The 55,747-nt window shown below is 70.4% G+C and carries 56 protein-coding genes and 2 riboswitches (1 of these 58 running past the window's edge); of the genes, 21 read left to right on the top strand and 35 right to left on the bottom strand.

What is annotated here, in order from left to right; translation table 11 throughout:
• The first annotated feature begins 98 nt into the window (after positions 1–98).
• The 3 genes from AB0G11_RS01135 to AB0G11_RS01125 all read left to right on the top strand — a co-directional run bounded on the left by AB0G11_RS01135 (position 99) and on the right by AB0G11_RS01125 (position 1,813).
• Positions 99–563 carry a VanZ family protein gene (locus tag AB0G11_RS01135; RefSeq protein ID WP_357583127.1) on the top strand — a complete coding sequence of 155 codons (465 nt, stop codon included), beginning with the start codon at positions 99–101 and terminating at the stop codon, positions 561–563.
• A 154-nt stretch (positions 564–717) separates the two neighbouring features.
• Complete coding sequence (locus AB0G11_RS01130) at positions 718–1,470, top strand: GntR family transcriptional regulator (protein ID WP_308125632.1); 753 nt, start codon at positions 718–720, stop codon at positions 1,468–1,470.
• Positions 1,471–1,582: 112 nt separating this feature from the next.
• Positions 1,583–1,813 (top strand): hypothetical protein, encoded by a 231-nt coding sequence (locus AB0G11_RS01125; RefSeq protein ID WP_219501459.1) that lies wholly within the window; start codon positions 1,583–1,585, stop codon positions 1,811–1,813.
• 155 nt (positions 1,814–1,968) lie between these two features.
• Here the strand turns inward: AB0G11_RS01125 and AB0G11_RS01120 are convergent, their stop codons facing one another.
• The gene (locus AB0G11_RS01120; protein ID WP_357583125.1) at positions 1,969–2,934 is read right to left on the bottom strand and encodes a hypothetical protein; all 966 of its coding nucleotides are present in this window, start codon (positions 2,932–2,934) and stop codon (positions 1,969–1,971) included.
• Between the two features lie 177 nt (positions 2,935–3,111).
• Between AB0G11_RS01120 and AB0G11_RS01115 the strand changes: the two genes are divergently transcribed.
• Positions 3,112–3,633, top strand: a complete 522-nt coding sequence (locus AB0G11_RS01115; RefSeq protein WP_219501455.1) for a gamma carbonic anhydrase family protein — start codon at positions 3,112–3,114, stop codon at positions 3,631–3,633.
• On the opposite strand, the gene AB0G11_RS01110 is transcribed toward AB0G11_RS01115, so the two are convergent.
• Positions 3,605–4,507, bottom strand: coding sequence for a hypothetical protein (locus AB0G11_RS01110; protein ID WP_219501453.1), 903 nt, complete (start codon positions 4,505–4,507; stop codon positions 3,605–3,607). The genes AB0G11_RS01115 and AB0G11_RS01110 overlap by 29 nt on opposite strands.
• A 53-nt stretch (positions 4,508–4,560) precedes the next feature.
• Here AB0G11_RS01110 and AB0G11_RS01105 point away from each other — a divergent pair, with 53 nt between their 5' ends.
• Together AB0G11_RS01105 and AB0G11_RS01100 are read left to right on the top strand one after the other, a co-directional pair.
• On the top strand, positions 4,561–5,898 hold the full coding sequence (locus tag AB0G11_RS01105; RefSeq protein ID WP_357583123.1) for a hypothetical protein: 1,338 nt from the start codon (positions 4,561–4,563) through the stop codon (positions 5,896–5,898).
• Positions 5,899–6,104: 206 nt separating this feature from the next.
• Positions 6,105–6,266 (top strand): hypothetical protein, encoded by a 162-nt coding sequence (locus AB0G11_RS01100; RefSeq protein ID WP_020540796.1) that lies wholly within the window; start codon positions 6,105–6,107, stop codon positions 6,264–6,266.
• A gap of 81 nt (positions 6,267–6,347) precedes the next feature.
• Here AB0G11_RS01100 and AB0G11_RS01095 read toward each other — a convergent pair whose 3' ends face one another.
• The 7 genes from AB0G11_RS01095 to AB0G11_RS01065 all read right to left on the bottom strand — a co-directional run bounded on the left by AB0G11_RS01095 (position 6,348) and on the right by AB0G11_RS01065 (position 13,029).
• Positions 6,348–6,629: a metal-sensitive transcriptional regulator gene (locus tag AB0G11_RS01095; RefSeq protein ID WP_049560737.1), complete on the bottom strand. Its 282-nt coding sequence runs from the start codon at positions 6,627–6,629 to the stop codon at positions 6,348–6,350.
• 28 nt (positions 6,630–6,657) lie between these two features.
• Entirely contained in the window at positions 6,658–7,725 is a 1,068-nt protein-coding gene (locus tag AB0G11_RS01090; protein ID WP_219501449.1) for a glycosyltransferase, read from the bottom strand.
• Positions 7,722–8,516 carry a hypothetical protein gene (locus tag AB0G11_RS01085; protein ID WP_357583121.1) on the bottom strand — a complete coding sequence of 265 codons (795 nt, stop codon included), beginning with the start codon at positions 8,514–8,516 and terminating at the stop codon, positions 7,722–7,724. Before AB0G11_RS01085 ends, AB0G11_RS01090 begins: the two co-directional genes overlap by 4 nt.
• A 147-nt stretch (positions 8,517–8,663) precedes the next feature.
• Positions 8,664–10,763: a (Fe-S)-binding protein gene (locus tag AB0G11_RS01080; protein WP_219501445.1), complete on the bottom strand. Its 2,100-nt coding sequence runs from the start codon at positions 10,761–10,763 to the stop codon at positions 8,664–8,666.
• A gap of 117 nt (positions 10,764–10,880) precedes the next feature.
• Positions 10,881–11,462 carry a TetR family transcriptional regulator gene (locus AB0G11_RS01075; protein WP_219501443.1) on the bottom strand — a complete coding sequence of 194 codons (582 nt, stop codon included), beginning with the start codon at positions 11,460–11,462 and terminating at the stop codon, positions 10,881–10,883.
• The gene (locus AB0G11_RS01070; protein ID WP_219501441.1) at positions 11,459–12,208 is read right to left on the bottom strand and encodes a class I SAM-dependent methyltransferase; all 750 of its coding nucleotides are present in this window, start codon (positions 12,206–12,208) and stop codon (positions 11,459–11,461) included. Before AB0G11_RS01070 ends, AB0G11_RS01075 begins: the two co-directional genes overlap by 4 nt.
• An 11-nt stretch (positions 12,209–12,219) precedes the next feature.
• A complete protein-coding gene (locus AB0G11_RS01065; RefSeq protein ID WP_219501440.1) occupies positions 12,220–13,029 on the bottom strand; it encodes a sugar phosphate isomerase/epimerase in 810 nt (269 codons plus the stop codon).
• A gap of 56 nt (positions 13,030–13,085) precedes the next feature.
• On the opposite strand from AB0G11_RS01065, the gene AB0G11_RS01060 reads away from it, so the two are divergent.
• From AB0G11_RS01060 to disA, 6 genes are all read left to right on the top strand, one after another.
• Positions 13,086–13,784 carry a class I SAM-dependent methyltransferase gene (locus AB0G11_RS01060; protein ID WP_357583119.1) on the top strand — a complete coding sequence of 233 codons (699 nt, stop codon included), beginning with the start codon at positions 13,086–13,088 and terminating at the stop codon, positions 13,782–13,784.
• Between the two features lie 44 nt (positions 13,785–13,828).
• On the top strand, positions 13,829–14,197 hold the full coding sequence (locus AB0G11_RS01055; protein WP_219501436.1) for a MerR family transcriptional regulator: 369 nt from the start codon (positions 13,829–13,831) through the stop codon (positions 14,195–14,197).
• Entirely contained in the window at positions 14,194–14,499 is a 306-nt protein-coding gene (trxA, locus tag AB0G11_RS01050; RefSeq protein WP_219501434.1) for a thioredoxin, read from the top strand. Before AB0G11_RS01055 ends, trxA begins: the two co-directional genes overlap by 4 nt.
• A gap of 73 nt (positions 14,500–14,572) precedes the next feature.
• The gene (locus AB0G11_RS01045; RefSeq protein ID WP_357583117.1) at positions 14,573–16,789 is read left to right on the top strand and encodes a M28 family peptidase; all 2,217 of its coding nucleotides are present in this window, start codon (positions 14,573–14,575) and stop codon (positions 16,787–16,789) included.
• A 358-nt stretch (positions 16,790–17,147) separates the two neighbouring features.
• The gene (radA, locus tag AB0G11_RS01040; protein ID WP_219501430.1) at positions 17,148–18,554 is read left to right on the top strand and encodes a DNA repair protein RadA; all 1,407 of its coding nucleotides are present in this window, start codon (positions 17,148–17,150) and stop codon (positions 18,552–18,554) included.
• Positions 18,555–19,438: 884 nt separating this feature from the next.
• On the top strand, positions 19,439–20,521 hold the full coding sequence (disA, locus tag AB0G11_RS01035; protein WP_219501428.1) for a DNA integrity scanning diadenylate cyclase DisA: 1,083 nt from the start codon (positions 19,439–19,441) through the stop codon (positions 20,519–20,521).
• Positions 20,522–20,550: 29 nt separating this feature from the next.
• On the opposite strand, the gene AB0G11_RS01030 is transcribed toward disA, so the two are convergent.
• Positions 20,551–21,231: a hypothetical protein gene (locus tag AB0G11_RS01030; protein WP_219501426.1), complete on the bottom strand. Its 681-nt coding sequence runs from the start codon at positions 21,229–21,231 to the stop codon at positions 20,551–20,553.
• Positions 21,232–21,310: 79 nt separating this feature from the next.
• Between AB0G11_RS01030 and AB0G11_RS01025 the strand changes: the two genes are divergently transcribed.
• Together AB0G11_RS01025 and AB0G11_RS01020 are read left to right on the top strand one after the other, a co-directional pair.
• Positions 21,311–22,186 (top strand): A/G-specific adenine glycosylase, encoded by an 876-nt coding sequence (locus tag AB0G11_RS01025; protein WP_357583115.1) that lies wholly within the window; start codon positions 21,311–21,313, stop codon positions 22,184–22,186.
• Positions 22,187–22,196: 10 nt separating this feature from the next.
• Positions 22,197–22,667, top strand: coding sequence for a MarR family winged helix-turn-helix transcriptional regulator (locus tag AB0G11_RS01020; protein ID WP_357583113.1), 471 nt, complete (start codon positions 22,197–22,199; stop codon positions 22,665–22,667).
• Between the two features lie 14 nt (positions 22,668–22,681).
• Here the strand turns inward: AB0G11_RS01020 and AB0G11_RS01015 are convergent, their stop codons facing one another.
• From AB0G11_RS01015 to AB0G11_RS00990, 6 genes are all read right to left on the bottom strand, one after another.
• On the bottom strand, positions 22,682–23,620 hold the full coding sequence (locus tag AB0G11_RS01015; RefSeq protein WP_219501420.1) for a TIM barrel protein: 939 nt from the start codon (positions 23,618–23,620) through the stop codon (positions 22,682–22,684).
• Between the two features lie 352 nt (positions 23,621–23,972).
• Complete coding sequence (locus tag AB0G11_RS01010) at positions 23,973–26,462, bottom strand: ATP-dependent Clp protease ATP-binding subunit (protein ID WP_219501418.1); 2,490 nt, start codon at positions 26,460–26,462, stop codon at positions 23,973–23,975.
• A gap of 711 nt (positions 26,463–27,173) precedes the next feature.
• Positions 27,174–27,506: an Lsr2 family protein gene (locus AB0G11_RS01005; RefSeq protein WP_219501415.1), complete on the bottom strand. Its 333-nt coding sequence runs from the start codon at positions 27,504–27,506 to the stop codon at positions 27,174–27,176.
• A gap of 514 nt (positions 27,507–28,020) precedes the next feature.
• Complete coding sequence (locus tag AB0G11_RS01000; RefSeq protein WP_219501414.1) at positions 28,021–28,506, bottom strand: RDD family protein; 486 nt, start codon at positions 28,504–28,506, stop codon at positions 28,021–28,023.
• A 112-nt stretch (positions 28,507–28,618) separates the two neighbouring features.
• Positions 28,619–29,956: an RDD family protein gene (locus AB0G11_RS00995; RefSeq protein ID WP_357583111.1), complete on the bottom strand. Its 1,338-nt coding sequence runs from the start codon at positions 29,954–29,956 to the stop codon at positions 28,619–28,621.
• An 85-nt stretch (positions 29,957–30,041) separates the two neighbouring features.
• On the bottom strand, positions 30,042–30,611 hold the full coding sequence (locus AB0G11_RS00990) for an amino-acid N-acetyltransferase (RefSeq protein ID WP_219501412.1): 570 nt from the start codon (positions 30,609–30,611) through the stop codon (positions 30,042–30,044).
• Between the two features lie 266 nt (positions 30,612–30,877).
• Positions 30,878–31,025: riboswitch (cyclic di-AMP (ydaO/yuaA leader) on the top strand.
• A gap of 3 nt (positions 31,026–31,028) precedes the next feature.
• Here AB0G11_RS00990 and AB0G11_RS00985 point away from each other — a divergent pair.
• Positions 31,029–32,024 (top strand): NlpC/P60 family protein, encoded by a 996-nt coding sequence (locus tag AB0G11_RS00985; RefSeq protein ID WP_357583109.1) that lies wholly within the window; start codon positions 31,029–31,031, stop codon positions 32,022–32,024.
• 24 nt (positions 32,025–32,048) lie between these two features.
• Here AB0G11_RS00985 and AB0G11_RS00980 read toward each other — a convergent pair whose 3' ends face one another.
• The gene (locus AB0G11_RS00980; protein WP_219501411.1) at positions 32,049–32,261 is read right to left on the bottom strand and encodes a LuxR C-terminal-related transcriptional regulator; all 213 of its coding nucleotides are present in this window, start codon (positions 32,259–32,261) and stop codon (positions 32,049–32,051) included.
• 237 nt (positions 32,262–32,498) lie between these two features.
• Here AB0G11_RS00980 and AB0G11_RS00975 point away from each other — a divergent pair, with 237 nt between their 5' ends.
• A complete protein-coding gene (locus AB0G11_RS00975; RefSeq protein WP_357583107.1) occupies positions 32,499–33,626 on the top strand; it encodes a cytochrome P450 in 1,128 nt (375 codons plus the stop codon).
• On the opposite strand, the gene lysX is transcribed toward AB0G11_RS00975, so the two are convergent.
• Positions 33,610–35,067: a bifunctional lysylphosphatidylglycerol synthetase/lysine--tRNA ligase LysX gene (lysX, locus tag AB0G11_RS00970; protein WP_357583695.1), complete on the bottom strand. Its 1,458-nt coding sequence runs from the start codon at positions 35,065–35,067 to the stop codon at positions 33,610–33,612. The two genes, AB0G11_RS00975 and lysX, sit on opposite strands and share 17 nt — an antisense overlap.
• Positions 35,068–35,236: 169 nt before the next feature.
• On the opposite strand from lysX, the gene AB0G11_RS00965 reads away from it, so the two are divergent.
• A complete protein-coding gene (locus AB0G11_RS00965; RefSeq protein WP_357583105.1) occupies positions 35,237–35,710 on the top strand; it encodes a hypothetical protein in 474 nt (157 codons plus the stop codon).
• 51 nt (positions 35,711–35,761) lie between these two features.
• On the opposite strand, the gene AB0G11_RS00960 is transcribed toward AB0G11_RS00965, so the two are convergent.
• The 5 genes from AB0G11_RS00960 to AB0G11_RS00940 form a co-directional block, all read right to left on the bottom strand.
• Positions 35,762–36,544 (bottom strand): type III pantothenate kinase, encoded by a 783-nt coding sequence (locus tag AB0G11_RS00960; RefSeq protein ID WP_219501408.1) that lies wholly within the window; start codon positions 36,542–36,544, stop codon positions 35,762–35,764.
• A 3-nt stretch (positions 36,545–36,547) separates the two neighbouring features.
• Positions 36,548–39,070 carry an L-aspartate oxidase gene (locus AB0G11_RS00955; protein WP_219501400.1) on the bottom strand — a complete coding sequence of 841 codons (2,523 nt, stop codon included), beginning with the start codon at positions 39,068–39,070 and terminating at the stop codon, positions 36,548–36,550.
• Positions 39,071–39,147: 77 nt separating this feature from the next.
• Entirely contained in the window at positions 39,148–39,975 is an 828-nt protein-coding gene (gene panC, locus AB0G11_RS00950) for a pantoate--beta-alanine ligase (protein WP_357583103.1), read from the bottom strand.
• 49 nt (positions 39,976–40,024) lie between these two features.
• The gene (locus AB0G11_RS00945) at positions 40,025–40,915 is read right to left on the bottom strand and encodes a DUF2520 domain-containing protein (RefSeq protein WP_357583102.1); all 891 of its coding nucleotides are present in this window, start codon (positions 40,913–40,915) and stop codon (positions 40,025–40,027) included.
• Between the two features lie 321 nt (positions 40,916–41,236).
• Positions 41,237–41,476, bottom strand: a complete 240-nt coding sequence (locus AB0G11_RS00940; protein WP_308125631.1) for a chaplin family protein — start codon at positions 41,474–41,476, stop codon at positions 41,237–41,239.
• 146 nt (positions 41,477–41,622) lie between these two features.
• Here AB0G11_RS00940 and AB0G11_RS00935 point away from each other — a divergent pair, with 146 nt between their 5' ends.
• A complete protein-coding gene (locus AB0G11_RS00935; protein WP_357583100.1) occupies positions 41,623–42,585 on the top strand; it encodes an SAM-dependent methyltransferase in 963 nt (320 codons plus the stop codon).
• A gap of 16 nt (positions 42,586–42,601) precedes the next feature.
• Here AB0G11_RS00935 and AB0G11_RS00930 read toward each other — a convergent pair whose 3' ends face one another.
• A complete protein-coding gene (locus tag AB0G11_RS00930) occupies positions 42,602–43,792 on the bottom strand; it encodes a cytochrome P450 (protein ID WP_219501392.1) in 1,191 nt (396 codons plus the stop codon).
• The gene (locus tag AB0G11_RS00925; protein WP_219501390.1) at positions 43,792–44,520 is read right to left on the bottom strand and encodes a TerC family protein; all 729 of its coding nucleotides are present in this window, start codon (positions 44,518–44,520) and stop codon (positions 43,792–43,794) included. The genes AB0G11_RS00930 and AB0G11_RS00925 overlap by 1 nt, the downstream gene beginning before the upstream one ends.
• A gap of 105 nt (positions 44,521–44,625) precedes the next feature.
• Positions 44,626–44,741: riboswitch (SAM riboswitch) on the top strand.
• Positions 44,742–44,784: 43 nt separating this feature from the next.
• Between AB0G11_RS00925 and AB0G11_RS00920 the strand changes: the two genes are divergently transcribed.
• Positions 44,785–46,074, top strand: a complete 1,290-nt coding sequence (locus AB0G11_RS00920) for an aminotransferase class V-fold PLP-dependent enzyme (protein WP_219501388.1) — start codon at positions 44,785–44,787, stop codon at positions 46,072–46,074.
• A gap of 3 nt (positions 46,075–46,077) precedes the next feature.
• On the opposite strand, the gene AB0G11_RS00915 is transcribed toward AB0G11_RS00920, so the two are convergent.
• The gene (locus AB0G11_RS00915) at positions 46,078–46,806 is read right to left on the bottom strand and encodes a DoxX family protein (RefSeq protein ID WP_357583098.1); all 729 of its coding nucleotides are present in this window, start codon (positions 46,804–46,806) and stop codon (positions 46,078–46,080) included.
• Between the two features lie 101 nt (positions 46,807–46,907).
• On the opposite strand from AB0G11_RS00915, the gene AB0G11_RS00910 reads away from it, so the two are divergent.
• Together AB0G11_RS00910 and AB0G11_RS00905 are read left to right on the top strand one after the other, a co-directional pair.
• Complete coding sequence (locus AB0G11_RS00910) at positions 46,908–48,053, top strand: NADH-quinone oxidoreductase subunit D (protein WP_219501384.1); 1,146 nt, start codon at positions 46,908–46,910, stop codon at positions 48,051–48,053.
• Positions 48,050–49,144 (top strand): acyltransferase, encoded by a 1,095-nt coding sequence (locus AB0G11_RS00905; protein WP_357583096.1) that lies wholly within the window; start codon positions 48,050–48,052, stop codon positions 49,142–49,144. The genes AB0G11_RS00910 and AB0G11_RS00905 overlap by 4 nt, the downstream gene beginning before the upstream one ends.
• 177 nt (positions 49,145–49,321) lie before the next feature.
• Here AB0G11_RS00905 and AB0G11_RS00900 read toward each other — a convergent pair whose 3' ends face one another.
• The 9 genes from AB0G11_RS00900 to tilS form a co-directional block, all read right to left on the bottom strand.
• Entirely contained in the window at positions 49,322–49,777 is a 456-nt protein-coding gene (locus AB0G11_RS00900) for a DUF3180 domain-containing protein (protein ID WP_219501378.1), read from the bottom strand.
• Positions 49,774–50,277: a 2-amino-4-hydroxy-6-hydroxymethyldihydropteridine diphosphokinase gene (gene folK, locus AB0G11_RS00895; protein ID WP_219501376.1), complete on the bottom strand. Its 504-nt coding sequence runs from the start codon at positions 50,275–50,277 to the stop codon at positions 49,774–49,776. The genes AB0G11_RS00900 and folK overlap by 4 nt, the downstream gene beginning before the upstream one ends.
• Positions 50,274–50,666: a dihydroneopterin aldolase gene (gene folB, locus AB0G11_RS00890; RefSeq protein ID WP_357583094.1), complete on the bottom strand. Its 393-nt coding sequence runs from the start codon at positions 50,664–50,666 to the stop codon at positions 50,274–50,276. Before folB ends, folK begins: the two co-directional genes overlap by 4 nt.
• Positions 50,629–51,075 (bottom strand): nuclear transport factor 2 family protein, encoded by a 447-nt coding sequence (locus tag AB0G11_RS00885; protein ID WP_219501370.1) that lies wholly within the window; start codon positions 51,073–51,075, stop codon positions 50,629–50,631. Before AB0G11_RS00885 ends, folB begins: the two co-directional genes overlap by 38 nt.
• Positions 51,072–51,878: a dihydropteroate synthase gene (folP, locus tag AB0G11_RS00880; RefSeq protein WP_219501645.1), complete on the bottom strand. Its 807-nt coding sequence runs from the start codon at positions 51,876–51,878 to the stop codon at positions 51,072–51,074. Before folP ends, AB0G11_RS00885 begins: the two co-directional genes overlap by 4 nt.
• Before the next feature lie 146 nt (positions 51,879–52,024).
• Positions 52,025–52,603, bottom strand: a complete 579-nt coding sequence (gene folE / locus AB0G11_RS00875; protein ID WP_219501367.1) for a GTP cyclohydrolase I FolE — start codon at positions 52,601–52,603, stop codon at positions 52,025–52,027.
• Complete coding sequence (gene ftsH / locus AB0G11_RS00870) at positions 52,600–54,594, bottom strand: ATP-dependent zinc metalloprotease FtsH (protein ID WP_219501365.1); 1,995 nt, start codon at positions 54,592–54,594, stop codon at positions 52,600–52,602. Before ftsH ends, folE begins: the two co-directional genes overlap by 4 nt.
• Positions 54,595–54,831: 237 nt before the next feature.
• On the bottom strand, positions 54,832–55,383 hold the full coding sequence (hpt, locus tag AB0G11_RS00865) for a hypoxanthine phosphoribosyltransferase (protein ID WP_049568591.1): 552 nt from the start codon (positions 55,381–55,383) through the stop codon (positions 54,832–54,834).
• Positions 55,384–55,394: 11 nt separating this feature from the next.
• Positions 55,395–55,747, bottom strand: partial view of a tRNA lysidine(34) synthetase TilS gene (gene tilS / locus AB0G11_RS00860; RefSeq protein ID WP_357583092.1) — the 3' portion only. It continues 604 nt past the right edge of the window; the window shows 353 of its 957 coding nt (coding positions 605–957); its start codon lies beyond the right edge, outside the window; the stop codon is at positions 55,395–55,397.

Here is a 55,747-nt window from a genome sequence, read left to right as displayed (position 1 = left end):
TCGGCCGACATCATGGTCCGGTGAGGCAGACGTGGGTTTTGTGGGGAAACGTCATTATTGCTGGTACCTTTGCGCTGTTTTTCGGCGTGCTCGCCATCATGCTCCTCGCCCGGCGCCGCGCCCGCCGAGGCCACCCCGCGCCGCTGCGCACCGCGCTCGCCGACGTGGGGATCGTGGTCGGCACCGCGCCGTGGATCTGGATGATCCTCACCCCGGCCACCGGTCAGGAAGGTGTCAGTCTCGTCCCGTTCAAGGACCTCGCCTGGATCGCGAGCGCGCCGTGGGAGACAGTGTTCGTGCAGGTCGGGGGCAATCTGCTGGCGTTCGCGGCGCTGGGGGCGCTGCTGCCCGTGCGCACCGCCAGGATGGCCTCCGCGGCCCGCGTGGCCGCCGTCGCGGCCGGAGCCTCCGCGCTCGTGGAGGTGCTCCAGTACGCGCTGCGGCTCGGCAGGTTCTCGTCCGTGGACGACGTGCTGATCAACACGCTGGGCGCGGCGGCGGCGGCTTTGGTTACTCGCCGCTGGTGGGCGTCTCATATTTCGGTCGGCCCGAATTCCCGATAAATAGGCCATTAAAAACGGGCACTAATCGACACACAGGCACACACCGCTCAAAAGAATGCTCGGGACCAACCTCCGTATCTGTGCGATCGTGGACAAGACGGGGCAAGTTCTCTGGAGACGCCAAACCCGCTTGGTGACAGAGGGTGATCAAACAGTGTCTGAATCCCCGGTACCCCACGAGCCCCCTATCTATCGACGCATCGCCGACGGCCTCCGCTCCCGGATCCTGTCCGGCGAATTGCGCGACGGGGAACGGCTGCCGGGCGAGAACGCGCTCATGGCCGACTACGCAATCGCACGGGCCACCGCCAGGCAGGCGCTTGCGGTACTGATCAACGAAGGGCTGGCGGTGCCGAAGCGAGGCTCGGGGGTCTACGTGAGACTGTTCAAACCGATCCGCCGGCACGGCTCCCGCCGTCTGGCGCGCGAGCAGTGGGGCCAGGGACGATCCATCTGGGAGGCCGACACCCGCGGCCGCCCCTTCACCGTCGACGAGGTCGAGGTGGCCCGCGAACAGGCCCCCGACGAGATAGCCGGCGTGCTGGAGAGCCGCGAGGTCTGGGTGCGCCGCCGGCGCTACTCCGTCGACTCGCGGCCCGTGCAGCTCGCCACCTCCTACTTCCCGGCGCAGCTCGTCGAGGGCAGCGCCATCACCGCCGCCGAGACCGGGCCCGGCGGCGTCTACGCCAGGCTGGGCGACCTCGGCCTGCCCCCCGCCCACTTCACCGAGGAGGTCCGCGCCCGCATGCCCCGCCCCCGCGAGAGCGTCATGCTCGGCCTGCCCGGCGGCACCCCCGTGATCGTCATCGACCGCACCGCCTACACCGCCGGCGGCCTCCCCGTCGAGCTCAACGAGATGGTCCTCGACTCGGCGGCTTACGTGCTCCAGTACGACTTCGACGCCTGAGTCAAGAAGGCAACGCTGACCTGTCCTTCCCGATCATTGACGTCTCTAGAGATGTGGCGCACCTTCGAAGGAGATGGAACCTCGTACAGGGGCCCCTGGAAGGTTGAACCGGATGACCTTTGACCGGCATCTAGCAGAGATCGCCCGGGAGTACCCGAAGTGGACCATCTGGCGTAGCGACGCCGGCCGCTGGTGGGCCACCCGTCACCACCCGCTGGACGCGGCCCAGCGCGACGCCGGATGCGCGATGACCATCGACGCGGACGACCCGGAGCAACTCCGTGAGCAGCTCCGGGACCAGGAGAGGCGCGCAGGCGAGGAGGAGGGGCGCGCCCCTCCCTGAGGCGTGGGCCGGTGCTGGCCGGTCCACGCCCTAGAGCCGCCCGGTGCCGGGTCCAGCGTCTCGGCGGCCCCGGCACCGGGCAACCAAACGGGGCCACTGACGTGGAAGCCTCCGACCCGATCGGGGGCGGAGGCTTCCACTTCGATCCTTCTGTCCTACTTGCGGGCCTCGGAGAGCCGGCCGAGGTTCACGTCCGTGTCGTCGGCGCTCTGCGGCTCCTCCTGAACGTCCTCCCGAACGTCCTCCCGCTCGACGACGATCCGCACGTCGTCCTGCGGGGCCGGGCCCACCGCCGGCTGGGTGGCGTCGGCGATGAGGGCGCCCGCGGCGGCCTCGTTGCGCATGAGGTCGCCCAGCACGCTGGTGACCTCGTTGAGCCGGCGCACCACCTCGGTGTGGGTGTTGGTCAGATACTCCACCCGCCGGCCGGCGTGCTCGTCCAGCGCGGCGACCCGCTGCTGCGCGGCCTGGAGCGCCGCCTCGGCCTCCGCGTTCGCCGCCTTGACCAGCTTGTCCGCCTCCGCCTGGGCGGTGGTGATCAGCCGCTCCGCCTCGGCGCGGGCGCCGCCGACCGTCTGCTCGGCCTCGGCCTGCGCCGACGTCACCATGCGCTCGGCCTCGGCGTGCGCCTCGCGGAGCCGGCTCTCGGCCTCGGCGCGGGCGGCGCCTCGGGTCTCCTCGGCGTCGGCGCCCGCCTGCGCCAGCATCCGCTCGGCGGCCTCGGTGGCCTCGCCCACGCGCCGCTCGGCCTCGGCCTGCGCCGAGGTGAGGATCTTGTCGGCCGTCTCGCGGGCCGTGCTCGTCATCCGCTCGGACTCCGACCTGGCGGCGTCGCGCAGCGCCTTGGCCTCGGCCTCGGCCTCCTCGCGCATCGCCGTCGCCTCTTCCTGGCCCAGCTTCAGAATCTGCTCCAGCCGGGTGCTGGGATTGAAGTTCTGCGGCACCTCGGCGATCTGCCGCCTGGCCTCCGCGAGCTCGATCCGGCCCTGCTCGGCCTGGTCGATCGCGCGCGCCAGCCGCTCTTCGAGATCCCTGATTTGGTTACGGGTGCGGATCATGTAGTCGTGGACCTGACGGCGGTTGTAGCCGCGCATCACGACTTCGAACGTGTCCTCTTGCATCAGATCGGGAATGCTCTCGTGCCGGTTTGTCATGCTCTACCTAAGGGGTTGCGTAAGGCGGGGAAAACTGCGGGTTGTGAGGGTCTGACGACGAGACGTTAAGAATCGACTTTCCTGCCATCTGCCCCCCTCCGCAACCGGAACGCCTGAGGAGAGACGGGAATTACGATGGGGCAGATGTACATCGCGGCATTGGACGGCGACGCTGTTCCGGACATCCATTCTCAGGCCTACATCGCCCCCGGTGCGGTCGTGGTCGGCAGGGTCTCGATCGGCAGGGCGTCGAGCATCTGGTACGGCTCCGTTCTGCGAGGTGACGACGAGCGGATAGAGATCGGCGAGGAGTGCAACGTGCAGGACCTGTGCTGCCTGCACTCCGATCCGGGCGAGCCCGCGATCCTGGAGTCGCGGGTCAGCCTGGGGCACAAGGCGATGGTCCACGGCGCCCACGTGGAGTCGGGCGCGCTGATCGGCATCGGGGCCATCGTGCTGGGCGGCGCCCGCATCGGCGCGGGCACGCTGGTGGCCGCCGGAGCCCTCGTGGGCCCCGGCAAGAAGATCCCGTCCGGCGTGCTGGTCGCCGGCGTGCCCGGAAAGATCGTGCGCGAGCTCACCGACGACGACCGGGCGTCTTTCGCCCGCACGCCGGACAACTACATGGCCAAGGCTCTCAGGCACCGGCAGGCGTCAGCAGTTTGATCAGGACCTCGTCCGACACCGAGGCGGTGTTGAGCGGGTCGGCGTACTCGGGCATCTCCGGCCGCAGGAAGCGGACGTAGTCCACGGTCAGCTTCAGGTCGGGCAGCCCCCTGACCTGCTTGGCGTTGCCCTTGGTCACGTCCTTCTTGAGCGTGCTGTAGCTGTCCCAGTCCGTGTAGGCGGTCACCCCCCACTGCAGCACCTCGGGCAGCTCCGACGGCCAGCGGCTGCCCACCTTCCACGCGCCGCCCTCGTCCTTGTAGAGGGCGACCGCGACCCGGCCCACCCGGGCCAGCACCAGCTCCACCCAGGCGCCCTTGACGGCCAGTTCCTGCGGCTTGGAGCTGCCGTCCCTGGTGAACTTCACCTCGACCTGGCTGCTCTTGTCGCCGGTGCCGGTGGTGACGGACATCCAGTTCGGGTTCTCGTACGAGCCCGGCACCCGGGCCATCAGGCCGCCGAGGGAGAACTTGCGCTTGGGCTTGCCGCCCCGCTTGCCCTCGACCTTGACCCGGGCGTGCATGACGATGTCGCCGGCCAGCTCCTGGTAGACGAACGGGCCGCGGAAGCCGTCGAACCAGGCGGACGTCTTCGGCTCCAGGTAGAGGGCGCCCTTGGCGGTCTTGTTCACGTCGAGGACCGCGATCCGGTCGACGTCCTTCTCGGTGTCGCTCAGCTTGGTCCACATCGACAGGTCGGTGGCGGCCCCGAACTCGGTCGAGGCTCCGCCCACCTCACCGCCGGGTGCCGGGGGCGAGGCCTTGGCGAGGGTGAGGACCCCGAGGGTGGGCGTCGGCGGCTGTGCCGTCGTCGCCGTGCCGCACCCCGCCAGGACGCACAAGGCCATCACGCTCCCCGCCATCTTTGCCCTCATAGCGGCCATTCTGCCGTGTTCCGGACGTGGTTGATTCGAGTTCGCCCAGTACGATGGCCGCCGTGCGCCCGTGGAATGCGTTCACCGCCGTGGAGGCGGAGGTCCGCGCGGTGGTCACCGGCCCACGCTGGCCGGAGCTCCCGGAGCCCGCGCGTGCCCACCAGATCGCCTCCCGCGCCCTCGTCACCGCCGACGGCGACCGATGGCTGTTCGCCGCCCACGCCCGCTGGCACCTGCACGACCCGGCAGGAGGCCGCTGGCACCCCGCGCCGCCGCCCCGCCACCTGCCCGCCCGCCGGGTCAGGCACGCCGCCGCCGCGCTGCCCGCCGACCTCGTCCCGCGCGGCCCAGACTTCGCCGCCGAGCCCGGCTCCACCCAGGCGTTCGTCGGCCCCGACGTGCCCGACCGGCTGTGCGGGCACATCCGTGAGCTGCTGCGGGCCAACTGCGGCAAGTCCGAGCCCGAATACCCGCTGACCGCCTTCGGCGAGATCTTCGCAGCCGACGTGCCCAGCACCGTGGCCGCCGTCTGGGGCACGATCATGTGGTGCGCCTACGCGCCCGCGTTCGACGGCAACGAGCGGCTGCTCACAGCCTTCGGGGAGTTCCTGCGCCGGCCGCTGCCCGGCGACGAGTGGGTGCGCTGGCTGCCCGCGCCGCCGCTCGCCGACCTCGTCCACCTCGTCGCCGAACGCCAGCGCGCCGGCCACCCGCGCGCCGCCCTCCGCCTGACCGCGCTCATCGCCGACACCGCCCAGTTCCTGCTCGCCGACGCCCGCTTCCGGCCCCGCGCGCTCGCGCTGCTCACCATGACCGAGCCCGCCCTGCAACAGCCCGGCCTGGACGACCACCTCCTCGACGACCAGGCCCTGCGGAGCGCCTGGCTCGCCCGCTGCCCACCCCGCCTGGCCCGCGCCCTCCTGCGCGACACCGACCCCGAGGCGCACCTCGCCCACACCGTCTACGACCTGCTCGAAGCCCTGGCCCACACCCCCGACCCGGCCCGGGCCGCCGCCGCCCACCTGGCCGACCTGTCCGACTCGCGGGGCCTGCTGCCGGGTCGCCTCGACCACCGCCTGCGCCGGGCCTACGACGACCTCCACCGCGCCGGCCTCACCAGCACCTCGGCCGCCGAGCGCACCCAGCCCGACGGCTTCCCCATCCGCCCGCCCGCTTCGAGGCATGCCACCGGGACGGGCCCGTACGCCGTGCTGGGGGAGGGCGGGGATCGGGGGCGGGTGGCGGCGGTGCTGGGGGCGGCGTACGCCGTGGGGCTCGCCTGGAGCAGGGTGTCGGGGGCGCGGGTGCCGCAGCGGGGGTTCGCGGGGGCGGCGGCGCTGGTGCGCAGGCTCATCCACGAACGGGACGACGAACCACCCCTAAACCACTAATCCCAATTTTTCACTCCAACCTCGCCTATATCCCCCAGTCACTCCATCGAACCGCCCATTCGCTGAATTGTGATCTGGGTTTGGGGAAATGACCCTCCTGTGGCCCGGGTGGCGCCGGAAGGAATGACTCCGATGGGCCATGTCGCCTGAAGGGACCGCACCGTAACCTCGAAGAGGGTGTGGGCTGCGGAAGGAAGGACGACGCGGTGGGGCACGATGACCTGGACTCTCGGGTCCACGACCGTGTCGCGTTGGACGAGATTGCGCTCTACGCCGAGGTGCTCACCGCCGTCGCTGTAAGCGAGCGGCGGCTTACCTTGGATGAGCTCGACGACGCGCTCGGATTGCGGACTTCGGCGAGCCGCTGAAGAAGATGACATGACCTGGTCCCGGACTCCCCAGGGGTCCGGGACAGTGCTTATCTGGAATGGCTCATCCTGACTAGTTCTTCAGGACCGTACGAGCCGCGCGATGGCCGCCGACGCTTCCTTGACCTTGGCGTCGGCCTCCGGCCCGCCGGTGGCGATGGCGTCGGCCACGCAGTGGGAGATGTGCTCCTCCAGCAGCCCGAGCGCCACAGCTTGCAGCGCGCGCGTGGCGGCGGAGACCTGGGTGAGGACGTCGATGCAGTAGGCGTCGTCGTCAACCATCCGCTGCAGGCCCCTGATCTGGCCTTCGATGCGCCTGAGCCGGGTGAGATAAGCCTGCTTGTCTCCGCTGTACCCATGCATGGTTCTACGGTACCCGTTACCCGTATGGTCAGCGGAGGTCCGCGATCAGCTTCTCCCACTGCACGCTGACCTCGTCGGCCGCGTGCCTGATCGCGGTGTCGAGCGCTCCCGCCGCGAGCGAGCGCCGCCTGCGCTCGTCGTCGATGAGTGACAGCAGCGCGGCGGCCAGCATCTCGGCCTCGCCGGCCGACTCGGGCACGAGCACGCCGTTGTAGCCGGTCGCCACGAACTCGGCCGGCCCCCTGGCTCCCTCGAACGCCACGACCGGCACCCCGCAGCCCATCGCCTCCAGCACGGTCATGCCCAGGTCGGCGCTGCGCGAGCTGTTGGCCACGATCGACGCCTTGGCGAACTCCCCCGCCAGGTCGGGCGTGGTGCCCATGAAGTAGACGTGGTTGTGCAGGCCCAGCTCGCTGACCAGGGCGCGGAGCCTGCGTTCCTCGGGACCGCCGCCGTACAGCCTGAGCCGCCAGTCGGGGCGCTTGTCGGCGACGATGGCGAAGGCGTTGATCAGCCGGTCGTACGCCTTGGCGGGCACCCACCGCCCCCCGGCCGCCACGATGCGGTTGTCCATCCGGGAGCGCGGCCAGGGCGCGATGGGCAGCGCGTCGGGCACGCTGTGCACGGCCGGGCCGCCGTCGAGCAGCCTGCGCCATTCCTCCTGCGCCGACTCGGTGGCGGTGACGACGGCGTCGAGGCGCGGGTAGAGCTTCCTGACCGGGCCGGGGACCGCGGGGCGGGCCCACTCGCGGGCGATGCGCAGGATCTCGCGCGGCGCGTGCCTGGCGGCCTGGACACTCAGTCCGGGCCGGGTGGTGATGAGAACGTCACTCTTGAGCCCGCGCAGCGCCCGCCACAGCGCCACCTCGGTGCGCACCTGCCCGCGCGGCAGCAGGTGCCGCACGCCGGGCCTGGCGTCGATGACCGAGCGCATGGTCACGTTCGGGCCGACGGGGAAGAACGGCTTCTCCTTCTGCCGCCTGAGACTGATCACCTCCACCTCGTGCCGCTGGGCGAGCGCCGTGGCCAGGTTGAGCGTGGACCGGACGTCGCCGCGCATGCCGTACGCGGAGGAGAGGATCAGGCTGACTCTCACCCGCCCACCTCGATGCGGAGCTCGTCGTCGGCCGTGTAGGAGGGCCGGACCGGGATGCCGTCGACCCGCGCCGACGGGTAGTGCAGGCGGCGGCGCTTGCCGTCGACGTCGTCGAGCCAGGCGCCGAGCCGCAGCGGCTCGGGCACGCCGTCGACCTCCAGCGACGGCTCCCAGGTGCCGGACCCCTCGGGGTCGGCCGCGAGCACGTCCACCAGCGAGAAGGCGGCGTGGAAGCGCACCCCCTGCACGGTGGCGGTGGCGCACACCCGCGCGCCCGTCTGCCTGCGCTGCAGGGCCAGCATGGCCTCGTGGCGGGAGTCGTCGTCCTCCAGCCCGGTGTAGGCGAGCAGGCCGGTGACCTCGAAGCGGCCTTCCCTGAACCAGACCGCGCGCACCTCGGCCACCGGCTCCGCGTCGTCGATCTTCAGCGCGAGATAGCCGTTGCGGGTGCGGTAGGAGCGGTAGGCGAGCGTGCGCTTGCACAGCGCGTACGCGTCGAGGTGGTCGAGCGAGAAGCCCGGGTCGATGCTGCGCAGCCGCACCCGCTTGCCGTCGTGGCGCAGGTAGGCGTCCCAGCGTCCGGCGCTGAGCAGCAGCGGGGCCAGCGACACGGCCAGGCTGGCCTCGCGGGCCACGGCTCCCGGGGTGCCGAGCAGCACGTCACGCTCGACGCCGCTGGTGCGGTGGCGCAGCACCAGCTCGGTGCCGGCCTTCAGCGGCTCGCGCATGGCCAGGCGCAGGGAGAGCACGTCGGCCAGGGTGACTTCCGCATCCGTCACGACGACGCTCATGCGTGCCCCCTCCCCGTCGAATAGAGCCATGCGACGTTGAGGTTACCGTGATTTTCCCGTTATGTGGATGGCAGATTTACGGGGATCGTCCCTTCTGACGTGCGAAACTCCTCCACAGACGGCTGTGGAGGAGTCCGACTATCCCGGTCAGGAAGGGCTCTTGACCGATTTGATCAAGAGCTGGGCCACGTCCACGACCTCCAGCGACTCCTTGGCCTCGCCGCTGTTCTTCTTCTCGTTGATGGCGTCGCCGAGCATCACCATGCAGAACGGGCACGCGGTCGACACCGTGTCGGGATTCGTGGTCAGCGCCTCGTCCACCCGCTCGGTGTTGATGCGCTTGCCGATGCGCTCCTCCATCCACATCCGGGCGCCGCCGGCGCCGCAGCAGAAGCCGCGGTCCTTGTGCCGGTGCATTTCCTGGGTCTGCACGCCGGGCACCTTCGACATGATGTCGCGCGGCTGCGAATAGACCTTGTTGTGGCGACCGAGGAAGCACGGGTCGTGGTAGGTGATCTTCTCCTCGATCGGCGTGATCGGCGTGAGCAGCCCCTCGTCCACCAGCTTGGCCAGCAACTGCGTGTGGTGCACGACCTCGTACGTGCCGCCGAGCTGCGGATATTCGTTGGCCAGCGTGTTGAAGCAGTGGGGGCAGGTGGCGACGATCTTCTTGACGCCGGCCTCGTTCAGCGTCTCGATGTTCTGCTGGGCCAGCATGTTGAACAGGTACTCCATGCCCAGACGGCGGGCCGGGTCACCGGTGCACGCCTCCATCGGGCCGAGCACCGCGAACTTGACGCCCGCGATGTGCAGCAGCTCGGCCACGGCCTTGGTGGTCTTCTTGGCCCGGTCCTCCAGCGCGCCCGCGCAGCCCACCCAGAACAGGTATTCGGCGTCCTCGGGCATCTTGTCCTCGACGAGCTCGACCTCGAAGTCCAGCTCCTCGATCCAGTCGGCCCGCTTCATCTCGGACATGCCCCACGGGTTGCCCTTGTTCTCCAGGTTCTTCACCATCACTCCCGCCTCGGACGGGAACGACGACTCCACCATCACCTGGTAGCGGCGCATGTCGAGGATGTGGTCGATGTGCTCGATGTCGACGGGGCACTGCTCCACGCAGGCGCCGCAGTTGGTGCACGACCAGAGCACGTCGGGGTGGATCACGCCGTCCTCGCCGACCAGCGGCTTCTCCAGCAGCGCCAGCACGTCCTGTCCGGCGTGCTCGTTGCTCGCCGCCATCAGGTACGGGGCCACCGCGAAGGCGTGGTCACGCTGGTCGATGATGAGCATCTTCGGCGACAGCGGCTTGTCGGTGTTCCACGCCGGGCACTGCGACTGGCAGCGTCCGCACTCGGTGCAGGAGTAGAAGTCGAGGAAGCCCTTCCACGTGGTGTCGCCGATCTTGCCTCGGCCGAGCTTCTCCGGGTCGAGGTCCTCGTCCTCGAAGTCGACGGTCTTGCCGTCGACCCGCAGCTCGGGGGCCGCGCCCATGGCGTCGGGGCGGCGGGAGAACAGCACGTTGAGCGGCGCGGTGAAGATGTGCAGGTGCTTGGAGTTCATCACGATGACAAGGAACACCAGCATGAAGCCGATGTGCAGCAGCAGCCCGATCTCCTCGAGCAGCTCGCTGTGCGGCAGCACGTCGCCGAGCGCCAGCGAGACGAACGCGCCCGAGGAGTAGGGGAAGTTGCCGTTGGCCGCCGCCGCGCCCCTGGCCAGGAAGAGCGTCCAGATGATGTTGAAGATCATGAACAGCACGAGCCACGCGCCGCCCAGGTGCGACCCGGAGAAGCGGGAGCCCCGGCCGAGCGTCTTCGGCGAGTTCTTCACCCGGATGACGGCGAAGGCGACCACGCCGAGCAGACAGGCGACCGCAATGAAGTCCTGGAGGAAGCCCAGGACCCCCCAGGTGCCGATCAGCGGGATGTGGAAGTTCGGCCTGCCGGTGATGGCGCCCTGGATGATCGCGCCGTACGCCTCGATGTAGACGGTCAGCAGGATGAAGAACGCCCACATGACGAAGAAGTGCGCGACGCCCGACGCCGTCCACTTGAGCAGCTTCTTCTGCCCGAACACCTCGACGAGCTGGGCCTTGATCTCCTGCCCGACGTTGGCCTTGGCATAGGCGATCCGCTCGGGCGCGGGCGGGCCCACTGTGGCGAGCTTGACCAGGAACAGCGCCCGGCGGCCCGCCATGGCGACCGCCGCGACGGTCATCACGAGCCCGATGATGGCTACCCAGAGCACGGATCCTCCCAACACCTCAGCGTATTGACCGGCCTCCCCAGAATCCTACCCGCCGGTAACATTCACAGGGTAACCCGCTACTCACCTTACGGTCAGGCCCGCGTCCAGAACAATGCTCTACCCGGTGAAGTAGCGTTGAATCGTCGGTCCCAGCAGCTCGGCCAGCTCCTCGGGATCGGCGCTCGCCATCGGCTCCAGCTTGAGCACGTACCGGGCCATGAGCACGCCGAACATCTGCGCGAAGGCCGCCTCGATCCGCAGATGCGGCACGTCGAGCTGGTCGGCCACCCTGAACAGCAGCGCGTTGGTGATGAACTCCCGGAACATCGGCACGGCCTGCTCGTTCGTCATGGCCGAGCGCACCAGGGCGATCATCGGCTCGCGCGTGTCGGGCTCGGCCGTCACGCTCAGGATCAGCGTGACCAGCCGCTTGCCCAGATCCTCGCGCGGACCGTCGAGCAGCGTCGGGATCACCACGTCAGGCGTGATCGGCAGCCGCATCGCCGCCGCGAACATGCCCTCCTTGGTGTCGAAATAGTGATGCACGAGAGCCGGGTCGACCTGCGCCTCCCTCGCGATCCCGCGCACCGTCGCCTTGTCGAACCCCTTCTCCGCGAACACCTTCCTGGCCGCGCTGAGGATCTCGCCCCGCGTGTCGGCCGACCCGGGCCTGCGCCCCGGCCCCCGCCTGACCGTCACCGGCCCACCGCCAGGTAGACGCGCATCGGCACCGACAGCACGCCGCCGGGGAACTCCCTCGTCAGCTCCGCCCGCTGCCGCTCGACCAGCTCGTCGGCCGCACCCGCGGACAGCGCCGCCATGTAGGAGTGGGAGCGCAGGTCGAGCAGGAAGTCCTCGACGCGCACCAGCCGGGTCCACGGGATCCACCGCTCCGCGACCACCTCGAACGCGGCCGCGATCGGCGGCACGGACCACTCCTCCAGCGCCGGACCCCAATAGGTCGGGCACGACCTGGCCAGCCGCTCCTCGTAGGCCGCCAGCCAGCCCGCCTGCGCGGCGTGCGCCAGGTTCCAGCAGCCGGCGATCGCGCCGCCGGGCCGCAGCACCCGCCTGGCCTCGGCGATCGACGCCACCGGGTCGAGCCAGTGCCAGGACTGGGCATAGGTCACCAGATCGGCCACGCCGTCGGCCAGCGGCAGCGCGTTGCCGTCGGCCAGCACGGCCGCCGTACCGCCGGACCCGGCCCGCGAGCGCAGCCGGGCCAGCATCTCCGCGCCCGGGTCGACCGCCACCACCCGCGAGCCGCGGGCCCGCAGGGCACGCGTCAGGATGCCCGTGCCGGCGCCCACGTCGACCGCCGTAGCGCCGTCGAGGTCGACGCCCGACACCTCCGACAGCGCCTGGAACAGCTCGTCCGGATAGGTCGGGCGGGCCGCGTCATAGGCGTCGGCGACCCGGTCGAACACCTTGCCGAGCTCGCGCATCGGCCCCACGCTCATCGCGTGGCCGCCAGGTGGAGCCGGGCGAAGGCCAGCCCCTCGGCCAGGTCGTCGATCCGCTCGGTGCGGCTGGACGCCTTGCGCGTGTTGACCTCCAGCACGACCAGGCCGTCGTAGCCGGAGCCCGCCAGCCGCTCCAGCAGCGGCGCGCACGGCTGGTTGCCCCTGCCGGGGACCAGGTGCTCGTCCTTGTTGGTGACGCCGAGGCCGTCGGCCAGGTGCACGTGGGCCAGCCGGTCGCCGAGCTTGGTGGCCATCTCCATCGCGTCGCTGCCGGACACCGCCGTGTGCGACAGGTCGAGCGTGACGTGCGGGAAGTCGTAGTCGGTCGGGTTCCAGTCGGGCGAATAGGGCACCACGTCGTTGCCCCGGGCCCGCAGCGGGAACATGTTCTCGACCGCGAACGTGATGTCGGTCTCGTCGCGCATGCGGGCCAGACCGGTCTCGAACTCGCGCGCGTAATCCCGCTGCCAGCGGAACGGCGGGTGCACCACGACCGTCGAGGCGCCCAGCCGCTCGGCCGCCTTCTGCGCCTTGACCAGCTTGGCCCACGGGTCGCGCCCCCACACCCGCTGCGTGACGAGCAGGCAGGGCGCGTGGATGGCCAGGACCGGCACCTGGTAGTGCTCGGAAAGCCGCTCGATCACGTCGATGTCCTGGCTCACCGGGTCTGCGCCGACCATGATCTCGACGCCGTCGTAGCCCAGGCGGGCCGCCAGCTCGAACGCATCGGGAGTGCGTTCCGGATATACCGAAGCGGTGGACAATGCGATCTTCGCATTGGGCACGCGGATGACATCAGCCACGCTGCCAGCCTAAGCCGGTTGACGCGATATGGCGCGCCGCCCCCTACGGTTGGGCCATGCCCAGGATCGCGAAAGGCGCCATTCCCAGTCCCAACATCTGGAACACCCCGCAGGTGTACGAGCTGGAGAATCGCGCCGTCGATCCCGAAGGCGCCGCCGACGCGGCCATGCGCGCGCTGCGTCCGTGGGAGGGCGCCACCGTGCTCGACATCGGCTGCGGCACCGGCTTCCACCTGCCGATCTACGCGCGCCACGCCGCCCGGGTGATCGGCGTCGAGCCCCACGGCGACCTGGCCGCTATGGCCCGCCGCCGCTGCGCCGCGCTCCCCGCCGTCCAGGTGCACGCCGCCGGCGCCCAGGACCTGCCGCTCCCCGACGCCTCGGCCGACGTCGCCGTCGCGCGCTGGGCGTACTTCTTCGGGCCCGGCTGCGAGCCGGGCCTGCGCGAGCTCTCACGGGTCGTACGGCGCGGCGGGGCGGCCTTCGTCGTGGACCTCGACGCCACCAGGGGCGCGTTCGGCCGGTGGTTCCAGCGGACGGTGCCGACGTATTCGGCGAAAGCCGTGGAGGGCTTCTGGGTCCGCCACGGATGGCAGCGGCAGGAGCTCGACCTGCGGATGGTCTTCGAACGGCGGGCCGACCTGGAGGCCGTGCTGCGCATCGAGTTCGCGCCCGAGGTGGCCGAGCAGGCCATCGCCGAGACCTCCGGCCTGGAGCTGGCCTATCCGAACGTGCTGCGCTGGCGCTACTACTGACCGGGCTTGACCCTGACGTCAGTGTCAACGTTTACCTTGAGGGCATGCGCATCGGAGAGCTGGCCGAACGGACCGGGGTGAGCACCCGCTCGCTCCGCTACTACGAGCAGCAGGGGCTGCTCAGCGCCCGCCGCAGCGCCAACGGCTACCGCGACTACTCCGAGGACGACGTCAAGCTCGTGTCGGAGATCCGCATGCTGCTGTCCGTCGGGCTGACGCTGGACGACACCCGCCCGTTCGTCGCGTGCCTGCGCGCCGGGCACAGCACGGGCGGTTCCTGTCCCGAGTCGGTCGCCGTCTACCAGCGCAAGCTGGCGGAGATCGACGAGCAGATCCGCGTCCTGCTCACCCGCCGCGCCGAGGTGTCGGCCCAGCTCGCCGACGCCTGCACGTTCTCTGGAGGTAAGCGATGATCACCCTGACCACGGACAACTTCGAGGAGCAGGTGCTCAAGGCCGACAAGCCGGTGCTCGTCGACTTCTGGGCCGAATGGTGCGGGCCCTGCCGCATGGTCGCGCCGGTCCTGGCCGAGATCGAGGCCGAGCACGGCCTGACCATCGGCAAGCTCAACACCGACGAGCACCCCGAGATCATGGCCCGCTACGGCGTCATGAGCATCCCCACGCTGCTGCTCTTCGACGGCGGCGAGCCGGTCAAGCAGGTGATCGGCGCCAAGCCCAAGCGCCTGCTCGTCAACGAGCTGGGGCTCGCGTAATCACAAGGATCTACGCGGCGAATCGTTCCCTGGACTGATTCGCCGCCCCACCCCCGCGGCCTAGGTTGGCCGCATGATCCGCTCCGCCCTGATCGGCCTGCTCACGCTGGCCGCCCTGCTCGCGCTCACCGTCGCGGGCCTCGCACCTCCATCGCCACGCGACTCCGGCGAAGGCTTCCAGGCCGTCAGGGCACACGAGCACGTCAAGGCCATCGCCCGCGCACCGCACCCCACCGGCTCCGCCGAGCACACCCGCGTGCGCGACCACCTGCTCACCGAGCTGCGCGCCCTCGGCCTGGAGACCCGCGTCCAGGAAGGCGTCGGCGTCCTGCCGCTCGACATCGACGGCGTCACCCCGATGGGCACGATGCGCAACATCGTCGCCGTCCGCCCCGGCACCGACCCGACCGGCCGCGTCATCCTGGCCGCCCACTACGACTCCGTCCCCGCCGCGCCCGGCGCCGCCGACGACGGGGCCGGCGTGGCCACCATCCTGGAGGTCGTCAGGTCGCTGCCGCCCGGCCAGCGCAACGACCTCGTCGTCCTGCTCACCGACGGCGAGGAGCAGGGCCTGCTCGGCGCCGAGACGTTCGCCCGCGACGACCCGCTGGCCAAGGGCACCGTCGTCGTCGTCAACAACGAGGCCCGCGGCGTGCGCGGCGCCGTCCAGATGTTCCGCGCCTCGCCGGGCTCGGCACCCCTCATCGACCTCTACGGCGCCGCCGCGCCGCACCCGTCGGCCGACTCGGCCTTCGCCGCGCTGCTCAGCATCCTGCCCAACAACACCGACTTCCACGTCTTCGACGAGGCCGGCTGGCTGGGCCTCGACTCCGCCTTCGTCGGCGGCGGCGCCTACTACCACTCGCCGCTCGACGACCCCGCCCACCTGAGCCTGAGCAGCCTGCAGCAGATGGGCGACAACACCCTCGGCGTCGCCCGCGCCCTCGGCGACGCCGACCTCACCAAGCTGCGGACCGGGGATGATTCGGTCTATTTCACGATTCCGGGCACCCTGATCCGCTACCCGCTCTGGCTCGAACTCCCCATCGCCGCACTCGCCCTCGCCCTGACCGTCGCCCTCACCTGGACCCTGCGCCGCCCAGCCCGTTCCCCTGCCGGCGACGGCTCCGCCTCACTGCCCCGGACCCTGGCCGCCGTCCTGCTCGCGCTGGTGCCCGTCCTGCTGTCGGCCGCCGCCGGCTTCGCCGTGATGCCGCTGCTCGGCCTCATCAGGCCCGAATACGACCAGATGTTCACCGGCGACCCCTACCGCCCCTGGCTCTACCAGGCGGCCCTGCTGACCTTCACCGTCGCCGTCGTCCTGGCCTGGCGGGCGATCCTGCGCCGCCTCGGCGCCACCGCGCTCGCCGCCGGCGCCCTGCTGCTGGTCGCCGTCCTGGGGACGCTCTCGGCGCTGCTGCTCCCCGGCGGCTCCCACACGTTCACCTGGCCCGCCCTGTTCGCCGCCGCCGGCTGGCTGATCGCCCGCCGCCTCCCGGGCACCGCCCTGCCCGCCGTCGCCCTCACCCTCGGCCTGGCGCCCGCCGTCCTGCTGCTCGCCGCCAACGCCGTGACCTCCCTGGACATCGGCCTCGGCGTCGGCGGCATGATCGCCGCGCCCCACTTCGCCCTCTTCGCCCTGCTCCTCCTCCCCCTCCTCAAGCAGAGTCCTCCCGCCGACGCCGCGAGCCCCGGGCGGCGCGGCCGGGCCTTCCTGCCGCCGCTCGTGGCCGTGGCCGCCGCCGTCGCCCTCCTCGCCGCCGGGCTGTTCGCCGACCCCTTCGACGCCGCGCACCCCCGGCAGCTCCGGCTCGCGTACGCCATGGACGCCGGCGAGAAGCGGGCCGTCTGGGGCACCCGCACCGACACCGCCACCCCCGGCAGCGAGCACTTCTTCCCCACCGGCGCCTGGACGACCACCACCGCCCAGCCCGCCCCCCTGCGCGCCCCGGCCCTGTCGGTGCTCGACGACCAGACCACCCCCACCGGCCGCACCCTCACCCTGCGCCTGACCCCGACCGGCGACGCCCCCGTCACCGGCCTCAGCCTGCCCCCCGGCGCCGCCCCCGCCCGCATGACCGTCAACGGCCGCGACCTGACCAGCACCGGCTTCGCCTACCACGCCCCACCCGGCGAACTGCGCGTCACCCTCACCCTGCCCCCCGGCCCGGCCCGCCTCCGCGCCTTCGAGCAGAGCCACGACCTCCCGTCCCTCCCCGGCTACCAGCCCACCCCCGACACCGTCGTCATGAACCCCTTGGCCACCGTCTTCCAGGACCACCCCCTCTAACCACGGCCCCCACCACCACAGACGCACCGACCCCATCAGCCCCACTGACCCCAACGCCCCCACCTCACCCGGCCCAGGGCCCTCAACGCCCTGGGCCGCCCTGTCGTCGTTGGGGATCGGCGGCCCGCGCCCCGTACGAGCCGCCAGCCTCAACTCCCCGGGCGGTGCGGAACGGTCGCGGGCTCCCGGGGGGCGCGGGACGGTCTTTGGCCGGCGGCGCAGGCCGGTCGTGGGGCCCGGCTGCGCAAGGCAGTCGGCGGCCGGGCACCGCGGGACGGTCGCGGACCGGACATCGCAGGCCGGTCGGCGGCCCTGCCACCCGGGACGATTGTCGGTCTTGGCCGCTACCCTGCTCGGCATGGCCAAGACAGCGCAGAAGCCCGGTTACCGCTGTGCCGAATGCGGGTGGCGTACCACCAAGTGGGTGGGCCGGTGCGGCGAGTGCCAGGCGTGGGGCACGGTCGACGAGGAAGGCGCCCGGGGCGGCGCGCACGTCGTCCAGGCCGGCGCCACCACTGCCCCGGCGATGCCGATCGGCCAGGTCAAGGCCGAGATCGCGGCCGCGCGCACGACGGGCGTCGGCGAGCTCGACCGCGTGCTCGGCGGCGGCCTGGTGCCCGGCGCCGTCGTGCTGCTGGCCGGTGAGCCCGGCATCGGCAAGTCGACGCTGCTGCTGGAGGCCGCGGCCCGCATCGCCGAGCGCGACACCGTCCTCTACGTGACGGGCGAAGAGTCCGCCGCCCAGGTGCGGCTGCGCGCCGACCGCATCGGCGCCATCCGCGACCACCTCTACCTGGCCGCCGAGACCGAGCTGTCGGCCCTGATCGCCCACGTCGAGAAGGTCCAGCCCCGGATGCTCGTGGTCGACTCGGTCCAGACGGTCGGCTCGGCCCAGGCCACCGGCGTCCCGGGCGGCGTCACGCAGGTGCGCGAGGTGGCGGCCAACCTGGTCCGCCTCGCCAAGGAGCGCAACATGTCCACCGTGCTCGTCGGCCACGTCACCAAGGAAGGCTCGATCGCCGGCCCCCGCACGCTGGAGCACCTGGTCGACGTGGTGCTGAACTTCGAGGGTGACCGCCACTCGCGGCTCCGCATGGTGCGCGCGATCAAGAACCGGTTCGGCCCCACCGACGAGGTCGGCTGCTTCGACCTGCACGAACGCGGCATCGAAGGCATCACGGACCCGAGCGGCCTGTTCGTCTCCCGGCGCAGCAGCCCCGTGCCCGGCACCTGCGTGACCGTCACCGTCGAAGGCACCCGCCCCCTCCCCGCCGAGGTCCAGGCCCTGGTCGCCCGCACCGAGGCCCAGCAGCCCCGCCGCACCTCCTCGGGCCTCGACACCTACCGGGTGCAGATGATCCTCGCCGTCCTGGAGCGCCGGCTCAACGCCCGGCTCGGCGGCTGCGACGTGTTCACCGCCACGGTCGGCGGCATCAAGCTCGCCGACCCGGCCGTGGACCTGTCCGTCATGCTCGCCGTCGCCAGCGCCGCCGGGGACAAGCCCCTTCCCGCCGGCCTCGTCGCCCTGGGCGAAGTCGGCCTCGCCGGCGAGCTCCGCCCGGTCAAGGACGTCCGCCGCCGCCTCTCGGAGGCCGCCCGCATGGGCTTCAAACGCGGCCTCGTCCCCGCCGGCTCCCTCAACGAAGGCACCCGCAAGCCGAACGGCCAACGCTCCCTCGTCCCGGTCGGCCCCGTCGCCTTCGCCCCGGGCTTCGAGGTCGTCGAAGCCGAGAACGTGTGGGACGCCCTGACCCACGTAACCTGACCCCATTCCCACGGTCCGGCCCGTACGTGATCCGCGCCCTCCAGGCTCCGGCCCTCCCAAAGGGTCAGGACGCTTCGTCGGCCCCGGCCCTCCCGCCGAGGGCCAGCCCGCTGTGGGGCGCCAACCGCGCCGGAGGCGTCGGCCCCTGCGGCGCCCGGCCCCTCCGAGGTATCGGCTCCCGACCGCGCTCACCGCCTCTGGGGTGTCGGCCTTCCGGCAGCCCCGGCGCCTCTGAGATCTCGGCCCGTGACCGCGCTCACCGTCTCTGAGAGTCGGCCCTCCGACGGCGCCCGGCGCCTCTGGGGTGTCGGTCCGTAACGACGCTCACCGCCTCTGAGATCTCGGCCCGCGACGACGCTCACCGTCTCTGGGGTGTCGTCGGCCCGTGACGACGTTCACGGCCTCTGGGGTGTCGGCCCGTGACGGCGCCTGGCGCCTCTGAGGCGTCGGCCCCCGAGGGCGCTCGCCGCCCCTGAGGTGTCGCCCCTGCTGAGACGTCAGGCTGCCTCGAAGGCGCAGCCGTCCATGGCCGCCCGGTACAGCGGTTGTTGGGTTCCTGAGGAGGGCGGCCGTTCAGGGTGGTCGCTGGATTGGCCAGGCTTCCGGGAGACCCCCTACGGCGGGAGGCGGGCGCGCCGCGGGTGGGATCCGCACAGGGAGTGGGAGGGCACCGTAGGCGGTGGCGGCCGGGGTGGGGAGGGGCGTCCCAGTCGGTTGGAGGGGGGAGGGCGTGGGGAGCGTTGGAGGGTGTCAGAGGCGAGGGTGGGTGGGGTGGTTGGAGGGTGCCGGAGGCCGGGGTGGGTGGGGTGGTTGGGGTGGAAGAGGGGGGATGGATCTCGGGCGGCGGGGATAAGCTGGGCTTGACTATTCGACACGGGGGTCAGGTGCCTAACGACAGGAGTCTTGACGACCGCCGTCGCGAAGCCCTGGCGGCTGTGGCCCCGGGCACTCCACTGCGCGACGGCCTGGAGCGAATCCTGCGCGGTCAGACCGGCGGCCTGATCGTGCTCGGTTACAACAGGGTCGTCGAGCAGGTGTGCAGCGGCGGGTTCGAGCTGGACGTGGAGTTCTCGGCCACGAGGCTGCGGGAGCTCGCCAAGATGGACGGGGCGATCGTGGTCAGCGATGACCACAAGATCGTCCGGGCGGCGGTGCATCTGGTGCCGGATCCGGCGATTCCGACGGACGAGTCCGGCACGCGGCACCGTACGGCGCAGCGCGTGGCCAAGGAGACAGGGCTGCCGATCATCGCGATCAGCAAGTCCATGCGGATCATCGCCCTCTATCTCGACGGTATCCGTTACGTGCTGGAGGAGTCGGCAGCGATCATGTCCAAGGCCAATCAGGCCCTGGCGACGCTGGAGCGCTACAAGCATCGGCTCGACGAGGTGTCCGGCACGCTGTCGGCGCTGGAGATCGAGGATCTGGTGACGGTCCGCGACGTGGCGGCGGTGGCGCAGCGGCTGGAGATGGTCCGGCGGATCTCCGACGAGATCAAGGGCTACGTGGTGGAGCTGGGCACCGACGGCAGGCTGCTGTCGTTGCAGCTCGACGAGCTGGTGGCGGGGGTCGACTCCGATCGGGAGCTGGTGATCCGCGACTACCTGCCGGCTCCGGCGGGGCGGCGGCAGCGACGGCTGTCGGAGGCGATGCAGGAGCTGGACGCGTTGTCGGGCAGCGAGCTGCTGGACCTCTCGGTGGTGGCGAACGTGCTGGGGCACGGCGGCACGGACAAGCTCGACAGCCCGGTGAGCCCGCGCGGGTTCCGGCTGCTGGCGAAGGTGCCGAGGCTGCCGGCGACGGTGGTGGACCGGCTGGTCAACCACTTCGGCAGCCTGCAGAAGCTGCTGGCGGCGAGCATCGACGACCTCCAGGAGGTGGGCGGCGTCGGCGAGTCGCGGGCCCGGAGCGTACGCGAGGGGCTGTCGCGGCTGGCGGAGTCGTCCATCCTGGAGCGCTACGTCTGACCCGGCCTCCTGGGGCGTGGCCGTGCGGGTCAGCGCAGGTGGAAGACGCCCTTGGGGCTCTTGAGCTTGCCCATACGGGCCACCGCGACGTACGTGCCCGGCAGGGCGGTGGGCGGGTCGGCGCGGCAGTCGCCGCTGGAGCGGCGGCGGTCCCAGTCGAGCGAGCGCACGTACGGGACGCCGCGCTGCAGCTCCTTGACCTCGGTGCCGGGGCCGCTGACGCAGTCGGAGGTGGACCAGATGCGGTCCTCGCCGGAGGTGATGCGGATCTCCATGGCGCGCGGGCCGACGTCGGCCTTGCACATGACGTCGCCGGTGTTGACGACGGTGATGAGGAAGTTCGGGCGGGCGGCGCCGGCGTAGATCTCCTGCTTGCCCTGGAGGCCCAGCACCAGGTCGCGTTCGGCGCAGGGTTCGCCGGGGCGCTGGGTGCGCGCCTGTTCGGTGGCCTTGGCCGGGCTGGGTGTCGGCGTGGGTGTGGCGGTGCCGAGGGCCAGCGTGCGCAGGCCCGCGAGGAGCGGGTCGGCGGCCGGGGCCGGGGTCTGCGAGGTCTGGGCGCTGGAGGCGCGTTCCGGCCCTCCGGCGCTGCTCGAACAGGCCCACGCCACCACGGCGACCACCACGAGCACCGCGACGAGCACGCTCATGCGCCGCCGCCAGTAGACGTCGCCTCCGAATCCAGGGTCGTCACGCATCGCATCCGGGTCCATACGCACAGCATGTTCATTGGTGCGGCCACCTAGCGTGACGACACGCCGCACCTTGCCATCTCGGCATACGCTGGGGCCCGTGGTTGAGCCGAAACTCCTACACATTCCCATTCTGGAGTGGTACGAAAACAACGCCCGAGAACTCCCTTGGCGGGCGGCGGACGCGACGCCGTGGGGCGTGCTCGTCAGCGAGATCATGTTGCAGCAGACACCGGTGGCGAGGGTGCTGCCGGTGTGGCTGGAGTGGATGGCCCGCTGGCCGACCCCGAAGGATCTGGCTGCCGAGCTTCCCGGGGAGGCCGTACGCCATTGGGGCAGGCTCGGCTACCCGCGGCGGGCGCTGCGGCTGCACGCGTGCGCGCGGGCCATCACGGAGGAGCACGGCGGCGAGGTGCCGAGTGATCACGCGACGCTGCTCGGGCTGCCGGGCATCGGCGAGTACACGGCCGCCGCTGTGGCCAGTTTCGCGTACGGGGGGCGGCACGCGGTGCTCGACACCAACGTGCGCCGGGTGTTCGCCAGGGCGGTGCGGGCGGAGGAGTACCCGCCTACCGCGACCTCGGCGGCGGAGCGCCGGCTGGCGGAGTCGCTGCTGCCTGAGCTGGGCGCGGCCCGGTGGGGTGTGGCGGTGATGGAGCTGGGCGCGCTGGTGTGCACGGCCCGCGCGCCGCGGTGCGCCGACTGCCCGATCGCGTCGGCGTGCGCGTGGCGGCTGGCGGGCAAGCCGCCGCACGACGGGCCGCCGCGCAAGGGGCAGACGTACGCGGGGACCGACCGGCAGTGCCGGGGCCGTCTGCTGGCCGTGTTGCGGGACGCCCACGGGCCGGTGCCGAAGGCGGCGCTGGACGTGGTGTGGGACGACGCGGTGCAGCGGGAGCGGGCCCTGGACGGCCTGGTGGCTGACGGGCTCGCGGAGCCCCTGCCCGACGGGACGTACCGGCTGCCCCACGCATAGGCTGTCCAGCGTGCCAAGCGCGACCCCGGGCTTCGAGCTGCCGCTCCGCCTCTTCCTGGCCTTCCGTGTGCTCATCGACGAGCTGCACGCGGAGCTGGCCCGTCAGGGCCATCCGGACATGCGTCCCATGCACGGTTTCGTCATGCAGGCCATCGGCTCCCGGGGCACCACGGCGGTCGACCTGGGGCGGGTCCTGGGCGTGTCCAAGCAGGCGGCGGGCAAGACGATCGAGACCCTGGAGCGCGCCGGCTACGTCGAGCGCACCCGCGACCCGGATGACACGCGGCGCAAGATCGTCCGGTTGACCCCGTTCGGCGTCGACGCGCTGGCCAGGTCGGCCCGCATCTTCGACACGCTACGCGCCCGCTGGGCGGAGGAGCTGGGCCAGGACCGCCTGGAGGCCCTGGAGGACGACCTGCGTAAGGTCACCCCCGAGGGCCTGTGGCGGCTGGACGTGCCGGGCTGGTTCGGCACGATGTAGGGCGAATCAGCGGGTCAGGCGGCGAGCTGCAGCCCGAGGCCGGTCAGGCTGGTGCGGGCCCAGTCGAGCTCCTGGGCGAGCATCGACACGAGCGCGCCCGGCCCCTTGGCCCGGCCGGGTACGGCCAGGTTGTGCGTCTCGACCTCGATGTGGGCGCTGCCGCTGACGGCTCCCGACAGCATCGCGGCGAGGGTGTCGTGCAGCACCGCGCCGGTGTTGGGCGTGCCGGCGCCGTGGTTGTGCACGTGGCCGAGCTTGACCACCGGCGCGCCGGCCGCCGCCAGGCCGCGCAGGGCCTCGCCGGCCTCCTCGGCGCCGCCCGCCAGGTGGCAGGCGTCCAGGCAGACGCCCAGGTGCTCGGAGTCGATGCCGCCGACGCGCTCCAGCGCCTGCTCGGTCGTCTCCAGGACGCAGCCGGGCCACGGCTCGAACCCGACCCGGATGGTCTTGCCGGTGACGCTGTAGATGCCGCGCAGCTCGCGGGCCAGCCGCTCCAGCCGCCGGGTGGCGATGGCGTGCAGGTCGGCGGGCCAGTCGCGCCGCCAGCCGATCGGTATCGTCGAGATGCTGCCGAACCGTACGTCGTCGGGCAGCAGGAAGGCCAGGATCTTGGCCAGCGCCATCGTGTAGCGGTAGCGCTCGGGCTTGGCCCAGTCGGGGCCGGGCACGTCCTGGTTGCGGCCGCCGGTGCCGTTGAGGCTGACGACCTCGAGACCGCGCTCGTCCAGCGAGCGGCGCAGGCGTACGAGCTCGATGCGGTCGGCGGTGAGGTGGTCGGCGACGGCGGGAGAGAGCCACAGGCCGATGCCCATCCGGTCCACGCCGAGCCGCTTGCGCACGGGCACGGCGTAACGGGTGAGGTGGGCGATCAGGTTCTCCAGGTCTTCTGCGGGGTGAACGCCTGCGTTGTAGGCGAGGTGAACGAGCGTTCCGTCATCGTGACGCAGGCGCATCGACTTCCTCCACGGCTTGCACTGGTTGTTCGGCCCCGCCCGCGCGGTGTGTCGCGCGGACCCGGACGAGCATGGCTGCTTCCGGTGGGCTCACGCGTCAGCCCTGAGTTGATTGCCTCCTACACCTCAGGGAGCAGGCCCCACCGTAGGGACGCGCTCTTGCGGGTCACTTGGATGGGACTTCGACTCTGCTCTACGTAGTGTAGTACTACTCGTGGTGGCGGTACACCCGGCCGCTCAACAATTCGGCAACAGTAGCCCTGATCTTGAATTTTTGTCCGGCGAAGCCCCGGAAAACGAAGAACCCCTCGTGTGAGAGATCACACGAGGGGTTCTGCGCGAACCTGTGACGTCAGCCCGCGATCGCCGCGGCCGAGTCGGGCACCTTGGCGGTGTTCTCGCCGGTGAAGATGAACTTGGCGTCGTCGCCCTCGCCCTCGATCGTCACCTTGACGGTCTGACCGGGACGGAGGTCGCCGTAGAGGATCTTCTCCGACAGGGAGTCCTCCAGCTCGCGCTGGATGGTCCGGCGCAGCGGCCGGGCGCCCATGACCGGGTCGTAACCGCGGTCCGCCAGCAGCTGCTTGGCCTCCGGGGAGACCTCGAGCCCCATGTCGCGGTCCTTCAGCCGGGCGCTGACCTGGGTGAGCATCAGATCGACGATCTGGATGATCTCCTTCGGCGTCAGCTGGTGGAAGACCACGATGTCGTCGACACGGTTGAGGAACTCGGGCCGGAAGTGCTGCTTGAGCTCTTCCTGGACCTTGGCCTTCATCCGGTCGTAGTTGGAGTCGGCGTCGTTGGACTTCGCGAACCCGACCCCGATCCCCTTGGAGATGTCGCGGGTGCCGAGGTTGGTGGTCATGATGATGACCGTGTTCTTGAAGTCGACCACGCGACCCTGGGCGTCGGTCAGGCGACCGTCTTCCAGGATCTGCAGCAGCGAGTTGAAGATGTCGGCGTGCGCCTTCTCGATCTCGTCGAAGAGCACCACGGAGAACGGCTTGCGCCGCACCTTCTCGGTGAGCTGGCCGCCCTCCTCGTAGCCGACGTAGCCGGGAGGCGAGCCGAACAGCCTGGAGACGGTGTGCTTCTCCATGAACTCGGACATGTCCAGCGAGATCAGCGCGTCCTCGTCACCGAACAGGAACTCCGCGAGGGTCCTGGCCAGCTCGGTCTTACCGACACCGGACGGGCCCGCGAAGATGAACGAGCCACCGGGACGCCGCGGGTCCTTCAGACCGGCGCGGGTGCGCCGGATGGAGCGCGACAGGCCCTTGATGGCGTCGTCCTGGCCGATGATCCGCTTGTGGAGCTCGTCCTCCATGCGGAGCAGGCGCTGCGACTCCTCCTCGGTGAGCTTGAAGACCGGGATGCCGGTGGCCGTGGCGAGGACCTCGGCGATGAGCTCCTCGGTGACCTCGGCGACGACGTCCATGTCGCCGGCCTTCCACTCCTTCTCCCGCCGCTCGCGCTTGAGCTGGAGCTGCTTCTCCTGGTCGCGGAGGGCAGCCGCCTTCTCGAAGTCCTGCGCGTCGATCGCGGACTCCTTGTCGCGGCGGACGTTGGCGATCTTCTCGTCGTACTCGCGCAGGTCCGGCGGAGCGGTCATCCGGCGGATGCGCATCCGCGAACCGGCCTCGTCGATGAGGTCGATCGCCTTGTCGGGCAGGTAGCGGTCGCTGATGTAGCGGTCGGCCAGCTGCGCGGCGGCGACCAGCGCGCCATCGGTGATCGACACGCGGTGGTGCGCCTCGTAGCGGTCGCGCAGACCCTTGAGGATCTCGATCGTGTGGCTGAGCGACGGCTCGGCCACCTGGATCGGCTGGAACCGGCGCTCGAGCGCCGCGTCCTTCTCGAGGTACTTGCGGTATTCGTCGAGCGTGGTGGCGCCGATGGTCTGCAGCTCGCCGCGGGCCAGCATCGGCTTGAGGATGCTGGCGGCGTCGATCGCGCCCTCCGCGGCGCCCGCACCCACGAGCGTGTGCAGCTCGTCGATGAACAGGATGATGTCGCCGCGCGTGCGGATCTCCTTGAGCACCTTCTTCAGGCGCTCCTCGAAGTCACCGCGGTAGCGCGAGCCGGCGACCAGGGCACCGAGGTCAAGCGTGTAGAGCTGCTTGTCCTTCAGCGTCTCGGGCACCTCGCCCCTGACGATCTTCTGCGACAGGCCCTCGACGACGGCGGTCTTGCCGACGCCGGGCTCGCCGATCAGAACCGGGTTGTTCTTGGTCCTCCGGGAGAGGACCTGCATGACCCGCTCGATCTCCTTCTCACGGCCGATGACCGGATCCAGCTTGCCCTCGCGGGCGGCCTGGGTCAGGTTGCGGCCGAACTGGTCGAGCACCAGGGAGGTCGACGGGGCCGACTCCTGCGGGCCACCCGCTGCCGCCGGCTCCTTGCCCTGGTAACCGTGGAGCAACTGGATGACCTGCTGCCGGACACGGTTGAGATCAGCTCCAAGCTTGACCAGCACCTGAGCCGCCACACCCTCACCCTCACGGATGAGCCCGAGCAGGATGTGCTCGGTGCCGATGTAGTTGTGACCCAGTTGCAAAGCCTCACGGAGCGACAGCTCGAGGACCTTCTTGGCCCGCGGGGTGAACGGAATGTGCCCCGACGGAGCCGACTGGCCCTGGCCGATGATCTCCTCGACCTGCTGACGCACACCCTCAAGGCTGATGCCCAGGCTCTCCAGAGCCTTGGCGGCTACGCCTTCACCTTCATGGATCAAACCAAGAAGAATGTGCTCAGTGCCGATGTAGTTGTGGTTGAGCATCCTGGCCTCTTCTTGGGCCAGGACGACAACACGCCTTGCTCGGTCGGTGAACCTCTCGAACATCTCGTCGCTCCTCACAGAGCGGTCAGTCAGGCCGGTAAATCCGGTCCCGTCATCCCGCATGCTAGCCCTGGCTCGGCGAACCGTGCCCACTGCCGCTGACGCGCTCTATAGCAGACACGTTCCCCGAGAGCAGGGCGTTCACCCTCCATCCAACTACTGTTCGGGGGTCACGTGTTCCCGATACGCCACCAGCGAACGAGGTTTAGGGCGCCCGGGTGAAGTGGCTCGAAATTCGCCGGGAGCGGCGCGACCGGAACGGTACGGATCGGCTGCGGACGCGGGGGCGAGCCAGGGGCGGCCGCGCCCGATCGCGGTGGACGCCGCGTCCTGTCTTCCATCGTATGTCCTGCTCCAATGCCAGGCCAAGCGTGACCGGAACAGGGAGCTCAATGCCGGCCCGAGCGTGAGCGGAACGGGGGCCTCAATGCCGACCCGAGCGTGACCGGAACGAGGACGCAATGCAAGGCAGGGCGTGACCGGAACGGGGCATCTGGTCAGCCGCGTTACCGATCAGTACGGGCGCGGAGTCGGGACATACACCGGCACCACGCCCGCGTAAATGGACCCAAACGCCCACTTAAGGGGCGGATCAGAAGATCAACAAATCCCGATGTCCACCATTTGAGATAATGGCAGAAATGATCATGCGCTTATGGCGGCCGCCGGGGTCCTAGGCGAACGGCATAAGCGCATGGTCAGGAGATCGGCTCCTTAGTGAGCCGCTTCGTACTTCTCGACGACGGTGGAGGCGATGCGGCCCCGCTCGCTGACCGGAAGGCCGTGGGCCTTGGCCCACTGACGGATCTCGGCGCTCTTCTCGCGGCTCATCGCCCGCTGCCCGCCACGCCCGCGACGGCGCGTGGATACGGCGCCCGCCCTGCGGGCGTGCTGCACGAAAGGCGTCAGAGCGTCCCTCAGCTTCTTGGCGTTAAGGTCGCTGAGGTCAATCTCATAGGTGGAGCCGTCAATAGCGAAGCTGACCGTCTCATTGGCCTCGCCCCCATCGAGGTCATCGATGAGAATCTCCTGGATCTGCTTGGCCATCTACGCAATCCTTTCCCGGAGCATTGTTTCATTCGCTCGCCCAAACATATACCCGGAAAGACGTTAAGACAATTCAGCGCCACGGGATTCGGCTGAGCGGCCGATCAGTTGCGGTTCTCGGCCTGATCCTGGCGGTTTGGCCGCCGGCCGGAGCCCTCGTGCCGCACCAACTTCACGACGCCAAAGATGAAGGCGCCGCCCACGACGACGGGCGGGATGAGCGCTGACAATACCTCTGTTACGGCTTCCATTCGGCCTCGCCTCCACGGCTGACGGGGTTTCAGGGGCGCTTTATACACAGGCTGCGGGACCGGCGCGAGCCTGGCGGACCTCGTGTCACTCGAGGCGACAGCCGCCCACACACGACCATAGCGGCACAGAGATGCCCATAGCCTGGCAGGCGCCCCAACATCCGGCAACCCGGACGCCTCATAGCCTAATGCCAGTCTCTCCAGGCTCCTTACCGGATCAAGCGGAAATTTTGCGAAAAGCCATCAGCGCAGGTACGGAACCCTCAACGAAGATCTTTTACGACCAGCGTTCCGGCCAGCCTGTCATGCGGCCCGCGCTGGAGCGGCTTGTCGATCAAGATGAGCAGGCCGACACCAAACACGAACATTCCGGCCAGCAGATTGGCCACCGGAATGCCCATCAGCATGGCAGGCGCCGGATAGAGCAGGGCGCGTTTCAGCCGGACCCGCGCCGGAAGACCCTCCGGGTCCACCCGAATCCCCATGATCGCCTTGCCGAAGGTGCGCCCACCCCGGGAAAGTGCGACCCAGTCATAGACCGTATAACCCAGGCCGGCGCCCACCCACGCGAACACGCCGGGCAACCGCCCCTCGAACGCGTCCAGCACCCCGACAGTCCGGAAGACGCCCCATAGCGCAATGAACAGAATGTAATAGAAGACTCCGAACACGAGCGCTTCAATGAGGCGGGCGACGAGCCGTTCCCACCATTCCGCCGGCAGCACGCCGGTCTCGGGTGTCGCGGCCATAACCTCACCTCGTCCGTTCGGCGGCCCTCGGCGTCCCCCCATTCTGGTACGGCTCGTACACACAAAACAGAGGCCGGCGGGATGCCGGCCCCTGTTTCGCTGTTGCTGAGACTTACTTGATCTTGACCACCACGGTGTTCGCGAACTTGTCGGCGAACGTCTGCTGCAGCGGCTTGTCCCAGAGCTGGGAAGCCGCGTTCAGCAGAACGAGGACGCCGCCGAGAAGCGGGCCGAGGAGCGGGATGACGCCCAGGACGTAGCCGCCCCAGGTCCCGCCGGCCCGCTTGAGCGCGGCGTCGTTGGGCAGCCCGCCGGACGGCATCGCATGACCCACCTGGACGACCTTGATGCCCATGACCATCTTGCCGACGGTCTGGCCGCTCATCTTCGTCATGAAGAAGTCGTAGGCCACGTAGAGCGCGGCCAGGAGGAGGTACTGGATGACGCCGACGATGAGGGAGCTCGCGATACCCGTCGTGACGCCGGTGACCGAGTTGTAGCTGACGACAAAAAAGATGCCCAGGATGAGGTTGATGATGAAGTAGACGACGCCGAAGATCAGGCCGTCGACGATCCTCGCCACCAGGCGCTGCCACCACTCCGCCAGCGGCGCGGGGGCGCCGGGCGGCTGGATGCCCACCGGCTGGCCGTACTGCTGCCCGTACTGGGGCTGGCCGTAGCCCTGCTGCTGACCGTAGGCGGGCTGGCCGTACTGCTGCTGCCCGTACTGGGGCTGCTGGCCGTACTGCTGCTGCCCGTAGCCCTGCTGCTGGCCGTAGTCGGGCTGACCGTACTGCTGCTGGCCGTAACCCGGCTGCGACTGCGGCTGCTGGCCGTAGCCCTGCTGCTGACCGTAGTCCGGCTGGCCGTACTGCGGCTGCTGGCCGTAACCCGGCTGCGACTGCGGCTGCTGGGCGTAACCCTGGCCGTAGTCGGGCTGGGACTGCGGCTGCTGACCATATTGCTGCTGGCCGTAGTCGGGCTGGGACTGCGGCTGCTGACCATATTGCTGCTGGCCGTAGTCGGGCTGGGACTGCGGCTGCTGACCATACTGCTGCTGCTGGCCGTAGTCGGGCTGGCCGTACTGGGGCTGCTGGCCCGACGGGGGCTGCTGGCCGTAACCCGGCTGGGACTGCGGTTGCTGACCGTACTGCGGCTGCTGACCGTAGCCCTGCTGCTGGCCGTAGTCCGGCTGGCCGTACTGCGGCTGCTGGCCGTAACCCTGCTGCTGGCCGTAGCCCTGCTGGGGCTGCTGGCCGTACTGGGGCTGCTGGCCGTAACCCTGCTGCTGGCCGTAGGGGGGCTGCTGGCCGTAGGGGTCGTCCACGCGGTAGCCGACGACCGTCGCGTCGGGGTCGGGCTGCCCTTGAGGGCGTCCTGCGTTCTGGCCGTATTCAGGGGAGTTCTCGGGGGAATCGTCCTGTGGATACGGCGGCTGTCCTGTGCTCACCGTGTCACCTCGCTTCGAGTGCGCATGTGGCACGTGTCAGGGCACATGCCTGTCCTGCCCAACGTATCGACATAGGTATCAACAATCACCTTTCTCGGCAGTCAAGGTCCGCGTCACCCGATGTCAAGTGGAGCAGCATGCGTGTGTTGCCCAGGGTGTTCGGCTTGACGTGTTCGAGGTCGAGGAACTCCGCGACGCCCTCGTCGTACGAGGCCAGGAGTTCGGCGTACACCTCGGGTGAGACGGGCGTGCCCTGGATCGTACGGAACCCGTGCCTCGCGAAGAAGTCCACCTCGAAAGTGAGACAAAATACACGTTCCAGCCCAAGCTCCCGAGCGGTCCTGATGAGAGCCGAGACCACGCGATGGCCGATGCCGAAACCCCGGGCCGAGGGGTGCACGGCCACGGTGCGGATCTCGGCCAGATCCTCCCAGAGCACGTGCAACGCGCCACAGCCGACGACCTCGCCGCCCCGCTCGGCCACCCAGAACTCCTGGACGTCCTCGTACAGCGTGACGGTGGCCTTCTCCAGCATCTTGCGCCCGACGCCGGCGTAGGTGTCGACCAGGAGCTTGATCGCCCTGACGTCCCTGGTCCGCGCGCGCCTGACGAGCACTTCGGTCTCGGGGACCGCTAGCTCGGCGACCTGCTCCATGGCCATCCAGAGTACAGACCCCATTACGGCTCGACCCAAACTCCCGGACCGTCACTGTGCGTGCACGCTCCGGATTGCACGATTCCTACAGTTTCACGATCGGGCGAACTTGGGGCAAAGAGGGCATAAAGTCTTTTCTGTACGGCTCGCCACGAGATCACCTTGTGACCCGTCGGTTGTGAAACCTCTACAGACTCGGCAGTTCCGGTTGAGCAGGAACCAGGAGTGCATTAGTGTCCAGCGACGATGTCACCCGCGCACACCGCGCGGTCGACACGCCCAATCCCCGCGAGGGGAGCCGGGGACCCGCCGGCGGCGTCAACCCGCTGCCAGGGGTGAATCCGAGCCACGCTCGGTAGGGCTGCTCCGGCCCGAACCCGTCAGCTAACCCGGTAGGCGTCAACGGAAGGAGCTTGGTTGGACAGGCGCTCTGGCAAGAAGCGATTCGGTGTCGTCGGCTTGGCCGCCGTGGCCGCACTGGTCCTCGCTCTGCCCCTGGGCTCACCAGCCTCCGCCGACCCCAAGCCTTCGCTCAAGGAGCTCTCCGAGCAGGTCGAGGAGATGCACCTGGAGATCGAGACGCTGGCCGAGCAGTACAACGGCCAGCGGGAGAAGCTCAAGACGGCCCAGAAGGCCGCCGACAACGCCAAGAAGACGCTGGCCGCCAGCGAGGCCGAGCTGGCCGACAAGCGCTCCAAGGCGATCCTGCTCGCGCAGACCACCTACATCAACGGCGGCCTGTCGGGCACCCTGGCGTTCGTCAACTCCGACGACCCCGAGGGCTACCTCGACCTGGCGGCCACCAACTACGCGATCCAGCAGCAGCAGGGCGAGGAGATCCTCCAGCTCACCAAGGCGATGCAGGCGGCCGAGCGGGCCCGCGCCGGCGCCAAGGCCCGCATCACCGAGGTCTCGAAGATCGTCAAGGACCTCGACGCCAAGCGCGACCGGATCGTCAAGCTCGTCGGCAAGGTCGAGAGCAACCTGTTCAGGCGCGCGCTCGGCGAGGCCGGCCGGCCGGGCACCCCGGCGGTCAAGGTCAACCTGCCGATCCCGGGCTCGGGCAAGGCCGCCCAGGCCGCCAAGTGGGCGCTCACCCAGCAGCTCAAGCCGTACATCTGGGGCGCCGAAGGGCCGCGCGGCTACGACTGCTCCGGACTGGTGATGGCCGCCTACCAGCAGGTGGGCATCTCGCTGCCGCACTACACCGGTGACCAGTGGACCGCCGGCCGGCACATCTCCAGGGAGGAGCTGCGCGCGGGCGACCTGGTGTTCTTCTACAACGACCTGCACCACGTGGGCATCTACCTGGGCGGCGGCATGATGGTGCACGCGCCGCGCACCGGCGACGTGGTGCGGATCGCGTCCATCGCCCGGCGCCCCTTCGCCGGAGCCGTCCGCATCGCCGACTAGCGGCGCCAGAGCCGGCCAGCGGCCTTAGATGAGCTGCCTGCGGGCAGCCCAGGCCACCGCCTCGATCGCGGTGGCCACGCCTATGCGGTCGCAGATGCCGCGCAGTCTTCGCCGCACGGTGCGACCGCTGATGTCAAGGCGTCGGCCGACCCGGTCCACGGTGACGCCCTTGGCCAGTTCGGCCAGCAACGCCAGATCGGCACGGCTCAGTTCAACGCCTTCTGTGAGCACATCCATCGGGAGCCCTCCCCCCACCAGCACCACCCGGAGACGTCTAGGGCCCGACCGGAGCGGCACATCCTCGCAGACGGTAAACGCATCCAGGAAACGTCGTCAAGCACGAAATTCGCCGCACTTGACCTCTTCCGTTGACATGATCCGTTGTATGTGAAGTACTCGCCATATGTCGGCACTTATCGGAGCATGATGATCGATCACAGCGATCCTGACTACGCTCCTTTGACGCCAACGGACATGCTCGGGTTCGATCCCTCCGACCCCGGCTTCCTGCGCGACCCGTACACCCGTTACCGCGAGCTGCGCGAGAGCGACGCGCTGCTGCGGACCCGCGGCGGGCTCCTCGTCGCCACCACGCACGAGCTCTGCTCCGCGGTGCTGCGTGACGCCCGGTTCGGCCACGGCGCCCCGCCCGACGGCGAGCCGCCCCGCTCGTTCCTGATGATGAACCCGCCGGACCACACCCGGCTGCGCGGCCTGGTCAGCCGGGCCTTCACCCCGGGCATGATCAGGCGGCTGCGTCCGCGGATCGAGGCCATCACCGCCGGGCTCCTCGACGCGCTGCCCGATGAGGCCGACCTGATGAGCGCGTTCGCCTACCCGCTGCCCGTCATGGTGATCAGCGAGATGCTCGGCGTGCCTCCAGAGGACCACGAGCGCTTCCGCGGTTGGAGCGAGACGCTCGCCAGGAGCCTCGACCCGATCGTGCCGCCGGACCTGATCTCCCGGACCGAGCACGACCGGGAGGAGTTCCGCGCGTATTTCCGCCGCCTCATCGCGCTGCGGCGCGAGCGGCCCGGCGACGACCTGCTCAGCGCGCTCGCCCAGGTCGAGGAGCTGACCGAGCAGGAACTGCTCGGCACCTGCGTGCTGCTGCTCGTGGCCGGACACGAGACGACCGTCAACCTCATCGGCAACGGCGTGCTCAACCTGGTCAGGCACGGCGTGCTCGGGCGCGCCGCCGACGCGCCCCAGCAGGTGGTCGAGGAGGTCCTCAGGTACGACCCGCCCGTGCAGCTCACCATGCGCGTGGCGCTGGAGGACGTGGAGCTGGCCGGGACCGCCGTGCCCGCCGGCAGCGCGGTGCTGGCGCTGGTCGGGGCCGCCAACCGCGACCCCGCCGCGTTCGCCGACCCGGACCGCTTCGACGTGGAGCGGACGCCGGGCCGGCATCTGGCCTTCGGGCTGGGCATCCACTTCTGCCTCGGGGCGCCGCTGGCCAGGCTGGAGGGCGAGATCGCGCTGCGCGCCCTGGCTCAGGCGGCGCCGAAGCTGGAGCTGGCCGAGCCCGCGCCGCCGTACAAGGGAAACCTGGTGCTGCGCGGGCTCGCCACCCTGCCGGTGCGGCTCAACGGGAGGGCTTGACCAGCGGGAAGAGGATCGTCTCGCGGATGTTCTTGCCGGTGAAAGCCATGATCATCCGGTCGATGCCGGCGCCCATGCCGCCCGTCGGCGGCATGGCGTACTCCAGCGCCTGGAGGAAGTCCTCGTCGAGCTGCATGGCCTCCGGGTCGCCGCCGGCCGCCAGCAGCGACTGCTCGACCAGGCGGCGGCGCTGCTCGATCGGGTCGACCAGCTCCGAGTAGGCGGTGCCCAGCTCGGTGCCGAACCCGATCAGGTCCCACTTCTCGGTGAGCAGCGGGTTGTCGCGGTGCTGCCGGGTCAGCGGGGAGGTCTCCAGCGGGTAGTCCATGACGAACGTGGGCTGGATCAGCGTGTGCTCGACCAGCTCCTCGAACAGCTCCTGGACCAGCTTGCCCTGGCCCCACTTGGCGTCCCAGTGCACCTCGTGCTTGTCGGCCAAAGCGCGCACCCGCTCCAGCGGCGTATCGGTGGTGATCTCCTCGCCCACCGCGCCGGACACCAGGTCGTAGAGCTTCACCCTCGGCCACTCGGGCAGCCCCAGGTCGACCTCGACGCCGCCGTGCACCACCACGGTCGTGCCCAGCGCGGCCACCACGGCCTTCTGGTACATGCGCTGGGTCAGGTCGGCCATGTCGTTGTAGTCGAGGTAGGTCCCGTAGGCCTCGATCATGGTGAACTCGGGGTTGTGCGTGGAGTCCGCGCCCTCGTTGCGGAAGTTGCGGTTGATCTCGAAGACCTTCTCGATGCCGCCCACGACGAGCCGCTTGAGGTAGAGCTCGATCGCGATGCGAAGGTAGAGCTCCATGTCGTAGGCGTTGATGTGGGTCTTGAAGGGCCGGGCCGCCGCGCCGCCGTGGATCGGCTGGAGCATCGGCGTCTCGACCTCCAGGTAGCCCTCCTCGTGCCAGAAGTCGCGGACCGCGCGCACGGTGGCGCTGCGGATGCGCGCCATCTCGCGGGCCTCGTCGTTGACGATGAGGTCGACGTAGCGCTGGCGGACCCGCGCCTCGGGGTCGGTGAGGCCGACGTGCTTCTCCGGCAGCGGGCGCAGGCACTTGGCGGTGATCTGCCAGCTGTCGGCGAGGATCGACAGCTCGCCGCGCCGTGAGGTGATCACCTCGCCCTCGACGCCGACGTGGTCACCGAGGTCGACGTCGCGCTTCCAGGCCGCCAGCGACTCCTCGCCCACCTTGTCGAGCGAGATCATCACCTGCAGGTCGCCGCTGCCGTCGCGCAGCGTGGCGAAGCAGAGTTTGCCGCCGACGCGGTTGAGCATGACGCGCCCGGCGACGCCCACCCGGTCACCGGTCTGGGTGTCGGGCTCCAGGCCCTGGTATTTCTCCCGGACCTCGGCGTTGGTGGCCGTACGGGGGAAGTTCACCGGGTAAGGGTCGACGCCTTCGCTGCGAAGGCGGTCGAGCTTCTCCCTCCGGATGCGCATCTGCTCGGGAAGTTCGTCGCTCACAGCATCAAAGCGTAGGGGATACGGCCGCCTGCAAGTTCTCGTCGGCCCGGTGAAGGGGTGCTGCAACCACGCGGAGTTACCCATGACTCACGAGCTCAGCGGAACCGGTAGGGCGCCGGGTCGGGAAGGAGCTCAAGGAGAGATCATGTTCAAGAAGATCGCGATCGCGCTCCTCGCCGCCGCCGCGACCGGCACGCTGGCTCTGACCGCGCCGGCCGCCGCCGCCTCGCCGGGCCCCTACGACCAGAGCGACCAGTGGGGCCCCGTCCACGCCAGGCACCACCTGGCCAAGGCCAAGGGCTGGGTGGGCGTCGAGTGGGACGAGCACCAGGAGTCCAACACCGTCCACGTCAAGGGCCGGCTGTACGACCTGGACTCGCGCGGCTACGGGCAGGGCGGCAGGTGCGCCTACGTCAAGTTCCAGGCCGCCGGCTTCGACCACGAGTGGGACGAGGTCTACAGCAGGAAGCACTGCGGCTACCCGGGCTCGAAGAAGTTCGGCTTCAGCGTCGACGACGTCTCCGCGCTGCGGGTCAAGGTCTGCCAGGTGCACCCGTACAAGCACTGGGTGAGCAAGTGCGGCCACTGGGACCACCTGTACGCGGCCGAGAGCGAGTGATCCACCCCGGACGGCGGGCGGCTCCCTTCCCGAGCGGGGGGCCGCCCGCTTTCACGCGGTGTTGCGCTGGTAGATCAGGCGCAGGCCGATGAGCGTCAGCCAGGGCTCGTGCACGTCGATGCAGCGCGACTCGCCCACCACGAGCGCGGCGTGGCCGCCGGTGGCGACCACGGTCACGTCGTCGGGGTCGTCGGCCAGCTCGGCGGCCATCCGCTCGACGATGCCGTCGACCTGGCCGGCGAAGCCGTAGATGATGCCGGCCTGGAGCGCCTCGACGGTGTTCTTGGCGATCACCGAGCGGGGGCGGATCAGCTCGACCTTGTGCAGTTGCGCCCCGGCCGCGGCGAGGGCGTCGACGGAGATCTCGATGCCGGGCGCGGTGACGGCGCCGACGTACTCGCCCTTGGCCGACACGGCGTCGAACGAGGTCGCGGTGCCGAAGTCGACGATGATGCACGGCCCGCCGTACTGGTCGATGGCGGCCAGCGCGTTGACGATGCGGTCGCTGCCGACCTCCTTGGGGTTGTCCATCCGCACCGGCACCCCGGTGCGGACGCCGGGCTCGACGACCACGGCGGTGACGTCGCCGTAGTAGCGGCGGCACATCTCGCGCATCTCGTTGAGCACGCTGGGCACGGTGGAACAGATCGCGATGCCGCCCACGTCGGCGCCCTTGAGCAGGGGCGACTGGCCGAGCAGCCCCTGCAGGACGACGGCGATCTCGTCGGCGGTGCGGCGGGCGTCGGTGGCCAGCCGCCAGTGCTCGATGACGTCCTCGCCCTCGAAGAGCCCGAGCACCGTGTGCGTGTTGCCGACGTCGATCGTGAGCAGCATCGATTACCCCCGTAGATCCAGTGCGACGTCCAGGGCGGGCGCCGAGTGGGTCAGCGCTCCCACCGCAAGGTAGTCCACGCCAGTTTCGGCCACATCACGCGCCAATTCCAAGGTCAATCCCCCGCTGGACTCCAGCGCAACCGCGTTTTTCGCCCCATTTTTAGCGATTTGTACGGCCTGAGCGGTCTGCTCCACCGTGAAGTTGTCCAGCAGGATCAGGTCCGCCCCCTCGGCGAGCACCTCCTCAAGCTGCTCGACGCTGTCGACCTCCACCTCGATCGGCACGTCCGGGTAGCGCTCGCGCACCGCGCGGAACGCCTCGGCGACCCCGCCGGCCGCCACCACGTGGTTGTCCTTGATCAGGGCCGCGTCCGACAGCGACATCCGGTGGTTGACGCCGCCGCCGCAACGTACCGCGTACTTCTCCAGCGCCCGCAGACCCGGCAGCGTCTTGCGGCTGTCGCGCACCCGCGCCCCGGTGCCGCTGATCGCCGCCACCCAGCGCCCGGTCAGCGTGGCGATGCCCGACAGGTGGGTGAGCAGGTTCAGCGCGGTGCGCTCGGCGGTCAGCAGGGTCCTGGTCGGGCCCTCCACCGTCATCAGCACGTCGCCCCTGCGCACCCGCTCGCCGTCCTTGACCCGCCGCTCGGCCTGGCCCGCGCCCAGCCGCGCGAACACCGCCTCGGCCACCGCCAGCCCGGCCACCACGCCGTCGGCCCGCGCCACCACGTCGGCCACCGAGCGGTGCCCGGCCGGGATCGTCGCCAGGCTCGTCACGTCGCCCGCCGCCTGCAGGTCCTCCGCCAGCGCCCGGTCGATCACCGCGTCGGTCTCGGCCGGGTCCACGCCGGCGGCGGCCAGCTCCTGCGCCAGGCGCCGCGGCATCGCGTCACCGTGCGGGGTGTAGGTCATGTGCACGCCTTCCTCCGTCAGGGTCACGTCCAGGTGCCCCAGCCATTCGTCGTCGAGGTCGGGGAAATCCTCCCGCCAGTGGGAGCCGCGCGTCTCCTGCCGCGCCGCCGCCGCGCCGGTCAGCACGGTCGCGACGGTGAGCAGGTTCGTCGTCTCCCACGATTCGGTGCACGACGCCACGTGGACCGGGGTCCACCGGGCGTCGTGCAGCGCCTTGGCGGTGGCGGTGAGCGACGCGCGGCTTCGCAGCACGCCCGCCCCGGCGCTCATGTGCGCCTGGATCCGGCCGCGCGCCCTCGGGTCGATCAGCCCGGCGGGCGCTCCGGACACCACCGGCTCGCCCGGTTCGGGCCGTACGCGATGGATGTCCTCGGCGATGCGCTCGGCGAAGACGAGCCCTTCGAGCAGCGAGTTCGAGGCCAGCCGGTTCGCGCCGTGCACGCCCGTGCACGCCGCCTCGCCGCACGCGTACAGGCCCTCGATGCTGGTACGGCCCCGCAGGTCGGTACGGATGCCGCCGCTGGCGTAGTGGGCGGCGGGAGCCACCGGGATCGGCTCGGCGGCCGGGTCGATGCCGTGCTCGCGGCAGACCGCGTAGATCGTCGGGAACCGGGTGCGCCACGTGTCCTCGCCGAAGTGGCGGCCGTCCAGGTAGACGTGCTCGCGCCCGCTCTCGCGCATCGTCCGGGTGATGGCCTTGGCCACGACGTCGCGCGGCGCCAGGTCGGCCAGCTCGTGCACGCCGGTCATGAACCGGTTGCCCTCGTGGTCGATCAGGAACGCGCCCTCGCCGCGTACGGCCTCGGAGATCAGCGGCTGCTGGCCGGTCGCGCCCGCGCCCAGCCACAGCACGGTGGGGTGGAACTGGACGAACTCCAGGTCCCGCACCACGGCCCCGGCCCGCAGCGCCAGCGCCACGCCGTCGCCGGTGGACACCACCGGGTTCGTGGTGGAGGAGTAGACCTGGCCCATGCCGCCGGTGGCCAGCACGACCGCGCGGGCGCGCACCGCGCCGACCCCGTCGCCCGCGCCCTCGCCCATCACGTGCAGCGTCACGCCCCTGGCCCGGCCGTTCGCGTCCTTCAGCAGGTCGAGCACCAGCGCGTGCTCGATCACCTCGATCCCGCTCGCCCGCACCGCCTCGACCAGCGCCCGCTGCACCTCCGCGCCCGTGGCGTCGCCGCCCGCGTGCACGATGCGGTGACGCCGGTGGCCGCCCTCGCGGGTGAGCTGGAGGTGCCCGTCGGGGGTGCGGTCGAACTCGGCGCCCCGGCCCATCAGCCGCCGCAGCGCGCCCGGGCCCTCGGTCACCAGCGCGCGGACCGCCTCGGCGTCGCACAGCCCCACCCCGGCGACCAGGGTGTCGCCGAGGTGCTCGTCGGGGGTGTCGGCCGGGTCCAGGACGGCGGCGATCCCGCCCTGGGCCCACCGGGTGGACCCGGCCGACAGCACGTCCTTGGTGACGACCAGGACCCTGGCCCTGGGTTCGAGCTCGGCGTAGTGCAGCGCAACCGTCAGTCCGGCGATGCCGGAGCCCACCACGACCAGGTCGGCCTCGACGTTCCACCCGGGTTCGGGCGCCGCCAGCCGCAGGGGAATGGCCGGTGCACTCATGGGGTCTCCTCGGAGGAGGGAATCTCGTCAATATGACGATAACGCCCCGGCCGCCGCTTCCCTTCCCCGGGGTTCGCCTAGAACGACAGCACCGCGTTGTCGATCAGCCGGGTGGTGCCCACCCGGCCGGCCACCGCGAGCACCGCCTCACCCGTGTACGGCTCCGCGACCTCGGCGAACGTGGCCGGATCGACCAGCACCACGTAGTCCAGCGCCAGCTCGGGGGCGGCGGCCTCCAGCACCTCGCGGGCGGCGGCGACCACGCGCGACGGCACGCTCTCGGCCGCGCCCGCGCGCAGCGCCCGGGACAGCGCCAGGGCCACCTCCCGGTCGGCCGGCGACAGGTAGCGGTTGCGGCTCGACAGCGCCAGCCCGTCGGGCTCGCGCACCGTCGGCGCGCCGACGATCTCCACCGGCACGTCGAGGTCGGCCACCATGCGGCGGATCAGCGCGAACTGCTGGGCGTCCTTCTGCCCGAACACCGCGAGGTCCGGCTGGACCAGGTTGAACAGCTTGAGCACCACCGTCAGCATCCCGTCGAAGTGCCCCGGCCGCACCGCACCCTCGACGACCCGGCCCATCTCGCCGGACCGCAGGCTCACCTGCCGGTCCGGGTGGTACATGTCCTCGGCGGCCGGGGCGAACACCACCTCGACCCCCTCGGCGCGGCACACCTCCAGGTCGGCCTCGAACGTACGGGGATAGCGGGAGAAGTCCTCGCCGGGGCCGAACTGCAGCGGGTTGACGAAGATGCTGACCACCACGTGGTCGGCGCGCGAGCGGGCCGCCCTGATGAGGGAGCGGTGCCCCTCGTGCAGGGCGCCCATGGTGGGCACGAGGGCGACGGAGCCGTCACCGCGAGCCTTGATCAGGTCGGTGCGGTTCCTGGCGACGATGGGGTCCATGAGGCGGCCTCCGGGGGCGTCATGCGGATCCGTGCCATGCCGGTCACGGTCACGTCCATATGTTGCCACCCAGGGCGTCGAGCAAGCGTTCGGCCTCCTCCGGCTTGAGCAGGCCGGCGGCCAGCGCCCGGTCAGCGGTGAGCCGGGCCAGCGCGACGTAGGCGTCGGCCGCCTCCGGCGCGGCCAGGATGAGCGCGTCGACGTGCTTGCGCACGGTGCCCGCGTCGCCCCGCACCACCGGGCCGGTCAGCCCGCCGATGCCGAGCCGCAGCACGTTGTCGAGGGCGGCGCCGAGCAGCGGCCCGAGCATGCGGCCCGGGTGCTCGACGCCGATGCGGCCCAGCAGGTCGGACGACTCGGCGATGAGCGTGACCATGTGGTTGGCGGCGCTGGCCAGGGCCGCGTGGTAGAGGGCGCGGTCGGCGTCGGCGATCCACACCGGCTCGCCGCCCATCTCGATGACCAGCGCCTCGGCGATGGGACGCAGCGGCTCGGGCGCGGTGACGCCGAAGGAGCAGCCGGTGATCCGGTTGAGGTCGTCGTCCCTGCCGGTGAACGTCATGACCGGGTGCAGGGCGAACGGCAGCGCGCCCGCCTCGGCGGCCGGTCGCAGCACGGACAGGCCGTAGGCGCCGCTGGTGTGGACGAGCAGCTTGCCCTGGAGGCCGGCGCCGGTGGCGGCCAGGCCGCTGACGAGGTCGGGCAGCGCGTCGTCGGGGACGGTGAGCAGGACGAGCTCCGCCGCCTCGACGACCTCCTCGGGGCGGACGGGCTCGACGCCGAGCCGGTCGGCGGCCCACCGCCGGGAGGCATCGGACACCCCGCTGGCGGCCACGATCCGGTGCCCGGCCTGCGCCAGGGCAGCCCCGAGCGCGGAGCCGACCTTGCCCGATCCCAGCACGCCGACGGCCAGCCGTGCCGGGCGATCTGCTGCGTCCATGTCCCACCCCTGTCGAGCACCCCGGAAGACGCTGCCGCCCAGCGTAACGGCCGAGTTGCCACGGGGGCGTGACCTGGGCTTTGCCGCATGTTGCGTTAGCGACAAAACGGACAAGGGCATATAAACCGTGCACCCCCTGTCGGGAATGATGATGAGGAGAGGGGTACATCGCATTCAGCGGGCGCCGAGTCCTGAGCTGGACCCGACGCCCGCACTGTGACGAACTCCTTGGAGGTGCACCCTGGCCGCCATCGCCGACTGGCCGGCCCGGGTACGGGGCTCGGACCGGTTCACTCTCGGACCGGTCCGAGCTCCGGCATGTCAGCGATGCACGTGAGCGCTGGAGCCCCCCTTGCAGCCGGCGATGCCGACACCGGCGACCCCCACCCCGTTGCCGCAGGCGTTGATCGGCGCGGTGATGGGCAGGAAGAGCTGGTTGCCGGACAGCACGCCGCTGCGTCCGCTGGTGATGTCGCCGTGACCGGGGCCGTGGGCGTAGGCCGGGGCGGCCACCGAGAGCATGCCGAACGCACCCGCGACGACGATGGCTTTCTTGAACACGAGGGACTCCTTTTCGGGACGACTGCCGGATGATGACAATCAGCAGTCACTCGACTACTGTATGTAAACGGTAGCGCAAGATCGCAACACCGCGTAGTAAAGAAATCGCGCCACGTGTTCGCCCGGAGTCGTGAGATAGTCCTGGGATGTGGCTCACCTGGCGCGCCGCCATGCAACGCGCGCTCTATGGCGAGAGCGGCTTCTACCTGCGCGAACGCCCCTCCGGGCACTTCCGCACCTCGGTCAGCGCCTCGGCGGCCTTCGCCGACGCGGTCCTGGCCCTGCTGGAGGAGGTCGACGCCGGGCTCGGCTCGCCCGCCCGGCTCGACCTGGTCGACATCGGCGCCGGCGAGGGCACGCTGGTCCGCCGCGTGCTCGACGCAGCCGGCCCCTCGCTGCGCGACCGGCTGCGCATCACCGCCGTCGACCTGTCGCCCCGGCCCGACGAGCTGCCCGAGCGGATCGCCTGGCAGCCGCGGCTGCCGTCCGGCATCCAGGGCCTGGCGATCGCCAACGAGTGGCTCGACAACGTGCCGCTGGACGTGGCCGAGCAGACGTCCGACGGGCCGAGACTGGTGATGGTCGACACCGAGACCGGCGAGGAGCGGCTCGGCGACCCGCCGCAGGGGGCCGACCTGGAGTGGCTGGCGCGGTGGTGGCCGCTGTCGTGCGTGGGCTCGCGGGCGGAGATCGGCTGGCCGCGCGACGCCGCCTGGGCGGCGGTGCTGAACCGGCTTTCCAGAGGCCGGGCGATCGCCATCGATTATGCACACCCTGTGGATAACCGGCCGATGCATGGCACGCTCACCGGATACCGTGACGGAGCGGTCGTCTCGCCCGTACCCGACGGCACCTGCGACATCACGGCGCACGTCGCGCTCGACGCGTGCGCCGAGGCGGGCCGCAAGGCCGGCGGGATATCCACAGGCTTGTCCACACAGCGGGCCGCGCTGCGCGCTCTGGGCATCACCGGCGACCGCCCGCCCCTCGACCTGGCCCGCACCGATCCGCGGGGTTATCTGCGCGCGCTGGCCCGCGCCTCCGAGGAGGCGGAGCTGATCGATCCGGGAGGCCTCGGCGGGTTCGGCTGGCTCAGCCAGAGCCGGTGATAACGGTCAGAGCCGGTCAGGCGACGCTGAGGTCCAGCGACTCCAGGCCGCGGATCACGTACCCCGGCTTCCACACCGGCTCGCGGACCAGCTCCAGCTTCGGCGCCCGCTCCAGCAGGGCGCCGAACGACTCGATGAGCTCGATCCTGGCCAGCGGCGCGCCCAGGCAGAAGTGGATGCCCGCGCCGAAGGAGATGTGCGGGTTGTCCACCCGGCCCACGTCCAGCCGGTCCGGGTCGTCGAACACCTCGGGGTCGCGGTTGGCCGAGCCGAACAGCAGCGCCACCTCCACGCCGCGCGGGATGGCGACGCCGCCGACCTCGATGTCCTCCAGCACCCAGCGCTCGAACATCTGCAGCGGCGTGTCCCAGCGCATCAGCTCCTCGACGGCCGTCGGCAGCAGCGAGCGGTCGGCGCGCAGCCGCGCCAGCTCGCCCGGGTTGCGGAACAGCGACCACCAGCCGTTGCCCGTCACGTTCACCGTGGCCTCGTGACCGGCGTTGAGCAGCAGCACGCAGGTGCCGACCAGCTCGTCCTCGGTCAGCTCGTCGATCGCCGCGAGCGCGCTGATCAGGTCGTCGCCGGGCCGCTCCTTGCGCTCGCGGGCCAGCTCCTTCAGATACGCCGCGAACTCCGACGCCGCCCTGACGGCGGTGTGCTGCGCCTGCTCCGACGGGTTCAGCTCGTACATCCCGCAGATGTCGGCCGACCAGGGGCGCAGCAGGTGGCGGTCGGCGTCGGGGATGCCGAGCATCTCGGCGATCACCGTCACCGGCAGCGGCTCGGCGACCTCGGCGATCAGGTCACCGCCGCCCCGCTCCACGTACGCGTCGACCAGGCCCTCGGCGATCGCGCGCACCCGCGGGCGCAGCGACTCGACCATGCGGGGCGTGAACGCCTTGGAGACCAGGCGGCGCAGCCGGGTGTGCACCGGCGGCTCCACGTCGAGCATGCCCGCGCGGATCACCCGCCAGAACGGCTCCTGGAACTCCGGCTCGGGCTCCTTGCCGAACTCCTCGTGCGTCGCCACGTGCAGGTACGACCTGCCCAGGCGGCGATCCCTGAGCAGGGCGTTCACGTCGGCGTGCCGGGCGACCAGCCACTGGCCGGTCGGCTCGAAGAAGCTCACCGGCGCCTCGCGCCTCAGCTCGGCGTAGACGCCGTACGGGTGAGCGACGAAATCCGGATTCCACGGGTCAAAGCGCACTATTCAATACTAGAAGCTTTCGCCCGCCTGCTCCTCACCCGGATGTTGAGCAGCTCCACGATGACCGAGAACGCCATCGCGAAGTAGATGTAGCCCTTCGGGATGTGCTGGTCCAGCCCCTCGGCGATGAGCACCACGCCGATCAGCACCAGGAACGCCAGCGCCAGCATCTTGATGCTCGGATGCGTGTCGACGAACCGGCTGATCGGCCCGGAGGCGAACAGCATCACCAGCACCGCCACGACCACCGCCGCGATCATCACGCCGAGCTCGTCCACCATGCCGACCGCGGTGATCACCGAGTCGAGCGAGAACACCACGTCCAGCACCATGATCTGCGCGATCACTGAGGCGAACGACGCCGCGACGGCCTTCTTGCCGTCCTTCTCGCCCACGTCCATCGTGTGGCCGATCTCGGTGACGCTCTTGGCGAGCAGGAACAGCCCGCCCAGCAGCAGGATCAGGTCCCGTCCCGATATCTCCTGCCCCAGCACCTCGAACAGCGGCTCCGTGAGCCGCACCACCCACGACAGGGCCAGCAGCAGGAGCAGCCGGCTGATCAGGGCCGCCGCCAGGCCGAGCACCCGCGCCCTGTCGCGCTGCTCCGGCGGCAGCTTCCCTGCCAGGATGGAAATGAAGATGATGTTGTCGATGCCCAGCACGATCTCCAGGGCCACAAGGGTGAAGAACCCTATCCAGATCTGGGGATCTGCCACCCAGTCCAACATCGGTTACCTCCTGCTATCGGGGGATGTCGAGGAAGCAACGAGTCAACGGGCCGATAAGTTCGCGGTTGCGTTTTACGGGTGGGTGTCGGTTATAGTGCCGACGTAGGTCATGAGTGCCAGCGCCAAGCCCCGGCTCGCTGGCCGGCAACCCTCGCGTCCGCGGCGGGGTGCCCCGGGTGAAGACCTGGTCCGTCACGAGGTGTGGCGGGCAAGCGCGGGCTCACTGGCTGCTCCAGGGGTCCGATGACCCCGAGGAGGTTCGCCGTGTCCACCCTGACGATCTTCAACGCCGCCCGCACCACCGCCGCCGAGAAGCCGGCCCCCGTCCAGCAGGCCCGCGCCATCCCCGCCGTCGTCGGCGCCGACCTGGAGGTGCCAGTCAAGGGCGGCAAGCTCGTCGGCTACGCCAACCTCGACTACGCGGCCAGCGCCCCCTGTCTGGAGCCGGTCAGCGCCGCCGTCGCCGCCGCGCTCCCGGCCTACTCCAGCGTCCACCGCGGCGCGGGCTACGCCTCCCAGCTCACCACCGCCCGCTACGAGCAGGCCCGCCACACCGTACGGGCCTTCGTCGGCGCCCGCACCGACGACGCCGTCATCTTCACCCGCAACACCACCGACGCCACGAACCTGCTGGCCGGCTGCCTGCCCGAGGGCACCACCGTGGTCGTCTTCGACACCGAGCACCACGCCTCGCTGCTGCCCTGGCCGGACGCCGTGCGGCTGGCCCCGCCCGCCTTCCCCGGCGAGGCCGTGCGCGCCGCCGACGACGCGCTGGCCGCGATCGACGGACCCAAGCTGCTCGTCGTCACCGCTGCCTCCAACGTCACCGGCGAGCTGTGGCCCATCGCCGCGCTGGCCCACATCGCGCACCGGCACGGCGCCCGCATCCTCGTCGACGCCGCCCAGCTCGTGCCGCACCGGCCGGTCAACCTGACCGCGCTCGACCTCGACTACGTGGCCTTCTCCGGCCACAAGCTGTACGCGCCGTTCGGCGCCGGAGTGCTGGTCGGCCGGCGCGACTGGCTGTCGGCGGGCACGCCGTACCTGAAGGGCGGCGGCGCGGTGCGCTCGGTCGGGGAGAGCACCGAGTGGCACGACGACGCCGAGCCCCGGCACGAGGCCGGGACCCCGAACGTGCTCGGCGCGATCGCACTGGCCGCCGCCTGCGACGCCCTCACCGCCACCGGCTGGACGCCGCTGCTGCGCGAGGAGGAGCGGCTGATCGCCCGGCTGCGCGCCGGCCTCGCCGGCATCGAGGGCGTACGGGAGCTGTCGCTGTGGGGGCCGGAGCACCCGCGCGTGGGCATTGTGTCGTTCACCGTCGACGGCTACAGCGCGCGCGAGGTCGCCGAGGCGCTGTCGAGCGAGTACGGCATCGGCGTGCGGGACGGGAAGTTCTGCGCCCACCCGTTCGTCCGGCACCTGCTCGGCACCGCCGACGGCGGCTGCGAGGACGACACGGCCTCGGCGGTGCGCGCCTCCATCGGCATCGGCACCACCCAGGAGCACGTCGACCGGCTGGTCGGCGCGCTGCGTGACCTGGTCAGCCGCTAGGTCTCAGCGGTTCGGCGGCTTCGGGCGCGTCGGCTGGTCGTTCACCACCGCGTCCACGTCGCGCATGTCCTCCTCGCTCAGCCCGCCCGGCCGGTGCTCGGCCGGGTGCGGACGCTCGGCGGGCTCGGCGGCCTGCGTGCGGTCGTACTCGCTCGCCTGTGTGCGGTCGTAGTCAGCCGCCTGCGTGCGCTCGTGCTCGGCGGGCTGCCGGGGCACCGAGTGCCGTTCGTCCGGGTAGGCGGCCTTCGTGTCGGGCGCCGGCCTGTCCACGGTCGTCGTGGCGCCCGCCGCCGCGTCCCGCTCGGCCGCCCGCCGCTCGGCCCGGCGCCTGTACACGGCGCCGAGAATCCCGTCGAGGCCGAAGCGTCCCCCGCCCAGCGCCAGGAACAGCAGCGACGCCGCGCCGAGCGCTCCGACGAGCTCCCAGCCGCCCTCCTGGACGAAGATGCCGTTCGGCGCGTGCACGAACACAGCCGCGCCGATCATGCCGATGAGCAGCACCAGCGCGGCCGGCCGCACCAGCAGGCCGAGGATCAGCAGGATGCCGCCGACCGTCTCGGCCACCGTGACGAACGCGGCGGCGAGCTGCGGCATCGGCACGCCCGACTCGGCGAACATGCCGCTCGTGGCGCCCAGCCCGGCCTGCCACTTCTGCAGCCCGTGCGCCAGGAAGATGACGCCGATCACCACCCGTGCGATCAGGGCGGCGATGTCGAACACAACCCTTTTCATGGTCTTTTCTCCCCCGTTTCCAGTACTCATCCCCCTGGCTGGACCAGCGATGCGCCCCCATACCGTTCCTTGACCGACCCGCCGGTGGCAGCATGGGCCGTATGACGGAACGCGTGGTCGGAATCGGTGCCGGGGCCAAGGAGCTGGCCACCGAGGACATGATCCTGAATATCGGGCCGCAGCACCCGTCGACTCACGGAGTTCTGCGCCTGCGGCTCACTCTTGACGGTGAGCGCATCTCCGGCGCCGAGCCGATCATCGGCTACATGCACCGGGGCGCGGAGAAACTGTTCGAGGTGCGCGACTACCGGCAGATCATCGTGCTGGCCAACCGGCACGACTGGCTGTCGGCGTTCGCCAACGAGCTCGGCGTGGTGCTGGCCGCCGAACGCATGCTCGGCATGGAGCCGCCCGTCCGCGCCGTCTGGGCGCGCACGCTCCTGGCGGAGCTCAACCGGGTGCTCAACCACCTGATGTTCCTCGGCTCGTACCCGCTGGAGCTGGGCGCGATGACGCCCATCTTCTACGCCTTCGACGAGCGCGAACGCATCCAGGCCGTCATGGAGGAGATCTCCGGCGGGCGCATGCACTACATGTTCAACCGCGTCGGCGGCCTCAAGGAGGACCTGCCGCTCGGCTGGCTCGACCGGGTCGCCCAGGCCGTCGCCGACACCCGCCGCCGCGTCCCCGACATCGAGAACCTCATCCACGGCAACGAGATCTTCCAGGCCCGCACCAAGGGCGTCGGCGTGCTCTCCCGCGAGCAGATCCTGCAGTACGGGGTCAGCGGCCCCATCGCCCGCGCCTCCGGGGTCGACATCGACCTGCGCCGCGACCAGCCCTACCTGGCCTACCCCGAGCTGCCCGTCACCGTCGTCACCCGCACCGCCGGCGACTGCCACTCCCGCTTCGAGGTGCTGCTGGAGCAGGTCAAGGTCTCGCTCGACCTGGCCGACGCCTGCGTCCAGCGGCTGCGCGAGCTCCCCCAGGGCCCGATCAACCAGCGCCTGCCCAAGGTGCTCAAGGTCCCCGAAGGCCACACGTACGCCTGGACCGAGAACCCGCTCGGCATCAACGGCTACTACCTGGTGTCCAAGGGCGACAAGACGCCGTGGCGGATGAAGCTGCGCTCCGCCTCCTACAACAACATCCAGGTGCTGCGCGAGATGCTGCCCGGGCACCTGGTCTCGGACATGGTGGCGATCCTCGGGTCGATGTTCTTCGTGGTGGGTGACATCGACAAGTGACCTCCCCTCCGCGACGCGACAGGTACGTCGACTGGCTGCGGGCGCTGAGCCTGATCGTGGTGGTGGTCTGGCACTGGGCCTTCACCATCCTGCAGTGGAAACCGCACGGCCCCGAGCCCACCAGCCCGCTCGGCTTCACCTCCGGGCTGTGGATCCTGACCTGGCTGCTCCAGGTCTTACCCCTGTTCTTCTACGTCGGCGGCCACGTCCACCTGCTGTCGTGGGGCCGGGCGTGCGAGCGCGGCACCGGCCTCGGCCGCTTCGTCTGGCGCCGCCTGCGGTCGCTGGCGATCCCGGCGCTGGGCCTGATCGGCGTGTGGGTCGCCGTCGGCGCCGTCGTCACCTGGCTGTTCGACGTGCCGTGGATGTGGCGGGTGGTGCTGCTCGTGCTCAGCCCGCTGTGGTTCCTCGGCGTCTACCTGGTGCTCATCGCGCTCCTCCCCGTCGCGCTCCTCCTGCACCGCAAGTACGACGTGCTGGCCCTCGTCTGGCTGGGCGGGGCGGCGCTGGTCGTCGACGTGGTCCGGTTCCGCTACGACGTCGAGTGGGCCGGCTGGCTCAACATGGTCATCGTGTGGGGGCTGGCGCACCAGGCCGGCTTCTTCTACGACCGCATCGTCGCCCTGCCCCGCCGCTACGACGTCGGCATCCTGTGGACCGGGCTGTTCGCCCTGTTCGGGCTCGTCTACTCGGGCATCTACCCGGGCTCCATGGTGGGCGTGCCGGGGGACAAGTGGTCCAACATGGCGCCGCCGACGTTCGTCATCGTCGCGCTGCTCATCTTCCAGATCGGGCTGGTGGAGGTGCTGCGCCCGGCCATGGAACGGGTCCTGGAACGGCCGGGCTGGAACCGGGTCAACGCCGTCATCAACCGTTTCGCGCTGCCGCTGTTCCTCTTCCACACGACCGGCATGGCCATCGCGCTCGGCCTGTCCTGGTGGCTCTTCGGCAGCCTCACGCCCGAGGTGCCGCCGGACGTGTGGTGGTGGCTGGAGCGCCCCCTGGCCGTCGCCGGCCCGCTGATCTGCACCCTCCCGGTCATCTACCTCTTCGGCCGCCGCCCCCGCACCGGGCGGCCGGACACCGGCTGAGGGCCTGTCAGCAGAACTCGGCGGCGAGCACGTCGTCGAAGACGCCCAGGCCGTAGCGGGTGCCGGGGATCCAGCCCTCGGTGGGCACGGTGGCAAGCATCTCGCACAGCAGCTCGGCCGGCAGGACGCGCCCGCCGAACAGTGGCGCCAGACCTACGACGCCAGGAGGACGAGCGGCTAGCCGGGCCGCTGATCCTCCGGATCCTTCGGGACGCGGCAGGCGTGCTCCAGGAAGAGCGCCGCCACGATCAACGCCACGCACGACAGGAACGAGCCCGTCGAGACGAAGAACTCCGACCGCGGCGTCTCCTTGGCGAAGAGCTGCACCGTGTGCAGCGCGAAGCCGCCGAACAGCCCCGCGAACACCGCGCCGCCGTAGGCCGACGCCTTGCCCAGGGCCGCCAGCCGGGCCACCGCCAGCGGCTCGACCGGCTTGGTGCCCGGCTTGCGGGCGATCCGCGCCTTCGTCATCCAGGCGGTGTAGGCCTCGCCGATCGCCAGCAGCAGCATCGTCGGGATCGCCGTCCACGGCACCAGCACCAGATCGACGTAGACCAGCCGCACCACGCCCCAGGCGATCAGCGCGACCACGACGATGAGCCCGACGAGCACGCCGGGCCGGGTCGGCCTCAATCCGGCCTCTGCAGCTTCAGGTCCTCGCGCAACCGCACACCCCGCCGGTCCAGGCCCACGAGCAGGTCGGCCACCCGGCCCCGCCCCGGCAGCTCACCGTCAGGGTCGGCCGCCGCCCACGGCACCAGCACGAACGCCCGCTCGTGCGCCCGAGGATGCGGCAGCGTCAGCTCCGGGTCGTCGCTGACCGTGTCACCCACCATGATCAGATCGACGTCGAGCGTGCGCGGCCCCCACCGCTCCTGGCGCACCCGCCCGAACGCGTTCTCCACGCTCTGCGCCCGCTCCAGCAGCGTGCGCGGCGGCAGCGTGGTCTCCGCCACGACCACCGCGTTCAGATAAGGGCGCTGGCCCCCCGGACCGCCCACCGGATCGGTCTCGTAGACCGGCGACGCCGCGACGAACTCCAGCCCCGGCGCGTCGAACAGCGTGTCGACGGCCCCCTGCAACGTCAGGAACCGCCGCCCCAGGTTGCCGCCCAGGGCGAGGACGACCTTCATGCGCGCCTCCGCTCGATCGTCACCACCACGTCGCCGAACGGCAGCGGGATCGGCGCCGCCGGCTTGTGCACACTCACCTCGACCGACTCGACGAGCTCCCGGGCCAGGCAGACGTCGGCCAGCCGCTGCGCGAGCGTCTCGATCAGGTCGACCGGCTCGCCCTCGACCACCTTGACCAGGTCCTGGGCCAGCTCGCCGTAGTCGACGGTCCTGGCCAGGTCGTCACCGGCCGCGGCCAGCGCGGTGTCGAGGAACAGCGTCACGTCGACGACGAACTCCTGCCCCAGCTCACGCTCGGCCGCGAGCACCCCGTGTCTCCCCCGGGCCCGCAGGCCCTTCAGCGCGATCCGGTCAGCGCTCAAGCTCGCCTTCCTCCTCCTCGTCGTCATCGCCCTGCAGCACCGGCGAGCCGTGGTGCATCCACAGCCGCCAGCCCTGACCCGTGCGGATGTAGACGTTGCTGGCCACCACCTTGCCGGCGGCGAAACTCGACTCGCCCTCCTCGCCCGCGGTGAGGATGTTCTCCACGCAGGTGAGCACGGCCACGTCGCCCAGCACCGTGGTGTTGACGTCGGTGAGCACGAACTGGATGTAGGTCGTGTTGGCCATGATCAGCGCCCACGACCGCAACACCTCCGAGCGGCCCGTCAGCAGGGTCCAGCCGGGATGCACGCAGCTCACCTGGTCGTCGGCGGTGTCCTCGGCCCAGATCTCGGTCATCCTGTCGAGGTTGCCGTCCTCGATCGCGGTGTAGAAGTCCTGGTTGACCGTCTCGATGGCGGCGGTGTCGACGCTCATGTGTTGGCTCCGGCTCTCTTCCATGCTGCGGCCACGCGCACGGCGTCGGCGTTGGGACCTACGTGGTGGACCCGTACGCACCAGGCGCCCTCACGGGCCGCCAGCGCGGTCACGGCCAGGGTCGCGTCGTCGCTGCCGCTGAACGGGCGGGGGGTGCCGTCGGCGCCGGCCAGCAGCCGCCCCAGGAACCTCTTGCGTGAGGCCCCGATGAGCAGCGGATAGCCGAGCTCGGCGAGTTGCTGCGTGCCGGCCAGCAGCGCCCAGTTGTGCGCCGCGTTCTTGGCGAAGCCGAGGCCGGGGTCGAGCACGATCTGCTCCTCGGACACGCCCTCGGCGAGCACCAGGTCGACCCGCTTGGCGAGCTCCTCGCGCACCTCGGTGACCACGTCGTGGTAGACGGCGCGGCTGTCCATGTCCTGACTGTGGCCGCGCCAGTGCATCACCACGTAGGGGACGCCGGTGGCGGCGACCACGCGCGGCATGGCGGGATCGGCCAGGCCGCCGCTCACGTCGTTGACCAGCCGCGCGCCCGCCTCGACGGCGGCCCTGGCCACCTCGGCGCGCATCGTGTCGACGCTGACGGCCACGCCCTCCGCGTTGAGCGCCCTGATCACGGGCACCACGCGGGCCAGCTCTTCCTCCAGCGACACCCTGGCGGCGCCCGGCCTGGTGGACTCGCCGCCCACGTCGACGATGTCGGCCCCCTCGGCGACCAGCTCCAGGCCGCGGCGGATCGCCACGCCCTCGTCGAACCAGAGGCCGCCGTCGGAGAACGAGTCAGGGGTCACGTTGACGACGCCCATGACAAGGCACCGGTCCTCGTCGCCCAGCCCCGGCACTCTCGTCATGAGGCCAAGCCTAGGCGCTCGCCCATACCTGGTGATATCGCGGGTCCCTGGTTGTGGATAACGATCCATCCCCGGCGGAATGCATGCGGCGCGGTCAGGCGTCAGCGTCCCAGGATCAGCGCCATCGCCTCGGCGCGGGTCTTGTCGCTGGTGCGGAAGTCGCCCCGGACGGCCGACGTGACGGTCTTGGCGCCGGGCTTGCGCACGCCCCGCATGGTCATGCACAGGTGCTCGGCCTCGACCACGACGATGACGCCGCGCGGCTCCAGCACCCGCATGATCGCGTCGGCGATCTGCGACGTCATCCGCTCCTGGACCTGCGGCCGGCGGGCGAACACGTCGACCAGCCTGGCCAGCTTCGACAGGCCCGTCACCTGACCCTGGTCGTTCGGGATGTAGCCGACGTGGGCCGACCCGTAAAAAGGCACCAAATGGTGCTCACAGGTTGAGTAGACCTCGATGTCCTTGACCAGCACCATCTCGTCGTGGTCGACGTCGAAGACCTTGTTGAGCACGTCTTCCGGGGTCTGGTGCAGGCCGGAGAACTGCTCGGCGTAGGCGCGGGCGACACGGGCGGGCGTCTCGAGAAGGCCGTCGCGGTCGGGATCCTCGCCGATGGCGTACAGGATCTCGCGGACGGCCTTCTCGATCCGGCCGAAATCTACGTCGTGCGGCTTCACGCACTGTCCCCGGAAGGCAGCGCGTCCTGGTGGCCCGAGGTGAGCGAGCCGTTGGCCGACTGCTCCTTCGGCGTCAGGATCGGCGGCCGGTCGGAGGGCAGCCGCTTGCCGTAGCCCGCGTAGGAGGGACGGTGCTCCTTGACGACCACCGGGGAGAAGATCTCCAGCACCTGGGCGCGGGAGAGCGTCTCCTTCTCCATGAGCTCGAGCACCAGGTTGTCGAGCACGTCGCGGTATTCGACCAGGATGTCCCACGCCTGGTCGTGCGCCGTCTCGATCATCCGGCGGACTTCCTCGTCGATCGTGGAGGCGATCTTCTCGGAGTAGTCGCGCTCGTGGCCCATCTCGCGGCCCAGGAACACCTCGGCCTGACCGCTGCCGAACTTACGGGCGCCGAGCTGCTCGCTCATGCCGTATTCGGTCACCATGCGGCGGGCGACGGCCGTGGCCTTCTCGATGTCGTTGGAGGCGCCGGTGGTGGGCTCGTGGAAGACGAGCTCCTCCGCCGCGCGGCCGCCCAGCAGCATCGCGAGCTGGTCCATCATCTCCGACCTGGTGGCCAGGAACTTGTCCTCCATCGGCAGCGTCATCGTGTAGCCGAGCGCGCGACCCCGGGACAGGATCGTGATCTTGTGCACCGGGTCGGAGTTCGGCAGCGCGTGCGCCACCAGCGCGTGACCGCCCTCGTGGTAGGCGATCATCTTCTTCTCCTTGTCAGACATGACCCGCGTCTTGCGCTCGGGCCCTGCCATGACACGGTCGATCGACTCCTCCAGCATGTCCATCGTGATCAGCTTCTCGTCGGCACGCGCGGTGAGCAGCGCGGCCTCGTTGATCACGTTGGCCAGGTCGGCGCCGGTGAACCCGGGAGTGCGGCGGGCGATGACGTCGAGGTCGACGCCCGGCGCGAACGGCTTGCCGCGCCCGTGCACCTTGAGGATGCCCTTACGGCCCTCCAGGTCGGGACGGTCGACGGTGACCTGCCGGTCGAACCGGCCCGGACGCAGCAGCGCCGGGTCGAGGATGTCGGGCCGGTTGGTCGCGGCGATGAGGATCACGCCGCCCTTGACGTCGAAGCCGTCCATCTCGACGAGGAGCTGGTTGAGCGTCTGCTCGCGCTCGTCGTGACCGCCGCCCAGGCCGGCGCCGCGGTGGCGGCCGACGGCGTCGATCTCGTCGATGAAGATGATCGCCGGGGCGTTGGCCTTCGCCTGCTCGAACAGGTCACGCACCCGGGAGGCGCCGACGCCGACGAACATCTCGACGAAGTCGGAGCCGGAGATCGAGTAGAACGGCACGCCCGCCTCACCCGCGACCGCGCGGGCGAGCAGGGTCTTGCCGGTGCCGGGCGGGCCGTAGAGCAGCACGCCCTTGGGGATCTTGGCGCCGATCGCCTGGAACTTGGCCGGGGCCTGCAGGAACTCCTTGATCTCCTGAAGCTCCTCGATGGCCTCGTCTGCGCCTGCGACGTCGGCAAACGTGGTCTTGGGGGTGTCCTTGGTGATCAGCTTGGCCTTGGACTTGCCGAAGTTCATCACCCGGCTGCCGCCGCCCTGCATCTGGTTCATGATGAACAGGAAGATCAGCACGATGATGACGATCGGCAGGAAGCTGAGCAGGAGGCTCACCAGGAAGCTCTCCTGGGGCACGTCGGTCGCGAAGCTCTTGGTCTTTTTGGCGTCGACCTGCGCCTGCAGCTCGTCGGTCAGCTTTGCGCCGTAGCCGGTGACCCAGTCAGACTGGATCGTCTTCGTCGGCGTGCCGCTGCCGCCGACCTGGATCGGGCTGTGCAGCGTCAGCTCGATCCGCTGGTCCTTGTCGATGATCTTGGCATTGCTGACATTGCCGGTGCGGATCTGCTGGAGCACCGTTGACGTGTCGGCCTGCTTGTAGTTGCCGCCGCCGCTCCAGAGCTGGGTGACGAGCAGGAGCAGCACGACGATGCCCAGGATCCACAGCAGTGGCCCACGTGTAAATCGCTTGAGATCCATCCGATGCGGAACCCCTTGCGGGCCCGTCCCTTCCTGACCATGGCCTGGAACCCCGGGAAATCCCGGGGCCGCGGCATCCGACACCGCGACTTCTGACTACCCGAAGGGGACGCAGGGTCACCCTCCCGGAGTCAGAAGGTACACCGGAGGAGCGCACGGAGGGACCGCCCGCTACACCGGTCTTGCCCTACCAACGTACGTCAAGGCACGCGGTGTTCCCGGCCACAGTCAGGATTGCTAGCGGTAAACGTGCGGCGCGAGGGTCCCGATGAACGGAAGGTTCCGGTATCGCTCGGCGTAGTCGAGGCCGTAGCCGATCACGAACTCGTTGGGGATGTCGAAGCCCACGTACTTGACGTCGATCGGCACCTTGACCGCGTCGGGCTTGCGCAGCGCCGTGCAGATCTCCAGCGAGGCCGGGTTGCGCGACTTGAGGTTCTCCAGCAGCCAGTGGAGGGTCAGACCGGAGTCGATGATGTCCTCCACGATGAGCACGTGGCGGTTCATGATGTCGGTGTCGAGGTCCTTCAGCACCCGCACGACACCCGACGACTTGGTGCCGGCCCCGTAGGACGACACCGCCATCCAGTCCATCTGCACCGGCACGTGCAACGCCCTGGCCAGGTCGGCCATCACCATGACGGCGCCCTTGAGCACGCCCACGAGCAGCAGCTCCTGGCCCGCGTAGTCCTCGTCGATGCGCCCGGCCAGCTGCTTGATCTTGGCCTGGAGCTCGTCCTCCGGGATGAGGACCTTCTCCAGATCCTTGCCCATGTCGGCAGCGTCCACCTGTTGGTTCCTTACGCGATGGGACGGATGGCGACTATCAGGGTGCCATACCGCCGGACGGCGCTCAGACCCCCGGGCAGGTCCACCGCCTTCTGCCCGTGCCACCGCGTGATCAGCCGCTCCACCGCCCGCACGTGCCCCGCCGAGAGCGCCCCGGAGGGCGCTCCCGCCGCGAGCGCCGCCCGCCGCAGCACTCGTGTCCGTACGGCCCCGGGGACCCCTTCCAGAGCCCGTACGGCCAGCGTCACGTTTCCGGCGATATCGCTTAGAGCGCAATCCTGGTACACCGATTCGGCCCACTGATCGAGCGCGTCCGCGTCCTCACGCGCCAGCCCCGCCGTCCGCGCCAACGCCTCCGCCACCC

The sequence above is a fragment of the Nonomuraea sp. NPDC023979 genome (genome assembly GCF_040639085.1).
GTDB classification, from domain to species: domain Bacteria; phylum Actinomycetota; class Actinomycetes; order Streptosporangiales; family Streptosporangiaceae; genus Nonomuraea; species Nonomuraea ceibae.
This window is presented reverse-complemented; position numbering and strand designations above follow the sequence as displayed.

Coding starts and splice junctions, on each gene's coding strand:
- AB0G11_RS00925 (WP_219501390.1), bottom strand. CDS start 44,520: ATGTTGGACTGGGTGGCAGATCCCCAGATCTGGATAGGGTTCTTCACC.
- AB0G11_RS00935 (WP_357583100.1), top strand. CDS start 41,623: ATGTGGCTCACCTGGCGCGCCGCCATGCAACGCGCGCTCTATGGCGAG.
- AB0G11_RS01030 (WP_219501426.1), bottom strand. CDS start 21,231: ATGGACCCGGATGCGATGCGTGACGACCCTGGATTCGGAGGCGACGTC.
- AB0G11_RS01055 (WP_219501436.1), top strand. CDS start 13,829: ATGCGCATCGGAGAGCTGGCCGAACGGACCGGGGTGAGCACCCGCTCG.
- AB0G11_RS01085 (WP_357583121.1), bottom strand. CDS start 8,516: ATGAGCGTCGTCGTGACGGATGCGGAAGTCACCCTGGCCGACGTGCTC.
- folP (WP_219501645.1), bottom strand. CDS start 51,878: ATGGGCGTCGTCAACGTGACCCCTGACTCGTTCTCCGACGGCGGCCTC.
- AB0G11_RS00885 (WP_219501370.1), bottom strand. CDS start 51,075: ATGAGCGTCGACACCGCCGCCATCGAGACGGTCAACCAGGACTTCTAC.
- folB (WP_357583094.1), bottom strand. CDS start 50,666: ATGACGACGAGGAGGAGGAAGGCGAGCTTGAGCGCTGACCGGATCGCG.
- AB0G11_RS01015 (WP_219501420.1), bottom strand. CDS start 23,620: ATGCGCCTGCGTCACGATGACGGAACGCTCGTTCACCTCGCCTACAAC.
- trxA (WP_219501434.1), top strand. CDS start 14,194: ATGATCACCCTGACCACGGACAACTTCGAGGAGCAGGTGCTCAAGGCC.
- ftsH (WP_219501365.1), bottom strand. CDS start 54,594: ATGGATCTCAAGCGATTTACACGTGGGCCACTGCTGTGGATCCTGGGC.
- AB0G11_RS01115 (WP_219501455.1), top strand. CDS start 3,112: ATGTACATCGCGGCATTGGACGGCGACGCTGTTCCGGACATCCATTCT.
- radA (WP_219501430.1), top strand. CDS start 17,148: ATGGCCAAGACAGCGCAGAAGCCCGGTTACCGCTGTGCCGAATGCGGG.
- AB0G11_RS00955 (WP_219501400.1), bottom strand. CDS start 39,070: ATGAGTGCACCGGCCATTCCCCTGCGGCTGGCGGCGCCCGAACCCGGG.
- AB0G11_RS01120 (WP_357583125.1), bottom strand. CDS start 2,934: ATGCAAGAGGACACGTTCGAAGTCGTGATGCGCGGCTACAACCGCCGT.
- AB0G11_RS01095 (WP_049560737.1), bottom strand. CDS start 6,629: ATGCATGGGTACAGCGGAGACAAGCAGGCTTATCTCACCCGGCTCAGG.
- AB0G11_RS01105 (WP_357583123.1), top strand. CDS start 4,561: ATGGCCGCCGTGCGCCCGTGGAATGCGTTCACCGCCGTGGAGGCGGAG.
- lysX (WP_357583695.1), bottom strand. CDS start 35,067: ATGCGCATCCGGAGGGAGAAGCTCGACCGCCTTCGCAGCGAAGGCGTC.
- AB0G11_RS01045 (WP_357583117.1), top strand. CDS start 14,573: ATGATCCGCTCCGCCCTGATCGGCCTGCTCACGCTGGCCGCCCTGCTC.
- panC (WP_357583103.1), bottom strand. CDS start 39,975: ATGGACCCCATCGTCGCCAGGAACCGCACCGACCTGATCAAGGCTCGC.
- AB0G11_RS01125 (WP_219501459.1), top strand. CDS start 1,583: ATGACCTTTGACCGGCATCTAGCAGAGATCGCCCGGGAGTACCCGAAG.
- AB0G11_RS00965 (WP_357583105.1), top strand. CDS start 35,237: ATGTTCAAGAAGATCGCGATCGCGCTCCTCGCCGCCGCCGCGACCGGC.
- AB0G11_RS01000 (WP_219501414.1), bottom strand. CDS start 28,506: ATGGCCGCGACACCCGAGACCGGCGTGCTGCCGGCGGAATGGTGGGAA.
- AB0G11_RS01060 (WP_357583119.1), top strand. CDS start 13,086: ATGCCCAGGATCGCGAAAGGCGCCATTCCCAGTCCCAACATCTGGAAC.
- AB0G11_RS00915 (WP_357583098.1), bottom strand. CDS start 46,806: ATGAAAAGGGTTGTGTTCGACATCGCCGCCCTGATCGCACGGGTGGTG.
- AB0G11_RS01070 (WP_219501441.1), bottom strand. CDS start 12,208: ATGCGCGAGCTCGGCAAGGTGTTCGACCGGGTCGCCGACGCCTATGAC.
- AB0G11_RS01110 (WP_219501453.1), bottom strand. CDS start 4,507: ATGAGGGCAAAGATGGCGGGGAGCGTGATGGCCTTGTGCGTCCTGGCG.
- AB0G11_RS01005 (WP_219501415.1), bottom strand. CDS start 27,506: ATGGCCAAGCAGATCCAGGAGATTCTCATCGATGACCTCGATGGGGGC.
- AB0G11_RS01010 (WP_219501418.1), bottom strand. CDS start 26,462: ATGTTCGAGAGGTTCACCGACCGAGCAAGGCGTGTTGTCGTCCTGGCC.
- AB0G11_RS00945 (WP_357583102.1), bottom strand. CDS start 40,915: ATGGACGCAGCAGATCGCCCGGCACGGCTGGCCGTCGGCGTGCTGGGA.
- folK (WP_219501376.1), bottom strand. CDS start 50,277: ATGAAGGTCGTCCTCGCCCTGGGCGGCAACCTGGGGCGGCGGTTCCTG.
- AB0G11_RS00960 (WP_219501408.1), bottom strand. CDS start 36,544: ATGCTGCTCACGATCGACGTCGGCAACACGCACACGGTGCTCGGGCTC.
- AB0G11_RS00990 (WP_219501412.1), bottom strand. CDS start 30,611: ATGGAGCAGGTCGCCGAGCTAGCGGTCCCCGAGACCGAAGTGCTCGTC.
- AB0G11_RS00980 (WP_219501411.1), bottom strand. CDS start 32,261: ATGGATGTGCTCACAGAAGGCGTTGAACTGAGCCGTGCCGATCTGGCG.
- AB0G11_RS01135 (WP_357583127.1), top strand. CDS start 99: ATGCTCCTCGCCCGGCGCCGCGCCCGCCGAGGCCACCCCGCGCCGCTG.
- AB0G11_RS00975 (WP_357583107.1), top strand. CDS start 32,499: ATGCTCGGGTTCGATCCCTCCGACCCCGGCTTCCTGCGCGACCCGTAC.
- AB0G11_RS00910 (WP_219501384.1), top strand. CDS start 46,908: ATGACGGAACGCGTGGTCGGAATCGGTGCCGGGGCCAAGGAGCTGGCC.